The 57,671-nt window shown below is 34.2% G+C and carries 50 protein-coding genes and 1 tRNA gene (1 of these 51 running past the window's edge); 37 read left to right on the forward strand and 14 right to left on the reverse strand.

Annotated features, from left to right (window positions below):
- Nucleotides 1-3,374, reverse strand: a 3,374-nt coding sequence (locus tag ABJD27_RS01790) for a hypothetical protein (RefSeq protein WP_348201992.1), incomplete at its 3' end; no start/stop codon positions are given.
- A 235-nt stretch (nucleotides 3,375-3,609) separates the two neighbouring features.
- Between ABJD27_RS01790 and ABJD27_RS01795 the strand changes: the two genes are divergently transcribed.
- Nucleotides 3,610-3,682 (forward strand) — tRNA-Gly (locus ABJD27_RS01795).
- Nucleotides 3,683-3,787: 105 nt separating this feature from the next.
- Here the strand turns inward: ABJD27_RS01795 and pepE are convergent.
- Nucleotides 3,788-4,492 (reverse strand): dipeptidase PepE, encoded by a 705-nt coding sequence (pepE, locus tag ABJD27_RS01800; protein WP_348166030.1) that lies wholly within the window; start codon nucleotides 4,490-4,492, stop codon nucleotides 3,788-3,790.
- Nucleotides 4,493-4,644: 152 nt separating this feature from the next.
- On the opposite strand from pepE, the gene ABJD27_RS01805 reads away from it, so the two are divergent.
- The 7 genes from ABJD27_RS01805 to ABJD27_RS01835 all read left to right on the forward strand — a co-directional run bounded on the left by ABJD27_RS01805 (nucleotide 4,645) and on the right by ABJD27_RS01835 (nucleotide 11,869).
- On the forward strand, nucleotides 4,645-5,442 hold the full coding sequence (locus tag ABJD27_RS01805; protein ID WP_348166033.1) for a hypothetical protein: 798 nt from the start codon (nucleotides 4,645-4,647) through the stop codon (nucleotides 5,440-5,442).
- Nucleotides 5,435-6,220, forward strand: coding sequence for a carboxypeptidase-like regulatory domain-containing protein (locus ABJD27_RS01810; RefSeq protein ID WP_348166036.1), 786 nt, complete (start codon nucleotides 5,435-5,437; stop codon nucleotides 6,218-6,220). The genes ABJD27_RS01805 and ABJD27_RS01810 overlap by 8 nt, the downstream gene beginning before the upstream one ends.
- 99 nt (nucleotides 6,221-6,319) lie before the next feature.
- Nucleotides 6,320-6,826, forward strand: coding sequence for a DUF6702 family protein (locus ABJD27_RS01815; RefSeq protein ID WP_348166039.1), 507 nt, complete (start codon nucleotides 6,320-6,322; stop codon nucleotides 6,824-6,826).
- Nucleotides 6,827-6,884: 58 nt separating this feature from the next.
- On the forward strand, nucleotides 6,885-9,176 hold the full coding sequence (locus tag ABJD27_RS01820; RefSeq protein WP_348166042.1) for a M1 family metallopeptidase: 2,292 nt from the start codon (nucleotides 6,885-6,887) through the stop codon (nucleotides 9,174-9,176).
- 136 nt (nucleotides 9,177-9,312) lie between these two features.
- Nucleotides 9,313-9,594 carry a twin-arginine translocase TatA/TatE family subunit gene (locus ABJD27_RS01825; protein WP_348166045.1) on the forward strand — a complete coding sequence of 94 codons (282 nt, stop codon included), beginning with the start codon at nucleotides 9,313-9,315 and terminating at the stop codon, nucleotides 9,592-9,594.
- A complete protein-coding gene (locus ABJD27_RS01830) occupies nucleotides 9,594-10,136 on the forward strand; it encodes a phosphatase PAP2 family protein (protein ID WP_348166048.1) in 543 nt (180 codons plus the stop codon). The genes ABJD27_RS01825 and ABJD27_RS01830 overlap by 1 nt, the downstream gene beginning before the upstream one ends.
- Before the next feature lie 197 nt (nucleotides 10,137-10,333).
- Complete coding sequence (locus tag ABJD27_RS01835; protein WP_348166050.1) at nucleotides 10,334-11,869, forward strand: S8 family serine peptidase; 1,536 nt, start codon at nucleotides 10,334-10,336, stop codon at nucleotides 11,867-11,869.
- A gap of 75 nt (nucleotides 11,870-11,944) precedes the next feature.
- Here the strand turns inward: ABJD27_RS01835 and ABJD27_RS01840 are convergent, their stop codons facing one another.
- From ABJD27_RS01840 to ABJD27_RS01895, 12 genes are all read right to left on the reverse strand, one after another.
- Nucleotides 11,945-12,586 (reverse strand): O-methyltransferase, encoded by a 642-nt coding sequence (locus ABJD27_RS01840; RefSeq protein WP_348166053.1) that lies wholly within the window; start codon nucleotides 12,584-12,586, stop codon nucleotides 11,945-11,947.
- 47 nt (nucleotides 12,587-12,633) lie between these two features.
- Nucleotides 12,634-13,716, reverse strand: a complete 1,083-nt coding sequence (locus ABJD27_RS01845; RefSeq protein WP_348166056.1) for an amidohydrolase family protein — start codon at nucleotides 13,714-13,716, stop codon at nucleotides 12,634-12,636.
- Nucleotides 13,717-13,789: 73 nt separating this feature from the next.
- Nucleotides 13,790-14,569: an SDR family oxidoreductase gene (locus ABJD27_RS01850; protein WP_348166059.1), complete on the reverse strand. Its 780-nt coding sequence runs from the start codon at nucleotides 14,567-14,569 to the stop codon at nucleotides 13,790-13,792.
- Nucleotides 14,570-14,766: 197 nt separating this feature from the next.
- The gene (locus tag ABJD27_RS01855; protein WP_348166062.1) at nucleotides 14,767-15,690 is read right to left on the reverse strand and encodes a pyridoxamine 5'-phosphate oxidase family protein; all 924 of its coding nucleotides are present in this window, start codon (nucleotides 15,688-15,690) and stop codon (nucleotides 14,767-14,769) included.
- A 167-nt stretch (nucleotides 15,691-15,857) separates the two neighbouring features.
- Nucleotides 15,858-17,318 carry an aldehyde dehydrogenase gene (locus ABJD27_RS01860; RefSeq protein WP_348166065.1) on the reverse strand — a complete coding sequence of 487 codons (1,461 nt, stop codon included), beginning with the start codon at nucleotides 17,316-17,318 and terminating at the stop codon, nucleotides 15,858-15,860.
- A 110-nt stretch (nucleotides 17,319-17,428) separates the two neighbouring features.
- On the reverse strand, nucleotides 17,429-20,788 hold the full coding sequence (secA, locus tag ABJD27_RS01865; protein WP_348166068.1) for a preprotein translocase subunit SecA: 3,360 nt from the start codon (nucleotides 20,786-20,788) through the stop codon (nucleotides 17,429-17,431).
- Nucleotides 20,789-20,887: 99 nt separating this feature from the next.
- The gene (locus ABJD27_RS01870) at nucleotides 20,888-21,109 is read right to left on the reverse strand and encodes a DUF2795 domain-containing protein (RefSeq protein WP_013751528.1); all 222 of its coding nucleotides are present in this window, start codon (nucleotides 21,107-21,109) and stop codon (nucleotides 20,888-20,890) included.
- A gap of 175 nt (nucleotides 21,110-21,284) precedes the next feature.
- A complete protein-coding gene (locus ABJD27_RS01875; RefSeq protein ID WP_348166071.1) occupies nucleotides 21,285-21,860 on the reverse strand; it encodes a cob(I)yrinic acid a,c-diamide adenosyltransferase in 576 nt (191 codons plus the stop codon).
- Between the two features lie 156 nt (nucleotides 21,861-22,016).
- The gene (locus ABJD27_RS01880) at nucleotides 22,017-22,193 is read right to left on the reverse strand and encodes a hypothetical protein (protein WP_348166074.1); all 177 of its coding nucleotides are present in this window, start codon (nucleotides 22,191-22,193) and stop codon (nucleotides 22,017-22,019) included.
- Nucleotides 22,194-22,362: 169 nt separating this feature from the next.
- Nucleotides 22,363-23,049 (reverse strand): ABC transporter ATP-binding protein, encoded by a 687-nt coding sequence (locus tag ABJD27_RS01885; protein WP_348166077.1) that lies wholly within the window; start codon nucleotides 23,047-23,049, stop codon nucleotides 22,363-22,365.
- A 362-nt stretch (nucleotides 23,050-23,411) separates the two neighbouring features.
- Complete coding sequence (locus tag ABJD27_RS01890) at nucleotides 23,412-23,999, reverse strand: class I SAM-dependent methyltransferase (RefSeq protein ID WP_348166080.1); 588 nt, start codon at nucleotides 23,997-23,999, stop codon at nucleotides 23,412-23,414.
- A gap of 196 nt (nucleotides 24,000-24,195) precedes the next feature.
- Entirely contained in the window at nucleotides 24,196-26,109 is a 1,914-nt protein-coding gene (locus tag ABJD27_RS01895) for an ABC-F family ATP-binding cassette domain-containing protein (protein WP_348166083.1), read from the reverse strand.
- A 226-nt stretch (nucleotides 26,110-26,335) separates the two neighbouring features.
- Here ABJD27_RS01895 and ABJD27_RS01900 point away from each other — a divergent pair, with 226 nt between their 5' ends.
- From ABJD27_RS01900 to ABJD27_RS02040, 29 genes are all read left to right on the forward strand, one after another.
- Nucleotides 26,336-27,127, forward strand: a complete 792-nt coding sequence (locus tag ABJD27_RS01900) for a polysaccharide biosynthesis/export family protein (protein ID WP_348166086.1) — start codon at nucleotides 26,336-26,338, stop codon at nucleotides 27,125-27,127.
- A 3-nt stretch (nucleotides 27,128-27,130) separates the two neighbouring features.
- Nucleotides 27,131-29,596 carry a polysaccharide biosynthesis tyrosine autokinase gene (locus ABJD27_RS01905; protein ID WP_348166089.1) on the forward strand — a complete coding sequence of 822 codons (2,466 nt, stop codon included), beginning with the start codon at nucleotides 27,131-27,133 and terminating at the stop codon, nucleotides 29,594-29,596.
- 24 nt (nucleotides 29,597-29,620) lie between these two features.
- On the forward strand, nucleotides 29,621-30,487 hold the full coding sequence (locus ABJD27_RS01910) for an ABC transporter permease (RefSeq protein ID WP_348166092.1): 867 nt from the start codon (nucleotides 29,621-29,623) through the stop codon (nucleotides 30,485-30,487).
- Between the two features lie 4 nt (nucleotides 30,488-30,491).
- Nucleotides 30,492-31,310, forward strand: coding sequence for a polysaccharide pyruvyl transferase family protein (locus ABJD27_RS01915; RefSeq protein ID WP_348166095.1), 819 nt, complete (start codon nucleotides 30,492-30,494; stop codon nucleotides 31,308-31,310).
- Nucleotides 31,307-32,572 carry an ABC transporter ATP-binding protein gene (locus ABJD27_RS01920; protein ID WP_348166098.1) on the forward strand — a complete coding sequence of 422 codons (1,266 nt, stop codon included), beginning with the start codon at nucleotides 31,307-31,309 and terminating at the stop codon, nucleotides 32,570-32,572. Before ABJD27_RS01915 ends, ABJD27_RS01920 begins: the two co-directional genes overlap by 4 nt.
- Entirely contained in the window at nucleotides 32,562-34,019 is a 1,458-nt protein-coding gene (locus tag ABJD27_RS01925) for an HTTM domain-containing protein (RefSeq protein WP_348166101.1), read from the forward strand. The genes ABJD27_RS01920 and ABJD27_RS01925 overlap by 11 nt, the downstream gene beginning before the upstream one ends.
- Nucleotides 34,020-34,273: 254 nt before the next feature.
- Nucleotides 34,274-34,981, forward strand: coding sequence for a WbqC family protein (locus ABJD27_RS01930; RefSeq protein ID WP_348166104.1), 708 nt, complete (start codon nucleotides 34,274-34,276; stop codon nucleotides 34,979-34,981).
- A complete protein-coding gene (locus ABJD27_RS01935; RefSeq protein ID WP_348166107.1) occupies nucleotides 34,978-35,619 on the forward strand; it encodes an acetyltransferase in 642 nt (213 codons plus the stop codon). Before ABJD27_RS01930 ends, ABJD27_RS01935 begins: the two co-directional genes overlap by 4 nt.
- Nucleotides 35,616-36,755, forward strand: a complete 1,140-nt coding sequence (gene rffA / locus ABJD27_RS01940) for a dTDP-4-amino-4,6-dideoxygalactose transaminase (protein WP_348166110.1) — start codon at nucleotides 35,616-35,618, stop codon at nucleotides 36,753-36,755. Before ABJD27_RS01935 ends, rffA begins: the two co-directional genes overlap by 4 nt.
- Complete coding sequence (locus ABJD27_RS01945; protein WP_348166113.1) at nucleotides 36,748-37,929, forward strand: hypothetical protein; 1,182 nt, start codon at nucleotides 36,748-36,750, stop codon at nucleotides 37,927-37,929. Before rffA ends, ABJD27_RS01945 begins: the two co-directional genes overlap by 8 nt.
- Nucleotides 37,919-38,623, forward strand: a complete 705-nt coding sequence (locus tag ABJD27_RS01950) for a class I SAM-dependent methyltransferase (protein WP_348166116.1) — start codon at nucleotides 37,919-37,921, stop codon at nucleotides 38,621-38,623. Before ABJD27_RS01945 ends, ABJD27_RS01950 begins: the two co-directional genes overlap by 11 nt.
- Nucleotides 38,620-39,747 (forward strand): glycosyltransferase family 4 protein, encoded by a 1,128-nt coding sequence (locus tag ABJD27_RS01955; protein ID WP_348166119.1) that lies wholly within the window; start codon nucleotides 38,620-38,622, stop codon nucleotides 39,745-39,747. Before ABJD27_RS01950 ends, ABJD27_RS01955 begins: the two co-directional genes overlap by 4 nt.
- Nucleotides 39,748-39,766: 19 nt before the next feature.
- Complete coding sequence (locus ABJD27_RS01960) at nucleotides 39,767-41,302, forward strand: DapH/DapD/GlmU-related protein (protein ID WP_348166122.1); 1,536 nt, start codon at nucleotides 39,767-39,769, stop codon at nucleotides 41,300-41,302.
- Between the two features lie 29 nt (nucleotides 41,303-41,331).
- Nucleotides 41,332-42,153 (forward strand): glycosyltransferase family 2 protein, encoded by an 822-nt coding sequence (locus ABJD27_RS01965; RefSeq protein ID WP_348166125.1) that lies wholly within the window; start codon nucleotides 41,332-41,334, stop codon nucleotides 42,151-42,153.
- 5 nt (nucleotides 42,154-42,158) lie between these two features.
- Nucleotides 42,159-42,854 carry a hypothetical protein gene (locus ABJD27_RS01970; protein WP_348166128.1) on the forward strand — a complete coding sequence of 232 codons (696 nt, stop codon included), beginning with the start codon at nucleotides 42,159-42,161 and terminating at the stop codon, nucleotides 42,852-42,854.
- Nucleotides 42,855-42,954: 100 nt separating this feature from the next.
- Nucleotides 42,955-44,178, forward strand: a complete 1,224-nt coding sequence (locus ABJD27_RS01975) for a glycosyltransferase (RefSeq protein ID WP_348166131.1) — start codon at nucleotides 42,955-42,957, stop codon at nucleotides 44,176-44,178.
- Between the two features lie 18 nt (nucleotides 44,179-44,196).
- On the forward strand, nucleotides 44,197-45,141 hold the full coding sequence (locus ABJD27_RS01980; protein ID WP_348166134.1) for a glycosyltransferase: 945 nt from the start codon (nucleotides 44,197-44,199) through the stop codon (nucleotides 45,139-45,141).
- A 62-nt stretch (nucleotides 45,142-45,203) separates the two neighbouring features.
- The gene (locus ABJD27_RS01985) at nucleotides 45,204-46,181 is read left to right on the forward strand and encodes a glycosyltransferase (protein ID WP_348166137.1); all 978 of its coding nucleotides are present in this window, start codon (nucleotides 45,204-45,206) and stop codon (nucleotides 46,179-46,181) included.
- Between the two features lie 144 nt (nucleotides 46,182-46,325).
- Nucleotides 46,326-47,576 carry a UDP-glycosyltransferase gene (locus tag ABJD27_RS01990; RefSeq protein WP_348166140.1) on the forward strand — a complete coding sequence of 417 codons (1,251 nt, stop codon included), beginning with the start codon at nucleotides 46,326-46,328 and terminating at the stop codon, nucleotides 47,574-47,576.
- Nucleotides 47,577-47,599: 23 nt separating this feature from the next.
- Nucleotides 47,600-48,685 (forward strand): glycosyltransferase, encoded by a 1,086-nt coding sequence (locus tag ABJD27_RS01995; RefSeq protein WP_348166143.1) that lies wholly within the window; start codon nucleotides 47,600-47,602, stop codon nucleotides 48,683-48,685.
- Nucleotides 48,682-49,809 (forward strand): glycosyltransferase, encoded by a 1,128-nt coding sequence (locus ABJD27_RS02000; protein WP_348166146.1) that lies wholly within the window; start codon nucleotides 48,682-48,684, stop codon nucleotides 49,807-49,809. Before ABJD27_RS01995 ends, ABJD27_RS02000 begins: the two co-directional genes overlap by 4 nt.
- Nucleotides 49,810-49,814: 5 nt before the next feature.
- Nucleotides 49,815-50,657: an FkbM family methyltransferase gene (locus tag ABJD27_RS02005; protein ID WP_348166149.1), complete on the forward strand. Its 843-nt coding sequence runs from the start codon at nucleotides 49,815-49,817 to the stop codon at nucleotides 50,655-50,657.
- Nucleotides 50,658-50,677: 20 nt separating this feature from the next.
- Nucleotides 50,678-51,544, forward strand: coding sequence for a hypothetical protein (locus ABJD27_RS02010; RefSeq protein WP_348201993.1), 867 nt, complete (start codon nucleotides 50,678-50,680; stop codon nucleotides 51,542-51,544).
- 16 nt (nucleotides 51,545-51,560) lie between these two features.
- On the forward strand, nucleotides 51,561-52,574 hold the full coding sequence (locus ABJD27_RS02015; RefSeq protein WP_348166155.1) for an N-acetylneuraminate synthase family protein: 1,014 nt from the start codon (nucleotides 51,561-51,563) through the stop codon (nucleotides 52,572-52,574).
- Nucleotides 52,567-53,724, forward strand: coding sequence for a UDP-N-acetylglucosamine 2-epimerase (gene neuC, locus ABJD27_RS02020; RefSeq protein WP_348166158.1), 1,158 nt, complete (start codon nucleotides 52,567-52,569; stop codon nucleotides 53,722-53,724). The genes ABJD27_RS02015 and neuC overlap by 8 nt, the downstream gene beginning before the upstream one ends.
- Nucleotides 53,724-54,422, forward strand: coding sequence for an acylneuraminate cytidylyltransferase family protein (locus ABJD27_RS02025; RefSeq protein WP_348166161.1), 699 nt, complete (start codon nucleotides 53,724-53,726; stop codon nucleotides 54,420-54,422). Before neuC ends, ABJD27_RS02025 begins: the two co-directional genes overlap by 1 nt.
- Entirely contained in the window at nucleotides 54,422-56,116 is a 1,695-nt protein-coding gene (asnB, locus tag ABJD27_RS02030; RefSeq protein WP_348166164.1) for an asparagine synthase (glutamine-hydrolyzing), read from the forward strand. The genes ABJD27_RS02025 and asnB overlap by 1 nt, the downstream gene beginning before the upstream one ends.
- Before the next feature lie 36 nt (nucleotides 56,117-56,152).
- A complete protein-coding gene (locus tag ABJD27_RS02035) occupies nucleotides 56,153-57,547 on the forward strand; it encodes a UDP-glycosyltransferase (protein WP_348166167.1) in 1,395 nt (464 codons plus the stop codon).
- Nucleotides 57,544-57,671, forward strand: the beginning of a protein-coding gene (locus ABJD27_RS02040) for a hypothetical protein (protein ID WP_348166170.1). It continues 841 nt past the right edge of the window; 128 of the gene's 969 nt are visible here — the first part of the coding sequence; the start codon lies at nucleotides 57,544-57,546; its stop codon lies beyond the right edge, outside the window. Before ABJD27_RS02035 ends, ABJD27_RS02040 begins: the two co-directional genes overlap by 4 nt.

Genomic DNA, 57,671 nt, shown 5'->3' on the forward strand with positions numbered 1-57,671 from the left:
TCAGCTCCATTTATTCCGTCAACACCATCAGCTCCGTTCGCACCATCATTTCCTGCAGGTCCTTGCGGTCCAGTATCACCTTGCGGTCCTTGTGCTCCGTCAGCTCCATTTATTCCGTCAACTCCATCTGCTCCGTTTGCACCATCGTTTCCTGCTGGTCCTTGTGGTCCAACATCACCTTGTGGTCCTTGTGCACCGTCGGCTCCATCAGTTCCATTTATTCCATCAGCACCATCAGCACCGTTCGCACCATCGTTTCCTGCAGGTCCTTGAGGTCCAATATCACCTTGTGGTCCTTGTGCGCCGTCGGCTCCATCCGTTCCATTTATTCCGTCAGTACCATCTGCTCCGTTGACTCCATCATTTCCAGCTGGCCCTTGCGGTCCAACATCACCTTGAGGTCCTTGTGCGCCATCGGCTCCATTAATTCCGTCAGTTCCATCAGCACCGTTTGCACCATCGTTTCCTGCTGGTCCTTGCGGTCCAACATCACCTTGTGGCCCTTGTGCACCGTCGGCTCCATCCGTTCCATTTATTCCGTCAGCTCCATCCGCACCATCAGCTCCGTTTGCACCATCGTTACCTGCTGGTCCTTGCGGTCCAGTATCACCTTGTGGTCCTTGTGCACCGTCGGCTCCATCAGTTCCATTTATTCCGTTAGCTCCATCAGCTCCGTTCGCACCATCGTTTCCTGCTGGTCCTTGCGGTCCAACATCACCTTGTGGTCCTTGTGCACCGTCGGCTCCATCCGTTCCATTTATTCCGTCAGTACCATCAGCTCCGTTCGCACCATCATTTCCTGCCGGTCCTTGCGGTCCAACATCACCTTGCGGTCCTTGTGCACCGTCGGCTCCATCGGTTCCATTTATTCCGTCAGTTCCATCAGCACCGTTTGCACCATCGTTTCCTGCTGGTCCTTGCGGTCCAACATCACCTTGTGGTCCTTGTGCACCGTCGGCTCCATTTATTCCGTCAGTTCCATCAGCTCCGTTTGCACCATCATTTCCTGCTGGTCCTTGCGGCCCAACATCACCTTGCGGTCCTTGTGCACCATCAGTTCCATTTATTCCGTCAGCACCATCAACTCCGTTCGCGCCATCATTTCCTGCAGGTCCTTGCGGTCCAACATCTCCTTGCGGTCCTTGTGCGCCGTCAGCTCCATCGGCTCCATTTATTCCGTTAGCTCCATCAGCACCGTTTGCACCATCGTTTCCTGCTGGTCCTTGCGGTCCAGTATCACCTTGTGGTCCTTGTACACCGTCAGCTCCATCGGTTCCATTTATTCCGTTAGCTCCATCAGCACCGTTTGCACCATCATTTCCTGCTGGTCCTTGTGGTCCAACATCACCTTGTGGTCCTTGTGCACCGTCAGCTCCATTTATTCCGTCAACACCATCAGCTCCGTTCGCACCATCATTTCCTGCAGGTCCTTGCGGTCCAGTATCACCTTGCGGTCCTTGTGCTCCGTCAGCTCCATTTATTCCGTTAGCTCCATCAGCTCCGTTCGCACCATCGTTTCCTGCTGGTCCTTGCGGTCCAACATCACCTTGTGGCCCTTGTGCTCCATCGGTTCCATTTATTCCGTCAGTACCATCTGCTCCGTTGGCTCCATCATTTCCTGCAGGTCCTTGTGGTCCAACATCACCTTGTGGTCCTTGTGCACCGTCGGCTCCATCAGTTCCATTTATTCCGTCAACACCATCAGCTCCGTTTATTCCGTCAGCACCGTTTGTACCATCGTTTCCTGCTGGTCCCTGTGGTCCAACATCACCTTGTGGTCCTTGTGCACCGTCGGCTCCATCAGTTCCATTTATTCCGTCAGTACCATCAGCACCGTTCGCACCATCATTTCCTGCCGGTCCTTGCGGTCCAACATCACCTTGCGGTCCAACATCACCTTGTGGTCCTTGTGCACCATCGGCTCCATTTATTCCATCAGTACCATCTGCTCCGTTGGCTCCATCATTTCCAGCTGGTCCTTGTGGTCCAACATCACCTTGTGGTCCTTGTGCGCCGTCGGCTCCATTTATTCCGTCAACACCATCAGCTCCGTTCGCACCATCGTTTCCTGCAGGTCCTTGAGGTCCAACATCACCTTGTGGTCCTTGTGCGCCGTCAGCTCCATCGGTTCCATTTATTCCGTCAGCACCATCAGTACCGTTCGCACCATCATTTCCAGCTGGTCCTTGTGGTCCAACATCACCTTGTGGTCCTTGTACACCGTCAGTTCCATTTATTCCGTCTACACCATCAGCACCGTTTGTACCATCGTTTCCTACTGGTCCTTGTGGTCCGACATCACCTTGTGGTCCTTGTGCACCGTCGGCTCCATCAGTTCCATTTATTCCGTCAGCACCATCAGCACCGTTCGCACCATTGTTCCCTGCAGGTCCTTGTGGTCCAACATCACCTTGTGGTCCTTGTGCACCGTCGGCTCCATTTATTCCGTCAGTTCCATCAGCACCGTTCGCACCATCATTTCCAGCTGGTCCTTGTGGTCCAACATCTCCTTGTGGTCCTTGTGCACCGTCGGCTCCATCCACTCCATTTATTCCGTCAATTCCATCAGTTCCGTTCGCACCATCGTTTCCTGCTGGTCCTTGTGGTCCAACATCACCTTGTGGTCCTTGTACACCGTCAGTTCCATTTATTCCGTCTACACCATCAGCACCGTTTGCACCATCGTTTCCTGCTGGTCCTTGCGGTCCAACATCACCTTGTGGCCCTTGTGCACCGTCAGCTCCATCGGTTCCATTTATTCCGTCAGCACCATCAGCACCGTTCGCACCATCATTTCCAGCTGGTCCCTGTGGTCCAACATCACCTTGTGGTCCTTCTGATGTGGGTAATATTATTGTACCACCTCCATTACTTAAGGTTAATTCTGTTCCATCTATAGAAAATGTTTGTAATTCGTTTGTGGGATCTGTATCAAGATCATTAGCAATAATTTCGTCTATAGCGTCTTGAACATTTGTTGCGTTTAGTCCAGAATTCGCATTATTGTATGGACTTGATGTCGCATTTGTATCTATAATGATTGTTTCTCCTAATATATTTGTAAATGTGTAGGTACCATCTTGATTATCTACTAGGGTAGGAGCATTATCAATATTACAAAGACTTGTCCAATTGATTCCGTTGTACTGAAAAACGCAATTTTCGTCAGTATTATACACCATAGCACCAGCAAGTGGAGTAATCACATTCATTTGAGTATTTGTTACCCGTGTAATCACAAGAACTTTAGAAGTGCTTTCTAGTTCTAGAAGAGAGTTGTTGTCTATGCTATTTGGATTGTTTCCAATTTTTATTTGAGCGATACTACTTATAGAGCTAAGTAATATCATAAATAAAATAATTTTTTTATTCATATGAGGTTTTGTATTACAGATATAATGGGGTTACCGTAAAAATGATTTTTATAAATATAATAATTGACTGAAAAGTAGGGTTTTATAAATTTTGAGATTCAAAAATATAGACGAAACGAATGTTTGTATCGATGAAATGCACTATTTTTATTAATATTAAAATAGGGAACTATCATTTTTAAAAATAAATTTTTTCAGTTTGATAAAAATGCATATTTTTGCCACCGCTTAACCAGCGGGAGTAGCTCAGCTGGTAGAGCGTCAGCCTTCCAAGCTGAATGTCGCCGGTTCGAACCCGGTCTCCCGCTCAAAAGGCTTTGTAAAATACAAAGCCTTTTTTTGTGCTTGAGTTTGAAAAAATTAAGATATATACTTTGTGGTAGGGTATTGGTTTTTTTCGCGAAAGCAAAAAATTAAAACTCTAAATAGCTACCCTGTTTGATTTCGTAAGGAGACTTGTCTTTTTTAAATATACGAGCAGTAGGGTTACCTTTGAGTTGTATAGTTTCACCTTGAACATGTAACCAACTTCCCTCTCGTAAACCAACAACAGGTAAGGTGTTATGCGCATGGAATTCTTTGATTCTAGTTTGACGCGTTTCTCCCATGTGGGTACTGTTTTCTATAGGGTCTAAATAGTGTGGATTAATATTAAAAGGGACAATACCTAATGTTTTGAAACTAGGAGGATATGTAATAGGCATATCGTTTGTAGTTTGCATAGTTAATCCACAGATATTGCTTCCAGCACTCGTTCCTAAATATGGGATTCCTTCATATATTCTTTTACGTAGTGTTGGCATCACATCTGTTTTGTATAATTGGTTTACTAAAACAAATGTATTGCCTCCACCTGTAAATATGCCTTTTGCATTTTCTACAGCTTGTATGGGATCATCGTATGTATGAATGCCTATAATCTCTTTATTAATTTTTTTAAATGCCTTGGCTACAATTTCTGTGTATCTCTCATGTGATATTCCTCCAGGTCTCGCATATGGGATAAATAAAATTTCTTGAGTTGAATCAAAAAGTATTTCTAATTCTGGTAATATATATTCTAAATAACCACTTCCGTGTATTGTAGATGTACTTGCAATAATCAGATTTTTAGACATGGACGATATTGGTTTGTATGTTGACTCCAAATGTGAAGTGATATCCTGTTAATTTTTAAAAGTAAGTATTGATCTTCAATTAACAAAAGTTTATAGGCGCATTAAGTTTTTCATGGCATACGAAAATGTTTCTTTGATATAACTAATGACGTATGCATAAACTACTACTCTTTTTTTCTTTATTATTAACCACTTCTGCCATAGGGCAAGGAGCTATTGTGCTTCGTGGTCAAATCCTTAATGATTCTATAGAAAAAGCTTCGCTTACTGTCGTTAATATTAGCTTAAAAAAAGGAGCTATAACAAATGAAGCTGGTATTTTTGAAATTTCGGTAAAAGTACAGGATACCATAAATATAAGTGCTGTACACTATGAGTCTAGACAATTTGTAGTTACACAGAAGATGTATGATAAAAGAGAGGTTTCTTTGTATCTAGTACCAAAGATTAATGTATTAGATGAAGTTAAAATAAGTAATATAGATCTTACTGGAAATTTACGGAGGGATATTTTAAATACACCTCTTAAAAAAGAGATTACTGCAGCAAGTATAGGGCTTCCAGTAAATGCGCATGCGCCTTTTACTCCTGAAGAACGAAGGTTATATAGTACTAGTGTAGGTGGAGCAGGAGCATTTGGAGCTTTGATTATGGCAATTAATGGTCAAGCAAAAATGTATAAGAGACATTTGAAGACGGCTCGTTTTCAAATAAAGGTAGAGAAAGCTAGAGAAAAGTTTTCCGACTCACTTTATATGAAATCTCTTAATATTCCTGAAGAACTCATTGAAGATTTTGTATATTTTGTTTTTGAAGAAAAAAAGAAAGAAGGAAGTGAGGATGACAAAAATGCCATAGAATTATTAGATTATATGCTTACTAAATCAAAAAAGTATTTACATTTAAAAGAAAAAGAAGGAGTATTAAAAAAGAATATAAAAAATGAATAAAATCTTAGGCTGTTTTGTGTGTTGTTTTTTGATGTTGAGTTCAATAACGTATGCTCAAAAATCAATACAATTGGAAGGGCAAATACTTAATGATACTATTGATAGAGCACAACTTACAGTGGTTAATATTTCTTTGAAAGCAGGAACTACTACAGATGCGAATGGTTTTTTTAGAATCAAAGCTAGAGTAAATGATACGATCAATATAAGTGCTGTTCAATACGAGTCTAGACAATTTGTCGTAAACCAAACGATGTATAATCGTAAAAGAATTTCTTTATATCTCATTCCTAAGATTACAGAGTTGGATAATGTAAATATTAGTAATATAGATCTTACTGGGAATTTAAATAAAGATATTAGGGGAACGCAATTTAAAAAAGAAGTTACTGCTGGGCAATTAGGCATTCCAGAAAATACAGCTCCAAAACGTACCATAGAAGAACGAAGGTATCATACTGCGATTTCTAGCTCTGGAGGAATTCCTTTAGATGGACTTATTAATTCTATTACTGGAAGGCTTAAAATGCTTAAAAAACATATTGAAGTATCTCGTTTTCAAAAAATTGTACAAGAAAGTAGATATCGTATTTCGGATACTATTTATATGAAAAACTTGAATATACCCGAAGATCTTATAGAAGATTTCGTGTACTATGTGTTTGAAGATAAAGATGCAAAAGCCTTTGTAGATACTGATAATGCTTTGGGTCTTTTTGAATTTATGATGGAGAAATCAAAAGGATATCTTGAATTAAAGGAGCGAGAAAAAGAATAATGGCATATTTTTTGAAAAATGCTATGATATACAAATCATATTATATTACAATTTTATTTTAAGAGTACGCTTTCGCGAAAGCGTAATTAATATTGACTAATGAAAAAACGACACCTTCTTATTGCAGTAACATCCATTTTTGTGTTTATGTCTTTTACAATGCATAAATATTATCTTAGTGTTACAGATATTACCTATGATGAAGAAGCTGCTTCATTACAAATTATTACACGTGTTTTTTATGATGACTTAGAAGATGTTTTGAGAGAACGTTATGATGAAAAGATCATTGTAGATGCGACTGCAGATCAAAAAAAACTAGATACGTATATAAAGAAATACCTTACTCGTAAAATGAAAATTTCCATTAATGGAGAGGAAGGAGTACTTACTTATTTAGGTAAAGAGTATGAAGATGATTATGTTGTTTGTTATATAGAAGTGACAGAGATATCATCTTTACAAACCATTGAAATTGAGAATACCATACTCATGGATGCGTTTTCTGAACAAAAGAATATGGTACACACAAATATTCTAGGCAAAAAGAAAAGTCTTTTACTTATAGACGGTAATGCTAAAGCTGTGTTAAATTTTTCAGAATAGATTCCTAAAAAACTCGAGGTTTGGCTATTTTAGGGGCTTAATTTAATTATACTATACTATGATTCGTTTTAAGTACGCGCTATGCGCGATATTATTCTTATCTGTATCCTTAGGGTATGCTCAAGAGGAAGAGCGTGAAGGAGGACATGAGAATGGAAATAAATTTAGACAACTCTACAATGAAATGTCTACTCCTAATTCTTATCGTACAGCTTCTGGAGCTCCAGGACATGAGTACTACCAGAATGAGGCAGATTATAAAATGGATATCCAACTTGATGATGCGAAGCAACGTATTACAGGATATGAGACAATCACGTATAAAAATAATTCGCCAGATGATCTTGAATACTTATGGGTACAATTAGATCAAAATGTACGTGCAAGTGATTCTCCTGCAAAAGAGAAAAATGGAGGAGGCGTAGGAGCTGTAAGTCAGCCAGGAACTTTTGTGTCTAGTTATATGTCAGAACCTTTTGATGGAGGGTTTAATGTAAATCAAGTAACAGCAAATGGTAAACCTTTAAAGCACACGGTTAATTTTACAATGATGCGTGTAGATATGCCAACGGCGTTAAAATCAGGAGAGTCTTTTGAATTTTCTATCCAATGGGATTATAATATTCCTAATCATACAATAAATAGAGCTCGCTCTGGATATGAAATTTATAATGATGGTAATAATGGATATATTATTGCACAGTTTTTTCCAAGAATGGCTGTTTACAATGATGTAGAAGGATGGCAAAATTATCAATTTTGGGGGAATGGAGAATTTGCATTACCATTTGGAGATTACGAAGTAAATATTACAGTACCTGCAGATCATTTACTAGATGGTACAGGAGAGATTACAAACTTAAAAGACGTTTACAGCAAAGAAGAGTATAAGCGTTGGGAAAGAGCAAAAAAGTCATATGATGCACCAGTAATTATTCGTACGCAAGCAGAGGCAGAACAAATAGCAACTGGAAATTCAACAAAAACAAAGACTTGGAAACTAGAAGCTCAAAATGTGCGTGATTTTGCTTTTACATCATCACGTAGATATATTATGGATGCACAAGCTGTTCGTTTTCCAGAACGTGATGTGATGGCAATTTCTATATATCCACCAGAAGGTAATCCATTATGGGAAGAGTATTCTACAAAGGCAATAGTACAAACATTAGAAACGTATTCTAAATTTACATTTGATTATCCATATCCAAAGGCAATTTCAGTACATGCTAAAGGTCAAGGAATGGAATACCCTATGATATGTTGGAATTATGGACGTCCAAATGAGGATGGAACGTATAGTGATCGTACAAAGTATGGGATGATTTCTGTAATTATACATGAAGTAGGACATAACTATTTCCCTATGATTGTAAATAGTGATGAGCGTCAGTGGGGATGGATGGATGAAGGATTAGATACTTTTATGCAATATCTTACAGAGCAAGAATTTGGAGAAAACTTTCCAAATGCAATAGGTAACAATAAAGCATATCCATCTCGAAGAGGTGCACCTTCTAAAATTGTAAATTATATGAAGGGGAATCAAGATTTTATTTCTCCAATTATGTCTAACCCTGAGAATGTATACCAACTTGGTAATAATGCTTATGGTAAACCTGCAACAGCACTTAATATCTTAAGAGAGACTATTATGGGACCTGAGTTATTTGATCATGCTTTCAAAACATATTCTCAAAGATGGATGTTTAAGCATCCCACACCAGAAGATTTCTTTAGAACTATGGAAGATGCATCAGCTGTAGACCTTGATTGGTACTGGAGAGGATGGTTTTATAGTACAGAGCATGTCGATATAGGAGTAAAAGAAGTAAAATCATATTATATTACTGATAAAGTAACAAAAGAAGGAAAGGAAATGCTTGCTCGTTTTGGAGTAACAGACCCTAGTACCATCGAAGCTATTTATGTAGTAGATGAAGATAGTGAAGATTTTGATCCTGCTCTTAAAGGAAAATCTATGATGGAAAACTCGCCAACTCTTAAGGAATACTTAATGGATAATTTTACTCCAGAGGAGCGTGCAAAGATTAATGAGCCTAAGCATTTATATAAAATCGTTTTTGAGAAGCCAGGAGGAATCCCAATGCCGATTATAGTAGAATATGAATATGCAGACGGAACAAAAGATAAAGTAACTTATCCAGCGCAAGTCTGGCGTAAGAATGATAGTGAAGTTAGTAAAGCGATCGCTTCGGATAAAGAGATTGTAAAAGTTACGATAGATCCAGATCTAGAAACTGCAGATATCGATACAGATAATAACAGCTGGCCTAAAGCAAAAAAACTTGGCAAGTTTCAAAAGTTTAAAGAGAATGTAAAAGGATAATATATTCATTACATTATACCTAAAATGTGTATCAAAAAATAGCCAACTATTATAGTTGGCTATTTTTTTGGTAGATTCCTTAAAAACAGAAAACAATATATAAGGTACAACAAACAACAATTCCTATCTTTGCATTATGGTTACACTTCCATTATTTATAAGCGGTACTGAGATTGCCTTCATTATTTTTATAGTGATTATGGTTTTTGGTGCAGATAAAGTGCCTGAGATAGCTAGAGGTCTTGGTAAAGGAATGCGCACTTTAAAAGATGCAACTAATGATATTAAAAGTGAGATTACCAAAAGCGCCGAAAAACAAGGTATTGATATTGATGTGACAAAAGACATCAAGAAAGAAATAGATAAGGCAAAAGAAGACCTCAATGATATTACAGGACCTATTAAACGACAGTTTTAATGGATCAAATTATCGAATGGGATAAAGAACTCTTTCTATACCTTAATGGATTAAATACTGGAAATTGGGATACGTTCTGGTTGCTAGTGACACGTATAGAAAATTGGATTCCATTATATGTGATTTTCTTTATTTTATTTTGGAAAACGCTTTCGCGAAAGCGTGCCCTACTAGCTACCCTTTTTACATTTATCTTAACGGGATGCACGCTAGCAATAACTACCATTGTAAAGAATACTGTAACAAGACTTCGACCTAGTAATACGCCAGAACTTGATGGTTTAGTAAGGGTATTACAAAACAATACTGATTTTAGTTTTTTCTCAGGACACTCGGCAGTCTCATTTGCAATTACAGTTTTTATCGTTCTTGTTTTAAAATCTCATACTAAATGGATTTGGCTCCTTTTTATATGGCCATTACTATTTGCCATAAGTAGAGTTTTTGTAGGAGTACATTACCCCGGAGATTTAGTAATAGGCGCGATTGTAGGAACATTACTTGGAATGACCGCTTGGAAACTACTACGTAATCGATTCTAGACTTTTCTTTTTATAATAAAATGTAGGTAAACTATGGTGATCTATACAGATTTTGCATTAGGTACTTCGTAAGTTTTAGTGTGTATTTATGTGTAATTGTAAATTTATTGGCAATTTTTTTACAAAATTAATACTATGCGTGCATAATGATTATGATTTTTTAGTATATTAGAAGCGAACTAATTAACCAAAGAAACATGAAAAAAACACTGACCTTTTTAGCAGGGATAATAGTACTTGCTTTTACTTCTTGTACAAACGATGAAGTCATTACATCTACAATTATTGAAGAAAACGCATTACTTACAGAACAAGAGTCTGATGCATTCTTAACGATTGAAGAGATAAATACTATTATAGATCAATCACTTTATAAAAATGGCACATTTTCTTGGGACGAAGTAGCTGCAAATGTACTTTGGAGTGCAGCTGTACATGGAAGTGAGATGATTACAGTAGGTTATGGTAGTAAAGGTGAAAGTTTTAGAGAAGGAAAGGACAGTCGTCTTGAAGGAATACAAAATGAGATTATTGCTACAGTAGCTGCTTCAGAAGGACAAACTAGAAAAGAATTAAAATACCTTAGTGATGATATTCTTAATGTAATAGATCTTCGGATTACTACACTTGAATCTATACGAGATTTAAAAGCAATGCCAAATGTGAGATACCTTGAACCTAATGGGTATTCTTTCTTTACAATACAGTCACAATCTGGAGCAGAAGTACAAAACCGTTCTTCAAGTGGTTGCGATATGTCAGGATCTACATTAAATACAAATGATTATAGAACAATCGCTCCAGGAGCTTTAGTATCTTGGACTTTTGATAATCATAATATTACTCAAGCATGGGGAGAAAGTACAGGAGCAGGTGCAACTATAGGTGTAATTGATACAGGAATTTCTCCTAATCAACCATTACTAAATGCTGATTTTGGAGATGGAATGTCTATTAATAATCGTACTGTAGAGAAGTATGGAACTTATATAGATTCAGTTTGGTGGTGGTCTAATAACCTAGATGGACCCAATGATAAATGTGGACATGGAACTAGTATGACTGCTACTGCTACCGCGCCTCGAAATAATAACAATAGACCTGTAGGTGTAGCCTATGATGCAAATTTAGTTTCCTATAGAGGAACTGCAGATGTTTTATTGAATGACTACCATGAGCGTAAAGGAGTATCTAATGCATTAAGAGCTTTAGGTGATAGAAATGATGTACAAATTATTTCCATGTCTGTAGGATATCTTTGGACAATAGGAAACGTTAGAGATGCGGTACGGTATGCTCATAATAGAGGGAAGTTAATTTTTGCAGCCGGTGGAACATCGACAACAATAACAAACGCATACCCAGTAATATTTCCAGCAAGTATGTCTGAAGCGATTGCTGTAACTGGAGTGACAGATTCTAATAATTATACGAGATGTGATACGTGTCATAGTGGTCCACAAATCGAATTTACAATTATGATGGAGCGTGATAATAATCGAGACAGAACAGCAGCAGTTTTAGGATTTAACTCAGGCGATAATGATTATGTAGGAGGATCTTCTGTGGCTACAGCTACGACGGCTGGAATTGCTGCCTTAGTATGGGCAAAATACCCTAATTGGAGTAGAACGCAAGTACTTAATAGAATGAGACAATCATCTGATTTCTATGGAAATAAAAGTAATACGTTTGGTTATGGTAATATAGATGCTTTACAAGCAGTTCAATAATACATTTTGTTCCTAACCTAATTATGAAAGAGCCTTACAATTTTGTAAGGCTCTTTCTATTTGTTATCTATAAGATTAAAGTACCCTACTTACTGTTAAGCCATCTCTAATGGGAAGTAGTACCGTTTCTAGTCTTATATCTTCATTAAGAAGTTTGTTGTATTCTAGAAGTGTCTTTGTGTCTATGTCTTTTTCTTGTAATGGTTCTACGACTTTTCCGCTCCAGAGAACATTATCAGAAAGTATGATGCCATTTGGATTCATTTTGTCAATAATTGCATGAAAATAGTTGATATAATTGCTTTTATCTGCATCTATAAAAACAAGATCAAACCTTATATCTAGATTAGGAATAATGTCTAATGCAAGTCCCAAATGTTGTTGTATGTTTTTTGCATACGGGGAAGCATCAAAATGCTTCTTTTGAAAATCAACAAGTTCTTCTTTTATATCAATAGTATGTAGAATGCCATCTTCGTGTACTCCTTCGGCAAGGCATAAAGCACTATAACCGGTAAAAGTTCCAATCTCGAGGATAGCTTTGGGTCTTATCAATTTTGAAATCATACTTAATACACGTCCTTGGTATGGGCCAGAAAGCATACGAGGTTGTAATATTTTTTGATAAGTTTCGCGAGTAAGATTATAGAGGTACTCAGGTTCTTGAGCAGAATGCGCAACAACATATTCGTCTATATTTTCTGGTAAGAAATGCATATTGTTATTTATGTGGGTATAATTTTAGAAAGAGTAACCAGCTTCTGTTATTTCCCCATGATTCTTTTCTTAAAAGCTTCTTTCTTTTTTTCATCGTTTCCATACAACCATTGTACTACATTGTCATCCCATATCTGATCGTATTCTGTAGCATTTATGATTTCTCGTTCTAAAGCGAGATCAAGTATCTTACCAGGATAGCTACTTTGAGAGTCACTCTCCATCTCTCCTAAAGGATATGGGTCATCAAGTCCCATCAATACCTGACTGCTTCCTTGATTTTCTATAACTAATTTTAAGGAGTTTGTATCGTGTACTAGTGTGTCAAAAAAGATGTTAGGATGTCCTACAGATTTTCTAGGATGTGACTTCCCTTCAAAAAGATCTGGACGTCCATCAAATCCTTGAATACGCCTTCCCAAATTTATTTGAGCTAGTTGTCCTCCATGTGCAAAACAAACACGCATACCAGGGTATTTATCTGCATATCCATTTAAGGTTAAAAAATGATACGCGTCTGCACATTGTGCTAGCATCCATATTAAATGGAAACGCCAATTCGTATTTTCTAATTTTATAAATTTTTCTCCATCATATGGATGAATTTCTACGGCGAGATTATACTTGCTAGCTAGTTCAAAGATGGGTTCATTTTCTTCATCAAAAATACAACGCCAAGTTCCAATAGTATCCATGTAGTGTGTAGGAAGGCATAGTAAATCCATACCAAGCACTTCGACACAACGTTCTATTTCCCACAATGCACCACGCACAAATCCTGGATGCACTACAAATCCTGTTGTAAATTTTGATGGATGCTCTTTTTGAACACGAGCGTTAAAATCATTTTGAAATTTTAAAGCTTGCTTCATCTCTTCTAAACGTAGTCCATTACCGTAAAGTTGAGAAAGGTTAAGTACTACTGCATGATCTACATTATTACGTTCCATCCACTCTAATTTCTCATGTAAGAAGAAACTAGAATCTGTCACAGGGCGACTCCAGTTTTTTTGTAACATAAATTTTCGGTCTTTGTCAACCCAAAAAATGCCTTTGTCTTTCATGAATTGAGGAATCTCTTCCGGATAGGGAAGTAAGTGTGAATGTCCGTTAATACGTAGTTTTTTCATATATGTTTTCTACAATTGTAGAAATGATGTTAGTTAGTTTATAAAAATACAAAATGTAAAGACAAGAAGTGTTTTAAAGAGACTTTGTACGTCCTCCATCTACGGGTACATTGATTCCATTAATATAGCTTGCTTTTTCACTTGCCAAAAATGTAATGGCACTCGCTACTTCTTCTGGTTGAGCAAAGCGTTTTGCAGGGGAAGCATTTTGCATAAGTGCTTGAATTTCTTCTATAGTTTTTCCTGTTTTTTTAGCTTTATTTTCTATGATTTCAGAAAGTCGACCTGTAGCGGTAGCGCCAGGAAGTACATTATTTACTGTAATTCCAAAAGAGCCTAACTCATTTGCCAGTGTTTTGCTCCAGTTTGCAACGGCTCCACGTATTGTGTTACTTACACCAAGACCGTCTAGAGGCTGTTTTACTGATGTGGAGATTACATTTATAATTCTTCCATATCCAAGCTCTTTCATTCCAGGAATAACAGTCTGGACGAGAAGATGATTGGTTTGTAAATGTTGTGTAAACGCTTTCGCGAAAGCGGTAACATCTGCATCCACTATAGCACCTCCAGGAGGTCCTCCAGTATTATTTATAAGAATATGATATAAGTTTTTAATTTCTGAAACAGCTTGAGCTACTTGTTGAGGGTTTGTAAAATCAGCAATAACATAACTATGTGTTTGTGATCCATCATTTGGAAGTTCAGATAGAACGCTTTTTAGTTTGTCTTCACTACGAGCAACTAATGTTACATGCGCTCCTTCTTGAGCAAGTATCATAGCTGTTGCTTTTCCAATTCCAGCAGTGCTTCCGCAAACTAATGCATTTTTATGGGTAAGATGTAAATTCATATATAACAGTATAATAAGATTTGTACACTAAACGAGTATACTACATTTTATAAATGTAAAGGTATATGAATCTTTAATTGAAATAAAACTATATTTTAAAGAGTCTAATAAAATTATATATGAGTCAATTATTTAAACAAAAATAAGTTAATCTATATACGGATATATTCAAGCCTTATGACCTTTTAATATGTGATTTATGGATTAAAAGGAGAGTACTGTATGAAATCCCATTTTGCTTGATGATGTTGTTTGGTGTGAATCCATTGTTCTGGTGTAAAAAGCCAAAATCTTCCTGTATCTCCCGTTTTTTTCATGTCGTTTGAGGTAGTTTGATCAAAGAGAATTTTTCCTTTACCACTGAGTTGTAGTGTAGCACCTGTCTCAAAATCGACAAAGAGTAAACCTGTATTTGGGTTTTCATATATATTTCCTAGGCTATTAAACATATTGTTGCCATAATAATCTGGAATTTTAAAAGTACCATCAGACAGGATTTCTACAAAACCAGGATTACCTCCTCTGTGGGAAGCGTCTGCACGACCATCTAGACTACGTGTAGCAATGTAAAATGTGTCAGCTTTGCGTATCCAGTCTTTTTCTTTTGCCCCCAAAACATCATCCTTAAAAATAGTTTGAGTTGACTCAGGAAGATTTTTTATTTCTAATAGTTTTCTAGCTTGTATATATTTTGGACAATTTCCATAGGCTTCTACTACTTTAATACGAATACTATCTTCTGAGACTTCAGTAACAATACCATTGACTCTGTAACGAATACGTTGTGAGGGGTCTTTAAACATAATGCCTATTTCAGGGCGCTCTGTAATATTTTTAAAAAAAATGTCTGAAGCTGTACTTTGAATTTTGGAACGATGAAAACATACTTCGTGCATATGTGGTACTTCTATAAAACCTACTTCTCCTATTAATAGTGATGACCAGAGTTGCCCTTTTGCATCAGTACTTCCTACAAACGCCATAGGCAACCCTTGGATATAAGGGAAAAGGCCAGGTGTTATTCTATTTTTTATAGCTAGTCGAGCTACTCGGGCTCCTTCTTTTTCTACACCTGCTAATCGTTGAACTGTTTTTTCGCCTTCATTTAAAATATCTTCCATACTATTTTTTATATAGAGTAAGTCGAAATATTATTCAAAATTATATGCGGAAAATAACTTTAGGTGATTTTTTTAATATACTTGGTAAGTAAGAAATAGACTGATGTAAATAAATCAATGGGTTTTCTTTTTTTCAGAATATCTATGATGTGTTTCTATTATTTTTACTATGTGTATTTTATACAAATGTTTTTTGGTTCTGTAAAAAAACGCAATGCTTCAAAACCACCTTCGCGTCCTACACCACTAGCTTTTACACCTCCAAAAGGAGTTCGTAAATCACGCATCATCCAAGTGTTTACCCAAACAATTCCAGCTTGTAATGTATTACTTAGTCGCATTGTTCTGTTTAAGTCTTTTGTCCAAAGTGTTGCAGAAAGGCCATAGGTTACATCATTTGCAAATGATAAGGCATCCTCTTCGGTGTCAAATGGCATGATCGTTACAACAGGCCCAAAAATTTCTTCTTGGTTTAATTTGCAAGAATTACTTTGTACTTCTATGACAGTAGGTTCTAAATAATAACCATCTTCAGACCCTTCTATAGTAACTTGATTTCCTCCGCAAAGTATAGTACCTCCTTCATCTGGTGCTTGAGCTATATAGGATTGTACTTTTTCTAGGTGAGATTTGGAAACTAATGCTCCTAAGTTTGCTTTCGCGGAAGCGGGATGTGCTACAATAAGATCCTTAACACGTGCTACAAAATCTCTTTTGAATGTGTCATAGATCGTTCTCTCTACAAAAATGCGACTCCCACAAAGGCATATTTGTCCTTGATTTGCAAACGAAGAACGCACGGTTGTATTAAGCATAAGGTCATAATCACAATCGGCAAAAATGAGGTTAGGATTTTTTCCACCTAATTCTAAAGAAAGTTTTTTAAATTTTGGAGCACAAGTTCTAGCAATATGTTCTCCAGTTTTTGTGCCTCCTGTAAAGCTAATGGCTTTGATATCTTTATGTTCTAAAATTGCTTGCCCAGTTGTCGTTCCTAAACCGTGAATAATATTTAAAACTCCAGGTGGTAGTCCAGCTTCTGTACAGATTTCTCCCAGAAGATAGGCAGTCATGGGTGTCACTTCTGATGGTTTTGCAACGACACAATTACCAGCAGCAATCGCTGGAGCGATTTTCCAAGTAAATAAATATAACGGAAGGTTCCAAGGACTTATACAACCTACAATTCCAATAGGTTTGCGTAGCGTAAAATTAATAGCATTATGTCCTACACTCTCGTGACTTTCTGATGCAAATTGGGTAATGGCATTTCCAAAAAACCTAAAGTTGGATGCAGCTCTAGGGATATCTACGCTTTTTGCAAGGCTTATAGGTTTTCCATTATCTCTACTCTCTGCTTCGGCGAGTTCTTGAAGTCGAGATTCTATACCGTCTGCAATCTTTAATAAGATACGACTTCGTTCGTCAATAGTTGTTTGTGACCAAGAGGGGAATGCCGCTTTCGCGAAAGCTACCGCCTCCTGAATATCTTGCGCATTACTATTAGGTATTTTCCCGTATATCTTTCCAGAGGCAGGTTCATAATTGTCAATCCAAGCATTAGATTGTGGATTTTTATATGCTCCGTTACTGTAGTTTTGAATCTGTATAGTGTCGTTTGTATTCATCGACGGTTAAATTACAAATTATACATCAGAGATTGAAAAAGAATGGTAGAATAAAAAACGGCGAACTTTTCAGTTCGCCGTTTTTTATTTGTAAATACGTTATAGGTTTTTTATTCTTCAACAAGTACCCATTGTCCTTTGGCAATGAGAGGTTCTGCTTGTTTGTATTTTACCTCTTTGTTTTCTCCACTCATTACATTTTTAATAGTAACGCGATCATTACGGCCTATTTTTGGACGATCTCGCACTATTGTTTCTGTAACTTGCTGTTGAGGTTGTGTATTTCCAGCAGCTCTTGATTGGGCAGAACGCTCATCCATATTTGGAATTTCTTCTTTTGAAGTTTCCAAATTTTCTTTAGGACGACGTGTTTGTCCTGCGTCTGATACTTGTTGCTGATTTCCTTGAGGGATTTCTCCTTTAAATAAGAATGAAATAACTTCCTTGTTTACTTTATCTATTCTAGCTTTAAAAAGTTCAAATGCTTCAAACTTATAAATTAATAAAGGATCTTTTTGCTCGTGTACAGCAAGTTGTACACTTTGCTTTAACTCATCCATTTTACGTAGATGTGTTTTCCATGCATCATCAATAATCGCTAGTGTAATATTTTTTTCAAAATCAGTAACTAGTTGCTTTCCTCCAGAGTCGTATGCTTCTTTCAGATTTGTAATTACGCGTAATTCTTTAGTCCCGTCTGTAAATGGAACGACTATGCGCTCAAAGTTACTAGCAGGGTCTTCGTATACACGTTGTATAATTGGCATTGCAAGATCTGCATTGCGTGTCATTTTGTCTTTATAATGATCAAATGCTGCATGATAAACCTTGTCTGTTAATACTTTTGAAGAAAGACTTCCAAAATCGGCTTCAGAGACAGGGCTACTCATTGAGAAGTAACGAATCAACTCAAACTCGAAGTTTTTATAGTCCTGTGCTTGCTTATTAGACTCTACAATAACTTCAGAGGTATCATAGATCATGTTTGCAAGATCTACGCGTAAACGCTCTCCGTGTAATGCGTGACGACGACGTTTATATACTACTTCACGTTGCGCATTCATCACATCATCATATTCTAGTAATCGCTTACGAACACCAAAATTGTTTTCTTCTACTTTCTTCTGAGCACGCTCTATCGATTTTGAAATCATACCGTGTTGGATAACTTCACCTTCTTTAAGACCCATACGGTCCATCATTTTTGCGATACGTTCACTTCCAAAAAGGCGCATTAAGTTATCTTCTAGAGATACATAAAATTGCGAACTTCCTGGATCTCCTTGACGTCCAGAACGACCACGTAACTGTCTATCTACACGACGAGAATCATGACGTTCTGTACCTACAATAGCAAGACCTCCTGCAGCTTTTACTTCATCAGAAAGTTTAATATCGGTACCACGACCGGCCATGTTTGTTGCAATGGTTACAATACCTGCATTTCCAGCTTCGGCTACAATATCTGCTTCTTTTTTGTGAAGTTTTGCATTCAGTACGTTATGAGGAACTTTACGTATGGTAAGCATACGGCTTAATAGTTCAGAAATCTCTACAGAAGTTGTTCCTATAAGTACAGGTCTTCCAGCATTAGAAAGTTCTGTTACTTCTTCTATAACGGCATTGTACTTCTCACGTTTTGTTTTATAAACAAGATCATCTCTGTCTTTACGAGCGATGGGTCTGTTAGTCGGAATTTCTATTACATCAAGTTTATAGATTTCCCATAATTCACCCGCTTCTGTTACCGCTGTACCTGTCATACCAGATAATTTACGATACATACGGAAGTAGTTTTGTAATGTTACGGTAGCAAAAGTTTGAGTAGCATCTTCAATTTTTACATTTTCCTTTGCTTCAATCGCTTGGTGTAGTCCATCACTATAACGACGACCGTCCATGATACGTCCAGTCTGCTCATCTACAATCATTACTTTATTCTCCATCACAACATATTCTGTATCTTTTTCAAAAAGCGTGTACGCTTTAAGTAATTGATTCATAGTGTGGATTCGTTCAGATTTTACACTAAACTCACGGAAAAGCTCTTCTTTTTCTTCTGCTTCATTTTCAGGAGTCAATCCTTTTTCTTCAATCTTAGAAATTTCTATACCCATTTCTGGCATCACAAAGAAATTAGGATCATCAGATCCAGATAAATATTCTATACCGCGATCTGCAAGTTCAATTTGATTATTCTTTTCATCAATTGTAAAGAATAATTCTTCATCGATTTTTGGCATCTCACGATTGTTATCTTGCATGTAGAAGTTTTCTGTCTTTTGTAATAATAGACGTATTCCTTCTTCACTTAGATATTTGATAAGTGCTTTGTTTTTTGGAAGACCACGATATACACGTAATAGTTGTATACCTCCTTCTTTAGTATCGCCAGAGGCGATTAGTTTTTTTGCTTCAGCAAGTGTACCTACTAATTGTTGACGTTGTAATGAAACAAGTTTTTCAATTTGAGGTTTTAATGCGTCAAATTCATGGATATCTCCTTTAGGAACAGGTCCAGAAATAATTAAAGGTGTACGAGCATCATCTACAAGTACAGAATCTACTTCATCTACGATAGCATAATTATGAGGACGTTGTACAAGATCGCCAGGAGCATGGGCCATATTATCACGTAAATAATCAAAACCAAACTCATTGTTTGTTCCATACGTAATATCTGCAGCATATGCAGCACGACGCTCAGGGCTGTTTGGTCTGTGATAATCAATACAGTCTATCGTAAGGCCGTGAAATTGAAATATAGGTGCCATCCAAGCACTATCACGCTTTGCTAAGTAGTCGTTTACAGTAACAAGGTGTACACCATTTCCAGTAAGAGCATTCAGATATACTGGTAAGGTCGCAACGAGTGTTTTACCTTCTCCAGTTTGCATCTCAGCAATTTTTCCTTGGTGCATTGCAACTCCTCCAATAAGTTGTACATCATAATGGATCATGTCCCAAGTAACTTGTTTTCCTGCGGCGTCCCAACTATTTGACCAGATTGCTTTATCGCCTTCTAATGTTATGTAGTCTTTAGAACCACTTAATGTGCGATCATACTCTGAAGCAGTTACTTCTAGTGTTGCATTATTTGTAAAACGTTTTGCAGTTTCCTTAACAACAGCAAATGCTTCTGGAAGAATATCACTTAACGTTTTTTCAGATACTGTATAAGCTTCGTCTTTTAATGCATCTATTTGCGTATATATTTCTTCACGATGATCTATATCTTCTGTGGCCTCTGCCTCAGATTGTAGATTTGCCATTCTATCATGTACATCTTGTAAAGAATCTGCAAGTTGTTTTTTGAAGTTTATTGTTTTTGCGCGTAACTCATCTAGAGAAATATTTTCTAAATTTTTCTCAAATGACTTTATTTTGTCTACGATAGGTGTAATGACGCTTACGTCTTGCTTAGACTTATCGCCTACAAACATCTTTAATACGTTATCTAATAATCCCATAATGTATGTCGGTGTTATATGTATTTTACAAACATCAAATTTACTCAAAAAAAAAGCCTCTGAGCGAGACTTTTTATAGTGTTTTAACGTAATGTTTTATTAATATTCATCTTCGTTCCAGAGATAATCCTCATCAGAGGGATAATCTGGCCAAATCTCTTCGATTGAATCGTAAGAATCTCCTTCGTCTTCAATTGCTTGTAGATTTTCAACTACTTCCAGAGGTGCTCCTGTTCTAATCGCGTAATCGATCAATTCATCTTTTGTTGCCGGCCAAGGTGCATCACTTAAGTACGAAGCTAGTTCTAAAGTCCAGTACATAGTAAAATATGTTTTTAAATTTTGTGCAAAAATAATTTTTCTAAGCAGAAAACCAAGTGAAATGACGATTATTTCAAAATAAATTTAAGAACGTGTGTATCAGAGGCATTGCGAAACTTTTTATTATTGGTACTTTTTAGTGTCGTTTTGCGTAATTTTTTAGCAGGGCATTCTCTTATTCTATTTTTTTCGGGATCCATTTGATCTCGTCTGCTTGTAGATCGTGGGACAACTTCCGTGCCAGCACAAAAAGATAGTCAGATAGTCGGTTAAGATACTTTAAAGTGTATTCGTCAAATGGCTCTATATCAAAGAGTGCCGTTGCTAAACGCTCTGCTCTTCTACATACACAGCGTGCAATGTGACAATATGACACTGTAGTGTGACCGCCAGGAAGAACAAAATGAGTCATAGGAGGTAAATGATCATTCATACTGTCCATCTCTGTTTCTAGAAGTGTGATGTCTTCTTCATCTACACGAGGAATATTTAAACGATCTTTTCCATTTTTTAAGGTCATTTTTTCTGGGTCTGTTGCAAGTACAGCACCTACTGTAAAGAGCCTATCTTGAATATGAACTAAAATTTCTTTACTTCTAGGATCAATATCCTGGTCACGTATCAATCCTATATGTGAATTTAACTCATCTATGGTTCCGTAACTATCTATACGTATGTGATGTTTAGGAACACGAGTTCCTCCAAAAAGTGCTGTTGTTCCTTTATCTCCAGTTTTTGTATATATCTTCATGTGAGGTGATCCTTTTTTGTGATCTGTACTAGTGTCGCTATCATTTATTATTTTTATTATCCTCCCAGTCTTTTATTTCTTTCTTAGCGCTACGTATATTCCTAATTAAAAATATAGCGCCTATTGCCATTGCTATTACAGCTCCAAACATCTTTTTTACTCTTTGGTTTTTTTCTTTGCATTATAATTATCCTTAAAGTTACGTCGTTTGCGGTGGTATAATTTATCCTTATTTTTTTTATTATTAAAAAAGACGAGTATAAATAAAATGGCAAGACCTATAAAAACAACAAAGATTTGAGTGGTATTGGATAGTGAGTCAAAAAATTCCATATAGCTATATTCTATGTGATGAAGATACTGCCATAAGGGACAAATTACAAATATGGATTCTTAAAATGTGAGATATTTTATCTATTATAATTTGTAAGAATGTTACGCAGAGAGATATCGCTTTCGCGAAAGCAAAAACAAATAAAAATTAAAATAGATGCTGTATCATTTACCTATTACGTACGTCACTTTCTATGATTCCATCACGTAAACGTATCACACGATGTGCGTGTTCTGCAATTTCTTCTTCGTGTGTTACTAGAATCACAGTATTACCAGCAGCGTGGATTTCATCAAATAGAGCCATGATTTCTACAGAAGTTTTTGAATCTAAATTTCCTGTAGGCTCATCGGCAAGTATGATAGAAGGTTTATTAACTAAAGCTCTTCCTACAGCAACACGTTGGCGTTGCCCTCCAGAAAGTTGATTAGGTTTATGATCCATACGATCTGCTAGACCTACATCTGTGAGAACTTCTTCAGCTCGTTTATGACGATCTGATTTTGAACTTCCTGCATAAACCATAGGTAATGCAACATTGTCTAGTGCTGTAGTACGAGGAAGTAAATTAAAAGTTTGGAAAACAAAACCTATCTCGGTGTTACGTACATCTGCTAGCTCATCATCAGACATACTACTTACGTCACGATTATTAAGAATGTATGTGCCAGAAGTAGGAGTGTCAAGGCATCCCAAAAGATTCATTAGTGTAGATTTTCCAGAACCAGAAGGTCCCATAAATGCTACATATTCTCCTTTATCTATATCAAGATCAATACCTTTAAGTACGTGTACAATTTCGTTTCCTAATGGAAAATCTCTAATAATATCTCGAATTTTAATCAAATTACCCATATGTGATTGATGCAAGGTTATGTAAAAATAACGCTGTTTGGTTTGCTATTAGAAGACTAAAGTAAGGGATTGTTACACGTTTTGGTAGAATATTTTTTGTTTTAAGAAAAAATTATAGGGTGAGATTTTTTTAATAACAGAACAGTAGGGGTGTACGCGGTATCTGAAAAGCAAATAGAGTAGGAGAAAAATAAACGTTTAATTATGAAAAAAAATACATTATTAAAAAAATATGCACCAATACTGTTTATATGTACTTGGGTAGTAATTTCATTTGGGCAGTCACAAATTAAAATGTCTCCAAACCTTGAAAGGTTAGGGGTGTCTCATCCAGATTTAGGTGATGGGCTTTTTATGTTCGTTTATATAGTACTATAAAAATGTTCTTTCTTTTGTTCTCTTCTAAAGAAAACAAATCCTAACCAGAAACAATCTATCGTAGCAGTGACCTCAGGTAGTTCTTTTATATGTTCCCATGCTTCTGTCATTTCTGGAGACCAATGTATGTCATCAAAAATCCATAAGGTATTATTGGTTACTGTTGGAAGTAAAGATTGTACATATGCAAGCGTTGCTTTTTTAGAATGATTGCCATCAAAATAAATGAGGTCAAAATTTTGGGATGCAAACTTCTTTATGTTTTTATCAAATTCACCTACCTTGATATACGCATTTGTGATATTAAAATTTTGTAATTGTTTAGTGGCAATTCCTGTTGTTTCTGGGCACCCCTCTAGACTTATGATTTTTGCTGTTGATTCTATAGATAATGCTACTGTTCCCATGCCTAAAGAAGTACCTATTTCTAATGTATTTTCTGGATTAAAATAATTAGATATACGATGTAGAAGTTGCATGCGTTTTTGAGTAGCTCCTGCATACCGTGCAATATCTTTAATGCGTCTTTGATTGGAAGTAAATACCCGAGATCCGGCTCCGAAATCTGTCACAGTAATAGATACTTGATTTTGTAGTAATTTTTTTTTGTATGTCTTTAAAACATTGTATACAGGTAATTTCTTCTTGTTTTTTAAACACTCTTTTCTAAAAGTAAAAACAAAGGGGGAGTGTATCCCGTTAAGATAAAAGGTTTTGGGAAGCCATTTTAAATATGTGATTACTTGGTAAAACAAAAGTGTTGTATTGTTATTCTTCCATCTTTGCAGAAAGTTCAAACCATCGTTCTTCTTTGGTTTCTATATCCTTAATAATTTTTTGCAAAACGGTCGATGCTTCTGTGATTTGGTCTTGAGTTAAGTCAGGATTAAGAAACTCTTTTTCTTTTTCTATTTTATCTCGTTCTAGTTGTGCAATTTCACGTTCGAGTTTGGTATGTTCTTTTTGCTCTGAATAGGATAGTTTTCCAGTATGTTGTTTTTCTTTCCAGGATTTAGTTTCTGAAGACGGCAGATTTTCTGAAGCATTAGCAATCACCTTTTGATTGGCAATTTTAGTTGCTGAATCTGTATGATTGAAACTCACATTACCTTCATAGGTGCGATAGTCAGAATAGTTTCCAGGGAAACCATCAATAATTGCATCGCCTTTAAAAACAAAAAGGTGATCTACAATCTTATCCATAAAGTAACGGTCGTGAGAAACTACAACCAAGCAGCCTGGGAAATCAAGTAAGAAATTTTCAAGGACATTAAGAGTGACTACATCTAGATCATTTGTTGGTTCATCAAGAATCAAAAAATTTGGGTTTTGAATGAAGACAGTACATAAGTATAAACGTCTACGTTCGCCACCACTAAGTTTTTCTACAAAATCATATTGTTTTTTTGGATCAAAAAGAAAACGTTCTAGGAGTTGCCCTGCTGAAATTATACGTCCTTTTTTAAGAGGAATAAAATCTCCGAATTCTTTAATAACATCAATTACTTTTTGACCAGGTTTAATATCAATTCCTTTCTGAGTATAATATCCAAACTTTACAGTATCCCCTACAATTACTTTACCAGCGTCAGGAAGTAAAGCGCCTGTCATAATATTAAGAAATGTAGATTTACCAGTTCCATTTTTTCCTATAACTCCGATACGTTCTCCAGTTTTAAAAACATATTCAAACTGGTTTAGTATTTTTAAATCTCCAAACGCTTTACTCACTTTGTGAAATTCAAGAATTTTACTTCCTAAGCGTTCCATATTGATTTCTAACTGTACCTTGTGATCATTTCGTCGTTGGCTAGCTTTTTCTTTGATTTTATGAAAATCATCAATACGTGATTTTGACTTTGTAGTACGTGCTTTAGGTTGACGACGCATCCATTCAAGCTCTTTTTTATAGAGCAATTTTGATTTTGCCAATTCAATAGATTCATTAGCCAGACGCATTTCTTTGTTTTCAAGATAATATGCATAATTACCTCTATAACTATGTAATTTTCCTTGATCAAGTTCTATAATTTCATTACATACATTTTCTAAAAAGTATCGATCATGCGTTACCATAAAAATGGTAAGGTTTTCTTTTTTAAAATATTCTTCTAACCATTCGATCATTTCAAGGTCTAAATGGTTAGTAGGTTCATCAAGAATAACTAAATCTGGTTTACTTAGAAGAAGAGATGCTAGTGCGAGGCGTTTTTTCTGTCCACCACTTAAGAGCGCTACTTTTCTATCTAGGTCGTGTAATTTTAGTTTTGATAATATTTGTTTGTATTGCGTTTCAAAATCCCAAGCTTGCATAGCATCCATAGCTTCAAATGCTTGTTGATAGGCATCTTCATCTTCAGGATTAAGCAATGCTTTTTCATATGCAGCAATTGTTTTAATAATCTGATTGTCTCCAGTATATATGGTTTCTTCTACAGTGAGTGTGGGAGATAAATTTGGTTCTTGTGGTAAATAGGATATCGTAATTCCTTTACGAGACACTACTTGTCCATTATCTGTAGCTTCTAGGCCAGCTATAATTTGTAGCATAGAAGTTTTTCCTGTACCATTTTTTGCTACAAATCCTATTTTTTGATCTTTATTAATACCAAAAGAGATGTCTTTAAATAAAGTAAGTTCACCAAATGATTTTGATATATTTTCTACAGAAAGGTAATTCAATGCGTGTAATTTTGAAGTTTGAAATGAAAGATAAGGTTCAAGTAATACCTTTTTTCTATATAAGAAATTAGCATATTGAGTGCTAAAATACTTATTCTATAACTAGTATGGTAAAAAAATAGTCTTCCTTTTTTTGAAGATATTAAGCTTTGTATACGTTAAACATCTGTGAAAGTTTCATTATTAACGATGAACGCCTATATTTGTTATTCATAACCTTAACCTGATGAAATACCCAGCTTTGCTTTTATTGCTCGTTATTCTTGCGAGCATTTCTTCTTGTATCCCTACTAAAAAGCTCACGTATCTTCAAGAAAGTACACAGAAGACTAATGATAGCTTGATAAGTTTGCAATTACAACAACAACCCTACAGAGTACAAGTGAGTGACGTGTTAAGTATACGTTTAAAGGCTCTTGATCAAGAGCTTGTAGAGTTTTTTAATCCAATAGGATCTGGATCTGCTACTTTAGATGAAGGGTATTATTATGATGGATTTGCTGTCAATAGGCACGGGAATATACGAATGCCTACTTTAGGGGAAGTAAATGTATTAGGTCGTACCACTGAAGAAATAAGAGGAATTGTAGAAGAAAAACTCTTAAAAGATTATTTTGAGGAAGAAGCAAATATTTTTGTAACCGTAAAACTTGCAGGAATACGATATACTATTGCAGGAGAGATAGGAAGTCCAGGTGTAAAAACGGAACTTGCAGAAAAGTTGTCATTGCTAGATGCTGTAGCAAATGCGGGTGATATCTCATTAACAGGGGATCGTCAAGATGTAGTGATTATACGGCAATATCCAGGAGGGCAAAAAGTACACCATGTAGATTTAACCGATATAAGTGCTATGCAATCTCCATATTATTATGTGCAACCTAATGATTTGATTCTTGTAAATCCATTGCCGCAAAAAAGTTTAGGAGCAGGTACAACAGGGTTAGATACATTTAGAACGATACTTACCGTAGTGACCGCATTAACGTCTACTATATTATTATTTACACGTCTATAGCTTATGGATGAAGATTTTGACATACAAGATTCAGGGAGTTTCTTTGACTTTAAAGGGTTTTTATTAAAAGTTTTAAGTTTTTGGCCTCTATTTGTTATTTGCTTAAGTATTGCTTTTGGAGTGGCTTATTATAAGAATATCCGAAAGCAAGCTGTCTATAGGTTAAAAAATATGATCTCTATAAAAGATGATCAAAACCCTTTATTTACTGGGAATACAAGTTTGGTCTTTAATTGGGGAGGAACTACCGATAAAGTACAAACAAACATCATTCTGTTTAAATCACGGACACATAATGAGAAAGTAGTCTCTTATCTGCAATATTATATTAACTATAATATGCAAGGGAAGTATAATATGCTAGATGTATATGGGAAAACTCCTTTTAAAATTAAACTAGATGATACACATGGGCAATTGTTTAATAAAAGAATTGCCATAAAAGATGTAGGTGAAGGCAATTTTGAATTTACCATTCCTTTTTCTAGCAATAAAGCGAGAGTGTATAATTACACAACTCATGAGTATGGATCTGTTTCTGTACTTCCACCAGAATTTAAAAAAACTGTAAAACTAGGCGATACGCTTGATTTTCCTTTTTTAAAAGGAGTATTTCAGTCTACAGATGTACTCCCAAGAGCAGGAAGCGAATACTCTGTAAGTTTAGGTAGTTTTAATAGTACCGTACGACGATATCAAGGTATTTCTGTAATACAAAACCCTAGGGGGTCTTCTATATTAGAACTGAGTATTGGTGGGACTAATAAAAATCGTATAGTAGATTTTTTAAATGCTTCTGTACTGGTAAGAGAGAAAGATCAATTAGAACGAAAGAATTTATTTGCAACCAATACCATAAAATTTATAGACAGTAGTTTAACAGACCGCAATAAAGAATTACAATCTGTAATAGATGAACTAAATGAGTTTAAAAATAATAATGTTGATGTTGCTCTTAAAGGAGGTTCTGCAACACTTACAGCCAAGTTGAAGACGTATGATAATGAGAAAGACGCATTAGAAAAACGCTTGTCTTATTATAGGATATTAGAAAATTACCTTACCTCTCGAACTGATTATAGTAGTGTTCCTGCACCTTCGGTTTCTGGTATTCAGGAATCTAGTATAGGAGCTAGTGTAAATAAAATAATAGCATTATCTGTAGAACGTAGTGATCTTAGATATTCTGCTAAGGAAAGTAACCCTAAATTTAGAGAAATAGATAGGAGTATTAATGCAGAAAAAGAAGTACTCCTAGAAAATATTACATCATCTACAAGCATTATCAATGGAGAGATTAGACAAGTAAATAGAGATATAAGCATTGCAGAGTCTGAGTTGCGTACATTTCCTAAAGAAGAACAAGAACTAGCAAATATTCAACGAAAGTTTACTTTAAGCCAAAACGCTTATAATCTCTATCTTTCAAAAAGAAGTGAAGCAACAATAATTAAAGCATCAAACGTATCTGATATTCTTTTTATTGATGAAGCAAAAGATGTAGGAGGGGGGCAAGTAGGGCCAAATACACGCCTTAATTATATTATCGCAGCTATTGTTGGAGGGATTGTTCCGCTAGTACTCGTTTTTTTATTAGTGTTTTTTAATACTAAAATTGGAAATCCTGAAGAAATAAAAAAGCTATCCTCAATCCCGGTATTAGGTATTATAGGAAAGAGTAAACACCGTAATAATCTAGTAGTACGTGATCGTTCTCGTTCTTCTATAGCAGAAGCCTTTAGAGGAATACGATCTAGTTTACAATTCATGTATCGTAAAAAAGATATAGAAGGTGCAAAAACGGTATTAGTAACTTCTTCTGTTAGTGGGGAAGGAAAAACATTCACATCCATCAATATAGCATCTGTTTTTGCACTTAGTAATAAGAAAACGGTTCTAGTAGGACTTGATTTACGGAAACCTAAGATTTTTGATGATTTTGACCTGTCTAATGAAGCTGGCGTTGTTAACTATTTAATAGGACAAAACTCAATAGATGAAATAAAGCAAGAAAGCGGAATTTCGTGTTTAGATATTATTCTATCAGGTCCCGTTCCTCCTAATCCTTCAGAGCTTTTGTTAAGTGATGCTATGAAGGACTTTATGAGTGAACTTAAAAAAGAGTATGATTATATCATTTTAGATACACCCCCTGTAGGTCTTGTTGCAGACGCACTTGAAATTATGAATTATGCAGATGCTTCTTTATATATGATACGACAAGGCTATACCAAAAAGGGTATGCTAGGGTTAATTAATGATAAGTATGCAAAAGGGGAAGTACAGAATGTGAGTTTTGTATTAAACTACTTCCAGAGTAAAGGAAAATATGGTAATGGTTATGGCTATGGTTATGGATACGGCTACGGTTATGGAGCTTATGGAAACGGATATCATGAGGATATTAAAGGGACACCATTCCTAAAACGATGGCGTAGGAAAATAAAAAAAGCATTTAAAAGAAAGTAATACGAATCTCTTAAACAATGTAATTTGAATAAAGTAGAAGAAACAGAGTGGTTGTATGAAATAAAACCTAAAGGGAAATTTATAGACCTTAATTTTAAAGAAATCTGGCGTTATCGTGATTTACTTTTTTTATTTGTAAAACGCGATATTGTTACTGTTTATAAACAAACTGTTCTAGGGCCTTTATGGTATTTAATCCAACCGTTATTTACATCGGTGATTTTTACATTAGTATTTAATAATGTAGCAGGGATACAAACTGGAACTGTTCCTCCATTTCTTTTTAATCTTGCAGGAATTACATTATGGTCTTATTTTAAAGAATGCTTGACAAATACTTCGTCAACATTCTCTTCTAATGCAAGTTTATTTAGTAAAGTATATTTTCCAAGAGTTGTTTCACCATTATCTAGAATAATTTCTAGTCTTTTTAAGTTTGGAATAAAGCTCCTTATTTTTACTTTATTTTTCTTGTATTTCCTTTTCTATGAAAAAGAAGATATAAGTGTGGGTCATACATTTTACTTACTACCATTAGCGATACTCACTGTTGCAATGCTAGGGTTAGGAGTAGGAATGATGTTAAGTGCTATCGCAACAAAATATAGAGATGTTAAAATATTAATCTCTTTTGGGATGCAGTTACTGTTATATCTATCTGCTGTGATGTATCCATTAGCATTAGTAAAAGAAAAATTATCTAATTATGCATGGGTGGTAGAATACAATCCTATAGCACAAGTGGTAGAGGCTTACCGTTATATGTTGTTAAATACTGGAAGTCCAAATGTGAAAGGTTTATTCATAAGTTTAGGATTAAGTATTGTATTTGTCCTCTTTGGGCTTATTATTTTTAATAAAACGGAAAAAACATTTATTGATACTGTATAATCATATGGGAAAACAAATTCCTCTTTTTTATTGGTCATCTAAGTTTTTTGAAAAAAAAGAACAAGAGAATTATGGAGATATATTATCTGCGCAAATTGTCTCTTGGATAAGTGGTAAGGAAGTTTCTTTTTATAATGCACCCGCTAAGAAAAAGAGCTGGTTTAAAAAATCATATCTTATGGCGATAGGGAGCATCATGAATTATACCCAACCTAAAGCTGTTGTTTGGGGAAGTGGTATTATCTCAAGAAATGATCAATTTTCTAACGCTACATTTTGTGCTGTACGAGGTCCGCTTTCGCGAAAGCGTATACAAGAACTAGGTTATTTATGTCCAGAAGTGTACGGAGACCCAGCTATTTTATTACCAGAATACTATCAACCTGATATTGAAAAGAAATATGAATACGGATTTATTCCTCATTATGTAGATCAAGACATTGTATCACAGTGGTATGGCGAGGGTAAAGACGTAACGGTACTTAATCTTATCAATGATGATGTGTTTTATGTAACAGATCGTATCTTGGAGTGTAAGAAGGTAATTAGTTCATCATTACACGGGGTTATTGTTGCACAAGCATATGGGATACCAGCTATTTGGGTACAATTTTCAGATAAATTGAGCGGAGATAATGTAAAATATGATGACTATTTTCTTTCTGTAGGAATGACACCATATAAACCATTATTTATAGATGATAAAATAACAATACAATCTTATGCAGCACTATTTTCTAAAATAGATGTAATACCTGATATACAAAAAATAAATTCAGTAAGAACAGCACTTAAAAATGCCTTTCCAAAAGAATTCCTATGAGCGATATTATATTAAAAGCAGAGAATATATCAAAACAATACCGATTAGGATTAGTAGGTTTAGGAACACTAGGTCATGATGTTAATAGGTTTTGGCATAAGATACGTGGTAAAGGAGATCCATATCTTAAAGTTGGAAGTGTTAATGATCGTAGTGCAAAAGCAAGTTCAGACTATGTATGGGCATTACAGGATATTAATTTTGAAGTAAAGCGAGGTGAAGTTCTTGGTATTATAGGAAAAAACGGCGCAGGTAAATCTACATTACTTAAAATACTTTCTAGAGTAACAGCACCTACAACAGGAAGTATAAAAATAGGAGGACGCATTGCTAGTTTACTAGAAGTAGGAACGGGAATGCATCCAGAACTTACTGGAAGAGAAAATATCTTTTTAAATGGTGCTATTCTTGGAATGACCAAGATTGAAATTACTGGAAAAATAGATGAAATTGTAGAGTTTTCGGGCTGTGAAATGTATATTGATACGCCTGTAAAACGATATTCTAGTGGGATGCGAGTGCGTTTAGGGTTTGCGGTAGCAGCTTTTCTTGAACCAGAGATATTGGTAGTAGATGAGGTACTTGCTGTTGGAGATGCAGAGTTTCAAAAAAAGGCTATTGGAAAAATGCAAGATATTTCTAGTTCTGGAGGACGAACAGTCCTTTTCGTAAGTCATAATATGTCATCGGTAGAAGCATTATGTACACGGGTTATTAGTTTGAAAAATGGTACTGTTGTGGATGATGGAAATCCAGCAGATGTTATTCAAAAATACCTAAAATCAGATTTTTCTTCAAATAGAAGTTTTGAGTTTTCTAACTTAGAATCTGCATATGGAAATGATCAGATTAAGATTATTGCAGCTGCCATTGAGAATGGAAGTTCAGAAAATAAAGAAGATGTTATAGATGTTACTTCTAAAGTTAATCTTAGAATACGATTAGTAAATCTGACCAAATCTGAAAAGATCTCTGTTGGATTTAATTTGATGACTATTAAAGGAGATGTTGTTTTTGGTACGGGAGGAAAATTTGATTGCTCTCTTACTAATGAAACTGATGTTGTTGCACATATACCATCAAATTTTTTAAATGATGAACACTATCAAATTCATGTATATATTCATACCAATGAAATGCAATATTTATATTCGAATAAAGAATTTCTGCAATTTCAAGTAAAAGATTCTAAACGTGAAATGGGATATTTAGGTAAAATACATGGCTTAATTAGACCACAAATTGAATGGAATGTTGAGTAGACTAGATTTCTTATTTACTAAATATATTTCTCCTTCTGGGCTAAGCCTGTTTCGGATATGTTATAATACGGTTCTACTTTTTGAAATACTCTTTATATATGAGTATAAGGAGTTTATTTATGACCCAATTCCTTTTATAGAAACTTCAGATATTCAATTAGGTCCGTCTATTCTAATATGGATGGGTGTCGTTTTATGTATGATCTTAGGTTATAAAACAAGATATATGGCAATTGCTAATTATGTCTTTACACTCATTTTTATATCTTCAAATAACTCTTTTGAGTATCATATGCATTGTATTTATACAATCATGAACTTCTTAATGATATTTATGCCATTAGATGAAAATCTATCATTAAAACGTTTTTTTTCTAAACAAAAGCCTCGTAAAATTCCTGTATTTTTCTATTTAATCCCTTTACTTTTTGGTATTGGATTACTTTATTTCGATTCTGTTTTTTTCAAATTTAAATCTGAAATTTGGATGTCTGGAATGGGAGTTTGGTTGCCTGCAGCGATTCCTCAAACAACACTGTTAGAATCTAGTTGGTTATTAGATCAACGTTGGTTGATGTTAATTATGGGATATTATACACTTGCTTTTGAAGCTTTATTCATTTTTTTGATATGGAATAAATGGTCTAGGTTATATGCAGCAATATCAGGAATACTATTACATATAGGTATTTTTATTGTTTTCCCAATTCCGCTCTTTGCTTGGGGAATGATTGCCATTTATATACTGGCGCTTCCTGTCGGTTTTATTGATAAAATGATTTCTAAGTTTGTTAAATTAGAATGGTCTGAAGAACCTTTTGTATTGAAAAACAGAGAGATTAAGTCATTTAAACTTTTATTTATAATACTGATTTTGCTTCAAGCAAATGTTACACTTAATCATAATTCTGGACTTAGTACTTATACATCTCGTTTATATAATAAATTGGGGCTTCATACAATGATACCAAAGACAAGAATAATTAAAAACTTTTCTTTAAGAGTTTTTGGTATAGGACCTCATGGTGTTTTTATAGATCATCATTTTGAAAATTATAATCATATTGTAGCTATAAAGTATAAAGGGGAAAAAAATGATATTTGGTTACCATATATTAAAGAAAATGGATTTCTTAATAAAGATATTGTTAAAGGTCCCAATTGGGCATATATATATTTTAGAGTGAATAGCCCAACTATAGATCAACAAGATTTTGAAGAGGGAATGATGAGATTGACTGCAGATTGGGCTACTAAAAACAATATAAATTTGGATGACACGAATTTTGAAATATTAGTAAAAAAAATAGAACTGCCTGAAAATTTTCAATGGCAGAAAGGGTTTATAGAAAAACAAGGAAAAATACCTTGGAAGTCTGCAGGTATTATAACTTGGAAAAATGAAGAAGCTTATTTCCAAATTAAAACGATAGAAGATATTGAGTAACGGTTTAGATTACTATTCTGAATGAATAACCAAAAATTTTATATTAAAAGTTTAAATCCACTTAAGGTTATAGCAGTTTTTGGTGTTTTGTTTCACCATCTAAAGCTTTATAAATTTCGTATAGATAAACCTGATTTTTATAATACATTCCTTAGAGATTTTATTGGCAGTTTAGGTAAGAATATGGTTGATGTTTTTTTTGTTTTGAGTGGTTTCTTAAGAAAAAAGACATATTGTATAAAATTGTTTAAAAAATGAGTAAGAGTCTTTTTGTGATACAATCTAATTATATTCCTTGGAAAGGTTATTTTGATGCAATTAATAGTGTAGATACTGTTGTTATTTATGACGAAATGCAGTATACTAAAAATGATTGGAGGAACCGAAATATAATAAAAACACAAACAGGTTTACAATGGCTCACAATGCCTATCTCATTTAGTGGTAAATTTGGACAGAAGATTAATGAAGCTCAAGTATCTAATGATATATGGAGAAAAAAGCATTGGAAGTCTATAGTTCAAAATTATAATAAGGCTCCTTTCTTTCACTTATATAAAGATGTTTTTGAAGAAATTTATTTAGGAAACTTTTTTTCTGCATCATCTTATTTGACAGATATTAATATTTTGTTCATTCAAACAATTAATAAGATATTAGGAATAGAAACTGAAATAATAAGAAGCAGAGATTTAATTTTAGATGGAGATAAAAATGAACGATTAATAGGTATCTGTAAACAACTAAAGGTTGATCATTACCTTTCTGGTCCAGCTGCAAAATCATATATGGATGAACCTTCTTTCAATAAGAATCAAATTAATGTTTCGTACGTTGATTATTTAGGATATCCTGAATATGATCAATTATTTGGAAGTTTTGAGCATGGAGTTAGTATAATAGATCTTATATTTAATAAAGGAGAAGAAGCAATACATTATATGAAAAGTTTTAAAAAATGAAACGTAAAGTAGCATTTATTGGATTTGGATCACTTGGTAGTCAGTTGTTTAATTTCTTGAACGAAGAGTTAGATATTAGCGATAGTTTAATGTTTTTTGATGATATTAAACTTAAAGAAGGAGATGAACGATCGTTTCCATTTAATGAATTTTTAAATGACGAATTTAAAGAATATGAATTTTGTATTGCACTTGGATATAAACATCTAAATCTTAAAAGAGAAATTATTTCAAAACTGACACGCGCAAATAGAAAGCTACTTACTTTTATTCATCCTACTTCTTTTATTCACTCAACAGCTAAACTAGAAGATGGCGTAGTCATTTATCCTAAATGTAATGTAGACCAAAATGTAATTATTCGTTCAGGAGTGTTGCTTAATAATTCAGTCACTATTAGTCATGATTCTGTTATCAATGAAGCTACATTTGTTGCACCAGGTGTAGTCATTAATGGAGATACAAAAATAGGCTCTGGAACATTTATAGGTTCTGGAAGTTTAATTGCAAATAGCATTAAAATTGGAGAAAATGTAATTGTAGGAATAGGAACTACTGTAACCAAAAATATTCCTGACAATAATTCGGTCATTGGAAACCCGATGAAGTTTCTTAAAAAAAAGATTAATCTTTTATGATACCTTTTAATAAACCATATCTGACAGGTAACGAGACTGTATATATAAATGATGCTGTAGCGTCAGGTAAGATTTCTGGCAATGGTAACTTTACGCAAAAGTGCCAATCTTTTTTTGAAGACACATATGGGTTTAAAAAATGCTTATTGACTACCTCCTGTACAGATGCATTAGAGATGGCGGCATTATTACTGAATATCAAACAAGGAGATGAAGTCATAGTTCCGAGTTATACATTTGTTTCTTCGGCATTAGCATTTATACGTGAAGGAGCAAAAATTGTATTTGCAGATTCTATGGATTCAAATCCTAATATTGATGCACAAAAAATCGAAGGCTTACTTACAGAAAAAACAAAAGCTTTAGTTGTAGTGCATTATGCAGGTGTTGCTGTAGATATGGATCCTATTATGGAGCTTTCGCGAAAGCATAATTTTTATGTAGTAGAAGATGCAGCTCAATCTATAGATTCTTATTATAAAGGAAAAGCATTAGGAAGCATAGGGCATCTTTCTGCATTTTCTTTTCATGAAACTAAAAACATAATTTCTGGAGAAGGAGGAATGTTGGCCATAAATGATGAAACTCTAATACCGAGATCTGAAATCATATGGGAAAAAGGAACAAATAGAGCTTCTTTTTTTAGAGGAGAAATTAATAAATATGGATGGGTTGATACTGGATCTTCGTTTTTACCATCAGAAGTAATTGCTGCATTTTTATATGCGCAATTAGAAAATGTTGAAAGTATACAAAAACAACGCTTACATCTTTGGAATTTATATTATAATGGACTAAAAAGATTAGGAGATGAAGGTAAATTACAATTACCTTTTATCCCAGAGTATGCTACAAATAATGCTCATATGTTTTACTTAATATGTAATAATGGAGAAGATCGTGATGATTTGATCCAACATATAAGAAATCATGGTGCACATGCTGTTTTTCACTATTTAAGCTTACACAAAAGCGATTATTATCTTGATACCAATGAAACATCATCATTGCCTTATTCTGAAAAATATACAGACTGTCTAGTACGACTTCCTTTCTACTTTGAATTATCTGATCAAGAAGTGCGGGTAGTTATAAATGCGATTCATTCCTTTTTTGAAAAAAGTAACGATGTCTAAAAAAACAAAAATACTATGGGTTGTTTTTGACTTCGTGCAAGCGGGAGGACAAAGGTATGTCTATGAAATATGTAAAGCATTAAGTAAAGAAAAATTTCAAATAACTCTTTTGAAAATTGCTCCTTTTAATAGCCATGCTAGCTTTAAAGGAGAATACTATTATCAACCTACTCTTGATATAGGTTGTGAAGTATTATTTTTAGATGAGCTATTAATCAAAGAGAAAAAAACTAACTCTTTTTTGGATAGATTAAATGTAAAAGTTAAGAAGAAATTTCACTCAACTTCAAATGATACATCTCCTATAAAAAAGATTAATAAAAAAGCAATTCTTGAATTATTGAATTCGTATGATGTTGTTAGTTTTTCAGGAATAGGGGTATATAATAACCTATGTATTAATAGAGGAATAACTATTAATCATGGGTTAATCCATTTATTAATGGGGAGATTTCAAGGAGAAAATATTTACAAGAATTTTGAGAAAAACAACCATTATAATTTTGTTTCTGGTTTTGAATCTGAAATATTATCTAATGAATTAGAAGAGTTTTCTAATTATAATCATACGTATTTCCCTTTAAGTATGGAATGCAATGCTTTTACAAAAAAAGCAAGCAGTAATACTGATAAAATTGTAATAAGCATTTTTACACGTCTTAGCAAAATGAAGCCATTAGACCCATATTTATATGGATTTAAGTTGTTGTTAGAAAAAGGTTTAGACGTACATTTAAATATTTATGGAGGAGGCGATCCTGAAGAAATAGGATTGTTAAGACAACTTGATTATATGTACATAAGAGATAAAGTAACCTTTTGTGGACATACGCCATCGATTAAAGAAACACTTCTTAATGACAATATTGATGTTGTTTGGTTTCAAGCAACTAATCAACAAATTGCAGGTTATGCAGCTATAGAGGTAGCATTAGAAGGTTTTCCTCAGGTATTATGGGATTTTTCATATAAAGGTGCAAACTCTGAAGAAGGAAAAGTCTTTCCAAGTTTTACTGATTTAACTGAGTTTGTAAATTATAATTATGATATATTGAAATCGCCAGATAAGTTACATTCTCTAGCGAAAACACAACAAGATTTTATTTTTAATAAGCATAATATAACCTCTACTATTTCTATCCTAGAAAAACTTTATTTAGAATATGGAAAATGATTTTATAAATATACCCTTCGAAATAAAGAACCTCGATCGTTATTATATTAGGTCTTCCATTTTTAAAGGAATCAATGAGAGTCTCATAAATTTTAAAGGGCGTTTGTTAGATATAGGTTGTGGGAAAATGCCGTATCGCGATCATATTTTAAAGAATAGTGAAGTTAAAGAATATGTTGGTTTAGATATTGAAACAGCAATAACATATGATGCTTCTGTTCAACCAGATTTTACCTGGGATGGCCATGTGATGCCTTTTGAAGATAATAGTTTTGATTGTGCATATGGTACAGAGGTACTAGAGCACTGTCCAGATCCAGAAAAGGTTTTAAAAGAAGTGTATCGGGTATTAAAACCAGGAGGGATTTTCTTTTTTACAGTTCCTTTTTTATGGCCATTACATGAAGTACCTCATGATGAGTATCGATACACACCTTTTTCATTGGAAAGAAAATTAGATACTACAGGATTTAATACTATAAAAATACAAGCTACTGGCGGATGGAATGCATCCATGGCTCAGATGCTTGGATTATGGGTTCGCAGAAGTGGTATTCCAAGTACTAAAAGGAAAATACTATCCATCATCTTCAAACCTATTATTAAAAAACTGATTAGGATGGATGTCAATAGAAAAATTACCTTTAAGGAAAGTCAAATGATAACAGGACTTGTAGGAACAGCGCGTAAATGACAAAAACTCTTAAAAATATTGCCCTTTTTTCTCCAAACGAAGCTGTATACTCAGAAACGTTTGTCCATGCACATAAAACCATGTTACAAGGAAGTGTGTTTTATTATTATGGAACACGATTAAATATTAAGTTAGAGAACTCTACAATGGACTTACATCGTAGATCTGCACCGTTTTTAACTAAGGTCATACGCAAGTTTAAAAAATCCAATACTAAATATAGTATGTGGTCAGTTCTTGTCCAATCCATGATCGATAATGATATAGATGTGATATTAATTGAGTTTGGCCCTCATGCACATAGTTTATTGCCCTTTTTAGAGCAAGTAAACATTCCGTTTATAGTCCATTTCCATGGCTATGACGCATCTGTAGATAAGGTTATAAAAGAATGCAATAATTATATAGAAGTTTTTAAGCTAGCAACTTCGATTATCGTGGTGTCTACAGAAATGAGAGAACGACTTATAAAACTAGGTTGCGAACGTTCTAAAATAACATATACTCCCTGTGGCCCTAATGATAAATTCCTAGAAATAAAGCCTACACTCTCTAAAAAACAACTTATAGGAATAGGTCGCTTTGTAGATAAAAAAGCGCCATATTTTACGATACTCGCTTTCGCGAAAGCGTTACAAGAAGTACCAGATGCAAAGCTTATTTTAGCAGGTAATGGACAGCTTTTAAACGCGTGTCAAAACCTAGTAGCATATTATAAAATATCTGATGCTGTTTCATTCCCAGGAGTAATAACTCCTGAAAAATTTAGAGAATTACTTTCTGATTCTAGAGCATATGTACAACATAGTATTACAAGTAATATAGGGGATATGGAAGGAACGCCTGTTGCTATTATGGAAGCACAAGCATCTGGAATCCCTGTTATTTCTACAAGGCATGGAGGAATAAAAGATGTAATTTTGGAAGATGAAACAGGATTTCTGTGCGATGAAAAAGATGTAGATGAAATGGCTAAATTTATGATTCGATTATTAAAAAATAAATCTGAAGCGCAGACGATGGGACAGAATGCAAGAAAACGTATTCTTGAAAATTATACGATCTCTCATCATATCAAAACCATAGATACTGTTATAGAAGATACTATTTCACAATATAAATAAGTATTAACACCTAGTTATTATGCTAAGCCCAATCGTTTTATTTGTATATAATAGACCTGAGCATACATTGCAGACATTAGAAGCGCTTAAGAATAATGAAGGAGCAAATGAGTCTGTACTTTATATTTATGCAGATGGACCAAAAGATCAGACAGATAACAATACACTTAAAAAGATAGATGAGACAAGACAGGTGCTTAAACAATCAAAATGGTGTAAAGAAGTTCATATTATAGAACGCACTTCTAATATTGGACTTGCTGCAAATATTATTGATGGTGTCACTACAGTTGTAAATAAACATGAACGCGTTATTGTTCTAGAAGATGATATCGTTACTTCCAAGGGTTTTTTAAACTATATGAATGATGCCTTAAATTGCTACCGAGATACAAAAGAGGTGATGCATATCTCAGGTTTTATGTATCCTCATAAAGAAAATTTACCAGAGACCTTTTTCTTTAATGTAGCATTGTGTTGGGGATGGGCGACTTGGAAAACGTCATGGAGTTCTTTAAACACAGATACCATGGATCTGTGGAAAAGTTTTAAAGAGAAAGATTTATTTGATGAAGTAAATAAATTTGGTGGTGATTTCTTAAGTAGCCAACTTGCTCATAATATTTCAGGACGATTAAATACTTGGTTTGTTAAGTGGCATATGTCTGTTGTCCTTAAAGGAGGATATACATTATATCCATCGACTTCTCTAGTAAATAATATTGGTTTTGACAATACAGGAGTCCACAATGGTACTACAGATTATTTTGAAAATAAAAAATTGGCTTCTAGTATTAAAGTAGAAGAAATACCTTTACAAGAAAATGTAACTGCTGCAAAGAGTATCGTTGCATTTTATGAAAGAAATCAAAATAGACCATCTCCTAAAAAAGAGGGAATTAAGAAAAAGATAAAAAGAGGAATCAGACGTGTTGGTTTTAAATTTTTCCCTGAATTGAAGCAGCGTAAAATGTCAACAGAAGTCACTTCAAGTGTACATAGTTATTTAGGTAAGAATGTCAAATTGTATCCAAGTTATAAATTAAATAATTCTATCATTGGTAATTATACATACGTCTCCTATAATTCGATCATTAATAATACGATTATAGGGAAGTATTGCTCTATCGGACCAAACTTAATTTCTGGATGGGGAATACATCCAATAGATGGAGTCTCTACACATCCCATGTTTTATTCTACAAAGAAACAGAATGGTATAAGTTTGAGCAAAACAGATAAGATTAAAGAAATGGCACCTATTCTTATAGGAAATGATGTGTTTATAGGAATGAATGTTACCATTCTAGATGGTGTAACTATTGGTGACGGTGCTGTCATTGGTGCAGGAGCTGTTGTTTCTAAACATATTCCCCCGTATGCGATAGCAGTAGGAAATCCCATAAAAATAATAAAATACAGATTTGAAGATGAAATCATTGAAAGCTTATTAAAAATGAATTGGTGGGATTTACCAGAAGATAAAATTGAATTAGTAGAAAGACATTTTTTCAACGTAGAAACGTTCATTGAAAATATAAACTCAGTATCATAATAATATCATCAGTTTTAATAACATATAATTTGAAAATTTCGATAATTACAATAAACTATAACAATGCTAGTGGTCTCACTAAGACATTGGAGAGTGTAGCAGGTCAAACCTATACCAATATACAGCATATTATAGTTGATGGTAATTCTACAGACGGAAGCAAAGCAGTGCTGGATACTCATAATTTTCATGACGCTATAAAAATATCAGAGCCAGATTCAGGTATTTATAATGCTATGAATAAAGGAGTGAAGAATGCTTCTGGAGACTACTTATTATTTATAAATAGTGGAGACTCTTTACGAAGTAATGATGTGATAGAATCTATTATCCCCATTTTAAAAGGAGATAAAGATTTATACTATGGAAATCTTGCGATGCAGCATGAAAATTCTGATCAAATTAGAACGTATCCAGAGGCACTTAATTTCTATTATTTTTTCCATAATGGGAGTTTACCGCATCCTTCATTGTTCTTTAAAAAATCACTATTTACAGAAATAGGGTTGTATAGAGAAAAGTTTAAGATAGTTGCAGATTGGGATTACTATGTACACGCTATTTTTAAGCATGATGCAACGTATGAACATATGAATATTGTAGTTTCAAACTTTGATATGTTTGGAATCTCAAGTGACCCCAAACATCGTACATTACTTCTTGAAGAAAAAGAGATGAGTTTGCGTGATAACTTTCCTGGATTTTATGATGATTATGCACTATTGCAAACATTAAAATCAGATAAGAATAAGTCATTAGTTAACTCATTGGAAGTAATACATAATAACAAATATGCTTTGAGAATTTTCACCATCTTTACAAAGATAATCTCAAGAGTATTTAAAAAATAGACTACATGCTAAGCGATTTAAAGAGGAAAATAGGAAAAACAAAGCTAGGGAAGAAACTTAAAAAAGTCTTAGGAAAAGGATCGGTTGCAAATGATTTTAAAGGATCAAAGAGTTATTGGGAAAAACGATATGTTCAAGAAGGTGATTCTGGTAGTGGTAGCTACGGGAGATTGTCACTCTATAAAGCTAAGTTCTTAAATCAATTTGTAGAAGAAAAAAATATAGATAGTGTTATAGAATTTGGATCTGGAGATGGACATCAACTCACACTAGCTGAATACCCAAACTATATTGGATTTGATGTTTCTCAAAAAGCAATAGATTTATGTGAAACACTTTTTAAGGATGATAACTCAAAAACATTCTTGCTAGTTACAGAAGAAAATTTAAAAGAGAAAGAAGCGGCACTTACGATGTCACTTGATGTTATCTATCACCTTGTAGAGGATGAGGTATACACTGCATACATGGAGACACTTTTTAATACTTCAAGTACATATGTGATTATTTATGCAAGTAATTATGATAAAAGAATTGCTCCACATGTCCTCTCACGTAAGTTTACAACTTGGGTGGAAGAAAACAAAACACAGTGGGAAATGATTACCCATGAAAAGAATCCATATCCATATGATCCGAGTAATCCAGATCATACATCAATTGCTGATTTTTATATTTATAAAAAAACAGAATCTAAGTAAGTATCATGCTTTTGCTCTTTGCAAAAGAGCAGAGTGATATCGAATATAGTATCGAAATTAAAAAATAAAGAATGTTTAAGTAAACAGCATAATTTCTATTTTGGATAAAGACATTGTATTCATAGTATCTGATTTTCCTTTGGTTTCTCAAACCTTTGTAGTATCTAATGTTGTAGAAGCTATTAAAAAAGGATACGATATTCAGGTGCTTACTTCTCGTTTATACGATGTGACGGAGAGTTCTCAAAGTGAGATTATTTCTAAGTATGCTGTTATGGATAAGACCTCTTGTTTTACAGAACCTGTAAAAAAGAGCGAGCGTTATAAAATGGCATTTACCAGTTTATTTGATTTTACAATACTATATTACTTTATTAAATACATTTTTGTAAAAGAGAAAAAAATATCTTTAAGTGACATTTTTCTTCTTAAGTATTATAAACCATATAGAAAGGCAAAAGTATTTCATATACATTTTGCAGATGCAGCCTCTTTTATTGTAAACCTTAAAAAAATAGGTTTTTTATCATCTAAGGTGATGGTTACCTTTCATGGATATGATGCTTATTTTAAAGACGATGTAGAGAAGGTAAAATTGCGTAAGAAGTATGAAATGTTATTTAAGGTTGTAGATAAAGTAACTATAAATACTCCATATTTAAAAGAGATAGTAACGACTTTGGGGTGTCCATCACATCTGTTACAAACAATTCCAGTAGGTATTGATACCAATTATTATCAACCTATTACGTATCCCAAAGAGATTGTCAAAAATGCAAAAATAAGCTTATTGAGTATTGGACGTCTTATAGAACTTAAAGGACATAGTTATGGGATTTTAGCTGTAAAGGAACTAGTGAATAAAGGATATAATATAGAATATACAATTATAGGCGAAGGTGTTTTACATAAAGAATTGAAACAATTAATTAAAGAGCATAAACTTGAAGGTTATGTTGTGTTATATGGTAAAGGAACACAAGAAGAAGTAAAGGCTTCATTAGAAAAAACAACTATTTTTCTAATGACTTCTATAGCAAATTCTAATGGAAGACAAGAAGCACAAGGAGTTGTAACTATAGAAGCACAAGCTATGGGGATACCCGTTGTAGGATTTGATAGTGGAGGTGTATCTTATACAGTGACAGAAAAAACAAGCATCCTTGTTCCTCAGAAAGAAGTAATACAACTTGCAAAAGAAATAGAAGGTGTAATCATACATAAAAGTAACTATAAATTGATGAGCCTTGAAGCTAGAAAATGGGCTGTACATCAATTTGATATTTCTAGAATGGTAAACGCTTATTATGATGATATACTATAATTGCTTTAAAATAACGGTATGCTAGGAAACCCATTAATAAGCATTATTATTCCTGTATATAATCGAGAAACGCTCATAGGTGAGACGATTCGATCTATTCAGGAGCAAACCTATACACATTGGGAATGTCTTATTGTAGATGACGGCTCTTCTGATGAGACGATTGCTGTTGTTTCCGCTTTCGCGAAAGCGGACTCAAGAATTATACTATATAAACGTCCAAAAACGGCACCCAAAGGAGCAAATGCATGCCGGAATTATGGATATAAGAAGAGTAAAGGCGACTATGTAAACTGGTTTGATAGTGACGATTTAATGACGGTTGACAAATTGGAAAAACAACTACAGGTTTTACAGGATACAAATACACTGTTTAATGTATGCCAGACCATGGTGTTTGATGACATAACAAAAAAGGAATTAGGACTTCGATGCGAACATATAATTTCAGAAGATTTTTTTAACGACTTTATATCAGATAAAATTAAATGGCTCACACAAGCTCCATTAATTAATAGCTCCTTTATTAAAACAAATAACATAACGTTTAATGAGAATTTACACAGATCTCAGGAACGGGATTTTTTTATAAAAATACTTGCGGTTATAGATAATTACTCTACAATCGACGAACCATTGGTATATTTAAGAAAGCATAATGATTCGATTTCTTATGGTTTACAGTCTGATAAAAAATATATTTCTACTTTTAATGTAAATTACAATACCTATAAAGATTTTTCAAAACTACTTAATGAGCGTACCAAGAAGTATCTTGTTACATTAATGAAACATAGTTTGAGAGAACAAATCGTAAATAGAAACTTTACATTAGCAAAAAGATTCTATAACGACTTGCTTGATAGTGGAGCACCAGTAACCATAAAATATAAGCTTAGTGTACAACTAGCACGTTGCTCTTATTTTTTATTTAATAAAGGTTACTTTTTACTTAAAGACTAATTACTATGCTAGCGTATTAATGGGTATCATATGTCTAGAATAATTGAATAATAAGTGTATTTATGCGTAAAGGAGTAAATCCAGAAAAACTTAAAGATGAGTCAAATCATCAATATAAACATCGGGTTATTATGCCTGTTTATATTCCTAATGTAAGTGAAGATTACTATAAAGAAGCATTAGAGGTTTTTAAAATTTCGCTTCATAGTTTGATAACAACTATAAATCTAGATACCACAGCCATAACTTTAATTAATAATAATTCTATTCCTGAAGTTAGCGCAATTGTAAACCTTTATCATGAGAAGATAGACAAGCTAATTTCATATAGTGATAATAAAGGAAAGGTGTATGCCGCTATAAGCGAAATGAAATCTTGTTATGAACCATTTGTAACGTGTACAGATGCAGATGTACTCTTTATACAAGGATGGGAGAAAGAAGTGTTTTCTGTATTTAAAGAACATCCTAAAGCTGGTGTAGTGGCGCCACTGCCTTCTCCTAGTCTAGGGCTCAAGTATAACAATTCTCTTTTTTTAAACAACTGCCTATTTGGTAATTTAAAATATAATAAAATTGTAGAAGACGAAGACTTAAATTTATATCTAGATGGTGTAACCAATACATCTCTTCTAAATAGAGCAAAAGGAAAATATAACTGGAGCGAAAAACAATATTATCTTACAGGAAACAAACCTGCAATTATTGGAGCAGGGCATTTTGTGGCAACCTATAAAAGCATATTGTTTGAGAAAAAAGGTGCATTTCCTAAAATGAAATTTGTAAAGGGATATGAAAATGATTTTATAGATGTTATATCGGATAAATTTGGATTATATAGATTATCTACCGTAAAAACTTTTGCATACCATATAGGGAATAAGATAGATTCTAATGTAGAAAAGCTTAGTAACCTAAAAGGAGATAAAATTCTTAAAATAGATTTTGATGGAATTAAAATAGCTCATGTTAAGACGCGTATACCGTATAAACTTAGAGTTGTTTTGTTTAAAGTTTTAAATAAGATCCTTAAATTTTAAATAAAACCTCCATGAGTATATTTCTAGATATAGAGGATAGTTCTCTTAAAGAAAGGATGTAAGTGTGATAAAAACCCACTAAGGTAATTGTTATCAGGTGGACTATGTAGTATATTGCGATAAGACTTCAATAGTGCTCAAAGTATGAATGTTTTAAAAGTTTTGATTGTCGTAGAATCTATAGATGTAGATGATAGTAGCGGTACTAAAGGACGTGTAGCACTCATTAAAAATATGGTTAGAGCTGGGTATGATGTTACTGTATTGCATTATACTCAAAAGGAGGTACTCATTGAAGGGGTACATTGTATTTCTATTAAAGAAAATCGCTTTTCTAGACACTTTATTTTAAGTAAAATTCAACGGTATATTTATCGTTGGTTTAAGTACAATATAGGAGTTAGACAAGAACGCAAACATGGGTTTTCATATACATGGATCAATGATTCAAAGACAATAGCAAAAGCTGTAGAGAGTTACAATCCAGATGATTTTGATATGCTATGGACCTTTGGGAAAGGAACTAGTTTTAGAATGCACGCTGGTGTTTTAAGAGTGCCTAAATGGTACAGTAAGTGGTATGCCTATGTTCATGATCCTTACCCACAACAACTATACCCTAGACCGTATAATTATGTTCCAGAAGGATATAAAAAGAAGCGCTATTTTTTTAGAGACATGACCCAAGTTGCAAAATACATGGTATTTCCAAGTGTATTGCTTAAAGAATGGATGCAAAGTTATTTTATAGATATAGATGGGAAAGAATTAATCATTCCCCATCAAATAACAGAAATACCTCATACAAATATTGAATTGCCTGCATATTTTACAGCGTCCAAGTTTACGATATTGCATGCCGGAAACTTATTAGATTTAAGAGACCCTAAACCTTTGGTTACTGCATTTAAAAACTTTTGTGCTTTATATCCAGAAGCAAAAAGCGAAAGCAATCTTATTTTTATAGGAAAGGCATCTATCTTTGATGATTATCTACAATCAGAAATTAAAGAAAACTCAAGCATCTGTAAAAGTGAAGACTATGTTCCTTTTGATCAAGTGTATCGTATGCAACAAGAAACAACAATGAATGTAATTTTAGAGGCAACTTCAGAAATAAGCCCTTTTTTGCCTGGTAAATTTGCACATTGTGTCGCTGCAAATAAACCTATATTATTAATAGGTCCCTACTATAGTGAGAGTAAACGACTATTAGGAGAAGCATACCCATACACTTATGAGTTTAAACAAATAGATGAACTAACTCAGACTATGAGTACACTTTATAAAGCGTGGAAACAAGGGACTATTCCAAAATTAGATAGACCAGATTTGTATGAGTATCTGTCTACACCATATTTAAAAAAATCTTTTGAAGAAAGCCTAAAGAATTAAAATCACTAAGTAATTAAGAGGATATGTTACTCACTATAGTTATTCCAAATCGTAATAGAAGTTTGTCTACTGTAAAACGTACACTTAATTCTATTGCTATACAACTAGATAAGCAAGTACAGGTTGTTGTTATAGATTATGGAAGTGACTCAGCATATCAGAAAGAACTTCAAACATATACTGATTCACTAGAAAAAGTACAGTTTATTCTTTGTCCCACACAAGGGCAATTATGGCAAAAAACTAGGGCGATCAACATTGTACTCAAACAATGTAAAACACCATATTTTATGGTGACAGATATGGATATGCTATTTCATCCCAGTTTTGTAGAAAAGATTCAAAAATATCTACATCCTGCTGAGGTAACCTATTTTAATGTGGGCATTCTTACCGAAGAAGAAAGTAAATTAGAAAAGTCTTTTGAAAATTATACGGTTAAGTTTTATACCAATAAAGACGCTACCGGAATGACATTGTTTCCAACAGAGATATTAAAAGATATTGGAGGTTTTGATGAATTTTATCATGGTTGGGGCTCAGAAGATACAGATGTACATGTGAGATTGCGTAATAAAGGAATTTCAGTACTTTTTAATGAAGATGAATGTCTGTTATTACATCAATGGCATCCTAAATTTTATAGATCCAAAGAAAGTACAGCGCCTTATCACCCAACTTTAGAGCGCGTTAATTATGAGTATATTAAGCTTTCGCGAAAGCATAAAAAAATAAAAGCAAATAGCAAGGAAGATTGGGGTCTTATGCCAGACGAGTCTCAATATCAAGCACTCAAAACACCTAAAACAAATGTTGATTGTGTGAGTACGCTGGATGCAGTTACGGCACTTTGCTTTCAATTGTCAGAAGGTGTTTGGAATGGAGTTGTTCAATTTAATATACAACCACATCCAGATCAAAAAACAATCAAAACAAAGGCAAAACAAGTGCTTAAAAAGAAAACGCCTCTTTTTATTTCTTTAGAAGAAGCAAATAGTAAATTGCTTGAAACCATTATTACAAAATATCGTAATGCACCTTACCAATACTCTTTTGATAGAACAAAAGAAAAAATTATCTGTACTATAAACCTATTACAGTCGCTATGAGAATACTAATGGTATCTATGAACTCTATCCATTTTAGGAGATGGACTTCCCAACTTAAAGATGCGGGACATGAAGTATATTGGTTTGATATCTTAGGAGCAGGAGGTAATATTAAAGAACTTGATTGGGTTTCACAAAAAACAGATTGGCGCCTTAGAATACAAAAAGGACGTTATTTATTAAAGAAAATCCCTTTTTTAAAGAAGTTTATAGAACGTGATGTAGCTAAATCTTTTGAAAATTATGTAGTAGAAATACAACCAGATATAGTACATAGTTTTGTGTTATACATGTCTTGCGTCCCTATACTTAATGTGATGAAAAAATATACCCATATAAAATGGCTATATTCAGCTTGGGGAAACGATCTTTATTTCTATCAGCATGACCCCAAGTATAAGAAAGGTATTGATCTTGTACTACCACATCTTGATTATATGTTTGCAGATTGTAAAAGAGATTTAATCCTAGCAGAGAAACTAGGGTTTAAAGGAAAATCATTAGGTGATTATCCTGGAGGAGGAGGATATCACTTTGATTTAATAGAAGAAGATATAAAACCAATATCTGAACGAGAAGGTATATTAGTAAAAGGATATCAAGGAGAGAAACATAGAGGACTTAATGTATTAAAAGCATTAGAAAAGATGCCAGAAACTCCAAAAATCACTTTTTTTTCTACAGATCACTCATTGATACGTTATTACAATTCTTCAGAGTCTCTTAAGAAAAAAGACATTACCTTTTTTACACAAAAAGAAGGACTTAATCATAAAGAACTTTGTAGACTCATGAATAGATCCCTTATTTATATAGGAAATAATCTATCAGATGGGATGCCTAATACAATGCTAGAGGCAATATGTTTTGGAGCATTCCCTATACAATCAAATCCAGGAGGGGCTTCAGCAGAGATTATTGATGAAGGTATAAACGGATTGCTTATTGAAAATTGTGAAGACATAGATGAGATTGCTCATAAACTAGAAGAGTCTTTAACAAATGATCAAATGCTTCAGAGCGCATTCGAAAATAATATGAAAATTAGAACGAAACTAGCCTATTCGTTTATAAGAAAACAAGTTCTGAATCAATATGATTTAATAGAAAAAAATAATAGTTAATTAGCATGAATAGAATCCTCAAAAAAAATACCAATAGGGTATTAAATTTTATTTTTAGAACCGTAAAAGACTATCATAAAAGGGCACGTATTGTAACGCGAGTTAGCAAGCTTTATATAAATAAAAATAACGTTGTAGAGTATGATGATACGTTTGGAATGTACTGGCAAAAACATAACAAAACCTATCTTCAAATAGATAAAAAACCTATTTATGATTTTAGTTTACATAAATATGAGAAGCGGTTTGATAGCATGTTTGGTCGTAAGTACAATATTAAAAAAGGAGATGTTATTATAGACTTAGGAGCGGGAATAGGAGCAGAACTGCCTTTTTACTATAACCGTATGGAGAAAGAAGGTCATATATATGCTATAGAAGCAAGTAGAGATTCTTTTTTGAAATTAGAGAAGTTTCATAAAATGAATTTTTTTAATAAAAATATTTCATTGCACCATATAGCTATTTCTGATAAGCCAGGGACTGTCTGGATAGAAGAAACAACTATGTATAAAGCAAACCAGATCAATTCTGAAAAAAAAGGATTAGAAGTAAAAGCATTAACACTAGATGAATTTGTAGAAGAACATAACATTACTACGATTGATCTCCTTAAAATGAATATAGAAGGTGCAGAATTGCAAGTAATACAAGGAATGGCTGTATCTGTAAAACTAGTAGAGAATTTTGCAATATCATGTCATGATTTTCTATTTGAAGAAGAGACAAATATTAAAGAAACAATAAAAAGTTTCTTTGAAAATAATGGATTTAAAGTAGAAGAAATTGATACCGGAAATAAATACATAGATAGTTGGATTTTCGGAAAACGAATAAAAAACATATAAAATTGGGCTTAACAAAAAATATGATCCTACTATTGATGAGTTCAAAATTCAAGCATGCATTGAATTTTGAAAACACGGTGATGATAGGAAGACAAAATATGCATATTGGTCATCAACAGTTACAAGATTGTTTAACTAAATTTGATTACAAAGATGCAGATGTAACAAAGATAATGTCTAAGCAAGAGACAGATACTAACATCTATGCAGAAGGACTATTTAAAACATTAGGAGCTAGCAAAGTAGATGCTGTTGACGCATCAACATATGAAAACGCATCCATCATTCATGATATGAATGAACCTATACCAGATCGTCATAAAGAAGGATATGATGTAGTTGTTGATTCTGGAACATTAGAACATGTCTTTAACTTTCCACAGGCAATAAAAAACTGCATGGAAATCACTGCTGTAGGAGGACATTTTATAGGTATTTACCCTTGTAATAACTTCTTTGGACATGGGTTTTATCAATTTAGTTCTGAAACTTTTTATAGAGTATTATCTGATGATAATGGATTTGAGGTAAAAGACGTTATTATTTTTGTAGATGAGCCTAACGGTGCGTTTTATAGCATTCCAGATACAAGCGAAGAACACCATCGTATCACATTTAAAAATTCAAAACCAGTGCTTTTATATGTGATTGCTAAGAGATTAGAGAAGAAACCAATTCTTGTTAAAAACCCTCAACAGATGGATTATGCTGCCATGAAATGGAAAGGGAACAAACCAGTTAAAAAAACAGTTAAAAAGAGAGCAACCCTTAAAAGTAAAACTCCGCAGTATTTTAAAAATATTATTAAGGCAGTTCTTAATAAAAAGACCCATGATGATAGATCATACTTCAATAGGTCATATTTCAAATCATATACACTTAAGTAATCATTAAAGATAAATAATGGATGCAACCCCTTTTATCATAGTAGAAATAGCACAAGCACATAACGGAAGCATACAAAAAGTATATGACTACATAGATGCTCTTTCTGGAACAGGAATAGATGCCATTAAGTTTCAAACACATATTGCAGAGGCAGAAAGTAGTATCCATGAGCCTTTCAGAGTGAAGTTTTCAGATCAAGATGCTACTCGTTTTGACTATTGGAAACGCATGGAGTTTTCTAAAGACCAATGGGTAGAAATAAAAAAACGATGTGATCAAGCAGGATTGGAGTTTATGTCGTCTCCTTTTAGTAATGCAGCCGTAGATTTGCTAGAAGAAATAGGCGTACAACGTTACAAAATAGGATCAGGAGAAGTCAATAACTTTTTGTTATTAGAAAAAATTGCAGCGACAGGAAAACCTGTCATTGTTTCCTCAGGGATGAGTTCTTTTGCAGAGCTAGATGAAACAGCTGTATTTCTAAATAGTAAAAATGTAAACTTTTCTATTTTACAGTGCACTACAAGCTACCCTACAGCGCCAGAACAATACGGTCTAAATGTGATACAAAAATTAAAAGATCGATATCGGGTGCCTATTGGCTATTCAGATCATTCGGCAGATATAGGACCCTGTATCGCTGCCACTGCATTAGGAGCTGAAATTTTAGAATTCCATGCCGTATTTAATCATACTGATTTTGGACCAGATGCTACCTCTTCTATAGAAATTAAAGATATTCCTATGTTAGTGAAGAGTATTCGGGATATTGCGCTTTCGCGAAAGCATCCTATTGATAAGTCCAATAATAGTCAATATGCCGAATTAAAACGTATTTTTGAAAAATCCTTGTCGGTAAACAAAGATCTACCAAAAGGACATATACTCACTTTTGATGATCTAGAAGCAAAAAAGCCAAAAGGCTTTGGTATAGATGCTTCTAAATTTCAAATGCTTATTGGAAAACCAATACGCAAAGAATTAAAAAAGTGGGACTTTCTAACCGAATCTGATATTGAGAATGAGTAACCGAAAAGTATGTGTGGTTATCACGGCAAGACCTTCCTATAGTAGGATAAAGACAGCCTTACAAGCCATAAAAGAACACCCAAATTTAGAATTACAACTCGTTATTGCTGGCGCTGCTTTATTGGGCCGTTATGGCAATGCGGTAGACTATATAGAACAGGATGGTTTTGAAATTGCAGAGAAAGTATTTATGGTACTGGAAGGTGAGAATAAAACTGCTATGGCAAAAACGACGGGGCTTGGTGTGATGGAACTTGCCACCGTTTTTTATAAACTACAACCAGATATGGTGGTTACCATTGCAGATCGCTTTGAAACCATTGCAACCTCTATTGCCGCAGCATATCAAAATATACCATTGGTACATATTCAAGGAGGTGAAGTCACAGGAAACATAGATGAGAAAGTACGCCATGCAAATACCAAACTGGCAGATATACATCTAGTGGCTAGTGAAAACGCAAAAACAAGAGTTCTCAAACTTGGAGAAGCAGAAAATAAAGTTTTTAATACAGGTTGCCCATCTATAGATATTGCAAAAACAGTTAAAGAAAACCCTGCACTAGATTTTGATCCTTCACAAAAATATGGAGGTGTAGGAGCAAGTATTGTACAAGGAGATGATTATCTCGTTGTGATGCAACATCCTGTAACAACAGAGTATGGAGCTGCAAAAGAAGATGTTCTTAAAACCTTAGAAGTGGTTCATAAATTAGGCATTTCTACGTATTGGTTTTGGCCCAATGTAGACGCAGGATCTGACGGAACGAGTAATGGGATTAGAAGTTTTCGCGAAAGCGTAAACCCAAAGAACATCCGTTTCTTTAAAAATATGGAACCTAATGACTTCTTGAAATTACTCGCCAATTCAAAATGCTTGATTGGTAATAGTAGTGTTGGAATACGAGAATGTGCATATCTAGGAGTTCCTGTTGTAAATATAGGAACAAGACAACACGGAAGAGATCGAGGAGCCAATGTGATTGACGTAGATTATACAAAAGAGGCAATACAAGCTGCTATAGAACAACAAATTAAGACAACAGTGATTCCTTCTTCATCTATTTATGGAGACGGAAATGCCGGAGGAAAAATTGCAGATATTCTAGCTGCCTGCGAGTTGTCATACCACAAAACGATTACCTATTAATGAAAGTACTAGGCCTCATACCCGCTAGAGGAGGAAGCAAAGGAATACCTGGTAAAAACAAAAAATTACTAGGAGGAAAACCCTTGTTACAATTTACAATAGAAGCGGGGTTGCAGTCTACAAAATTAGATACACTTATCTTTTCCTCAGAAGATGAGGAGTTAATGTCATTAGCTCGTGATTTGGGTGCTTCAGTACCATTTACACGCCCACAACAACTTGCCGAAGATAATTCGGGATCACTTGGTGTTGTGAAGCATGCTTTACAGTTTATGCAATCTCAAGGTAAGCACTATGACGCTGTTTGTTTATTACAAGTAACCAACCCTTTTAGGAGTGCAGAACGTATAGATGATGCTATTACCGCTTTCGCGAAAGCAAACACAGATTCTTTAGTATCTGTATTGAAAGTACCTCATGAATACAACCCACATTGGGTATTTGAAGCCTCAGAAAATGGCGTGTTAAAAATTGCAACAGGCGAAACAGATATTATAAAACGCAGACAAGACTTACCTGATGCCTATATACGTGACGGCGCTATTTATATTACCAAAAGTGATGTGCTTTTAGAACAAAACTCTTTGTATGGATCAAGTATTAGTTACATTGAGTCTGATCCACAATGGCATGTGAATATTGACACGATGGAAGATTGGAAAATAGCAGAAGAACTTGTCAAAAAGTTTCAAGGCTAATGTGTGGTATCACGGGAATCATAGGAGATAAAGCATCTCAAGAACATCTAGATGCGATGCTTCAAGCACAGGCACATCGAGGACCAGATGATACAGGGAAATATATTGAAAAGGGCATTTGTTTAGGACATAATAGACTCGCTATTATAGATTTATCTGCAGCTGCAAATCAACCGTTTTTTTCTCAAGATAAAAGATACACCATTGTTTTTAATGGAGAGATTTATAACTATCTAGAACTTAAAAAAGAATTAGAGGCTACCTATTCTTTTACAACAAATTCAGATACGGAAGTCTTATTAACTGCATATCAAAAGTGGGGAACCGCATGTCTTTCTAAACTCAACGGAATGTTTGCATTTGCGATTTGGGATACAGAAGAGCAACAACTTTTTGCGGCTAGAGATCGTTTTGGAGTGAAGCCATTTTATTATACAATTGTAGATGATACCTTTTATTTTGCATCAGAGATTAAGAGTTTATTTGCGACGGGTATTTCTAAATCACCTAACGAATCTGTATGGGCTAGTTATTTTGCGTACGGAAGCTACGGAATGCCTTATGAGACTTTTTGGGAAAGAATACACCAATTACCAGGGAGTCATTTTCTATACTATAAAAAGGAAAAGTTAGATATACATCGTTGGTACAATTTTGAAGAAGCTATAAAGAAGTATGATTTACAACTTTCTTTTGAAACAGTGAAAGCACGATATCTGCAATTGCTAGATGATAGTATCAAGCTTCGTTTTAGAGCAGATGTACCTATAGGTTTTAACGTGAGTGGAGGCTTGGATAGTTCGGCGTTATTAGCGTTGGTCAATCGATTAGATAATGGAGAAAATATAGAAGCGTTTACGTTCTACACAGGAGATGATCGTTATGATGAACTTCCTTGGGTAGAAGGTCTTATTAAACATACAGAAAATCCGCTAATTAAAGTAAAACTAGAGGTAACACATCTGGCGCAATTGGCAGAAGAAATGAGTATGCAGCAAGACGAACCTTATGGCGGTGTACCTACCGTTGCATATGGCGAACTTTTTAAAGAGGCTAAAACAAAAGGAGTTAAAGTGCTTCTGGATGGTCAAGGAATGGATGAGCAATGGGCAGGATATGATTATTATACCAAGAAAACCAATAGTGTCATTCAAGGGGTATCAAAATCACCTTTCAGAACAGAGGTGCTTTCATCAGAATTTTTTGCGAAAGCTAAAAAACCAGAATACCCAACACCTTTTAAAGATCGCATCTTAAATTTGCAATATCGAGATTTATTTTACACCAAAATCCCAAGAGCACTTCGTTTTAATGATCGTGTGTCTATGCAAGCGAGCACAGAGTTACGAGAGCCTTTTTTGGATTATCGATTGGTGGAGTTTGCATTTGCACAACCATTAGTATACAAAATTAATAAGGGTGTACAGAAATATGTATTACGATCTATTGTGTCAGAATATTTATCTGATAGCATTACCTATGCTCCTAAGAGACCTTTGCAAACACCACAAAGAGAATGGCTCGCAGAAGACCTGAAAGAATGGGTAAACACTGCTATTGAAGCTTTAAAAGGACATTCTTGGTTTGATCATAAGAAACTAAAGGAAGAGTGGACAGCATACATAAACGGAGATCAAGATAGTAGTTTTCATATTTGGCAATGGGTCAATACGAGCTTATTAATTCAGAAATAATAAGCTTATTTACAGAAAAAAGTAGTTTTGTAGTATATGGGTAAGAAAAAACTTTTTGTGTTATTACCAGATGGCGTAAGTCTTCGAAACTTTGCGTACACTTCTTTTTATAAAGAAGGGAAAGCAAAAGGCTATGATGTTGTTTTTTGGAACAATACAGCTTTTGATTTAGAATCATTAGGATTTACTCAAATCAATATTAGAAATCAAAAATTACATAGACTTACAGATATTTTAAAAGCAGCGCGTACAAGAATAGAACTTGCGTTATATATAGAACGAGAAGGGGATTCGATATATCAAGGGTATATATTTCCGCTTTCTTATAGAAACATTAAGGCAAGAGTCAAAAGTGTATTGATACGATGGTATGTATATCGTTACGGTTCAGAAAAAGGGTTGAATAGACTTCGAGATAGAATGAAACGTCAAGAACGAGAAGGAACCTATTATGAGTATTGTACAAGAATATTAAAAGAACACCAACCAGATGTAGTGTTTTGTACAAGTCAGCGATCCGTGCAGACTATAGCCCCTATACTTGCGGCTCAAGATCTTGATATCCCTACTGCGGCATTTATATTTTCTTGGGATAATGTACCTAAGGCAACGACACTTCTAGAAACTGATTATTATTTTGCGTGGAGTGAATTAATGAAGCATGAATTATTGCATTATAATAAGTACATCACAGAGAAACAAATTGTTATTACAGGAACTCCACAGTTTACCCCACATTATGAACAAGATCGTATAAAAGATAGAGCGACATTTTGTAAAGAAATAGGAGTTGATACTTCTGTGAAGTTTTTATGTTTTAGTGGAGATGATTATACAACCTCACCCAAAGATGAACTTTACTTACGAGATGTGGCACAAGGAGCTAGAGAGAGTACGTCAAGAGGAATTCCGTGTACCATTATTTTTAGACGATGCCCTGTAGATTTTTCAGATAGGTATGATGCTGTTTTAAGTGAATACGTAGATGTTGTTGTAGAGGTGAAACCTAAATGGAAAAAAATCGGAGATGCTTGGAATACGATTCTCCCAACGGCAGAAGATGTGAACCTGCAGGTTAATTTATTAGCACATGCTGAAGGTGTCATAAATTTAGGATCTAGTATGGTCTTTGACGCTATTGCTCATGAAAAACCATGTGCATATATGAATTATAATTATTTAAATGATGCTATAGCTTATGAGTCTGGAGTATATGTGTATGATTTTGTGCATTTTAGATCAATGCCTTCTAAAGAGGCAGTTATTTGGTTAGATCATCCAGATAGTATCGCCGATGCATTAAAAGTCATGCTAGAAGGTGCTCCTAAAACCATAAAAGCAGCACAAGATTGGTTTGGAATTATAAATAAACAACCTGCTACAGATGCATCTCAAAGGATTTGGAGTGGAATAAAAAAGATATGTTTGTGAAGCGTTTTTTTTTGCATATCGTATCTATAGTTGGTTGTGTTCTTATACTTACATTTTCACTAGGATATATAGTTAATCAGGGTTTAATTCATATACAAGATAGTAGGTTTCAAGAATGGAATGC

This window comes from Dokdonia sp. (assembly GCF_039945015.1).
In the GTDB taxonomy this organism is placed as follows: Bacteria; Bacteroidota; Bacteroidia; order Flavobacteriales; family Flavobacteriaceae; genus Dokdonia.

Coding starts and splice junctions, on each gene's coding strand:
- pepE (WP_348166030.1), bottom strand. CDS start 4,492: ATGTCTAAAAATCTGATTATTGCAAGTACATCTACAATACACGGAAGT.
- ABJD27_RS01805 (WP_348166033.1), top strand. CDS start 4,645: ATGCATAAACTACTACTCTTTTTTTCTTTATTATTAACCACTTCTGCC.
- ABJD27_RS01810 (WP_348166036.1), top strand. CDS start 5,435: ATGAATAAAATCTTAGGCTGTTTTGTGTGTTGTTTTTTGATGTTGAGT.
- ABJD27_RS01815 (WP_348166039.1), top strand. CDS start 6,320: ATGAAAAAACGACACCTTCTTATTGCAGTAACATCCATTTTTGTGTTT.
- ABJD27_RS01820 (WP_348166042.1), top strand. CDS start 6,885: ATGATTCGTTTTAAGTACGCGCTATGCGCGATATTATTCTTATCTGTA.
- ABJD27_RS01825 (WP_348166045.1), top strand. CDS start 9,313: ATGGTTACACTTCCATTATTTATAAGCGGTACTGAGATTGCCTTCATT.
- ABJD27_RS01830 (WP_348166048.1), top strand. CDS start 9,594: ATGGATCAAATTATCGAATGGGATAAAGAACTCTTTCTATACCTTAAT.
- ABJD27_RS01835 (WP_348166050.1), top strand. CDS start 10,334: ATGAAAAAAACACTGACCTTTTTAGCAGGGATAATAGTACTTGCTTTT.
- ABJD27_RS01840 (WP_348166053.1), bottom strand. CDS start 12,586: ATGCATTTCTTACCAGAAAATATAGACGAATATGTTGTTGCGCATTCT.
- ABJD27_RS01845 (WP_348166056.1), bottom strand. CDS start 13,716: ATGAAAAAACTACGTATTAACGGACATTCACACTTACTTCCCTATCCG.
- ABJD27_RS01850 (WP_348166059.1), bottom strand. CDS start 14,569: ATGAATTTACATCTTACCCATAAAAATGCATTAGTTTGCGGAAGCACT.
- ABJD27_RS01855 (WP_348166062.1), bottom strand. CDS start 15,690: ATGGAAGATATTTTAAATGAAGGCGAAAAAACAGTTCAACGATTAGCA.
- ABJD27_RS01860 (WP_348166065.1), bottom strand. CDS start 17,318: ATGAATACAAACGACACTATACAGATTCAAAACTACAGTAACGGAGCA.
- secA (WP_348166068.1), bottom strand. CDS start 20,788: ATGGGATTATTAGATAACGTATTAAAGATGTTTGTAGGCGATAAGTCT.
- ABJD27_RS01870 (WP_013751528.1), bottom strand. CDS start 21,109: ATGTACTGGACTTTAGAACTAGCTTCGTACTTAAGTGATGCACCTTGG.
- ABJD27_RS01875 (WP_348166071.1), bottom strand. CDS start 21,860: ATGAAGATATATACAAAAACTGGAGATAAAGGAACAACAGCACTTTTT.
- ABJD27_RS01880 (WP_348166074.1), bottom strand. CDS start 22,193: ATGGAATTTTTTGACTCACTATCCAATACCACTCAAATCTTTGTTGTT.
- ABJD27_RS01885 (WP_348166077.1), bottom strand. CDS start 23,049: ATGGGTAATTTGATTAAAATTCGAGATATTATTAGAGATTTTCCATTA.
- ABJD27_RS01900 (WP_348166086.1), top strand. CDS start 26,336: ATGAAATACCCAGCTTTGCTTTTATTGCTCGTTATTCTTGCGAGCATT.
- ABJD27_RS01905 (WP_348166089.1), top strand. CDS start 27,131: ATGGATGAAGATTTTGACATACAAGATTCAGGGAGTTTCTTTGACTTT.
- ABJD27_RS01915 (WP_348166095.1), top strand. CDS start 30,492: ATGGGAAAACAAATTCCTCTTTTTTATTGGTCATCTAAGTTTTTTGAA.
- ABJD27_RS01920 (WP_348166098.1), top strand. CDS start 31,307: ATGAGCGATATTATATTAAAAGCAGAGAATATATCAAAACAATACCGA.
- ABJD27_RS01925 (WP_348166101.1), top strand. CDS start 32,562: ATGTTGAGTAGACTAGATTTCTTATTTACTAAATATATTTCTCCTTCT.
- ABJD27_RS01930 (WP_348166104.1), top strand. CDS start 34,274: ATGAGTAAGAGTCTTTTTGTGATACAATCTAATTATATTCCTTGGAAA.
- ABJD27_RS01935 (WP_348166107.1), top strand. CDS start 34,978: ATGAAACGTAAAGTAGCATTTATTGGATTTGGATCACTTGGTAGTCAG.
- rffA (WP_348166110.1), top strand. CDS start 35,616: ATGATACCTTTTAATAAACCATATCTGACAGGTAACGAGACTGTATAT.
- ABJD27_RS01945 (WP_348166113.1), top strand. CDS start 36,748: ATGTCTAAAAAAACAAAAATACTATGGGTTGTTTTTGACTTCGTGCAA.
- ABJD27_RS01950 (WP_348166116.1), top strand. CDS start 37,919: ATGGAAAATGATTTTATAAATATACCCTTCGAAATAAAGAACCTCGAT.
- ABJD27_RS01955 (WP_348166119.1), top strand. CDS start 38,620: ATGACAAAAACTCTTAAAAATATTGCCCTTTTTTCTCCAAACGAAGCT.
- ABJD27_RS01960 (WP_348166122.1), top strand. CDS start 39,767: ATGCTAAGCCCAATCGTTTTATTTGTATATAATAGACCTGAGCATACA.
- ABJD27_RS01970 (WP_348166128.1), top strand. CDS start 42,159: ATGCTAAGCGATTTAAAGAGGAAAATAGGAAAAACAAAGCTAGGGAAG.
- ABJD27_RS01980 (WP_348166134.1), top strand. CDS start 44,197: ATGCTAGGAAACCCATTAATAAGCATTATTATTCCTGTATATAATCGA.
- ABJD27_RS01985 (WP_348166137.1), top strand. CDS start 45,204: ATGCGTAAAGGAGTAAATCCAGAAAAACTTAAAGATGAGTCAAATCAT.
- ABJD27_RS01990 (WP_348166140.1), top strand. CDS start 46,326: ATGAATGTTTTAAAAGTTTTGATTGTCGTAGAATCTATAGATGTAGAT.
- ABJD27_RS01995 (WP_348166143.1), top strand. CDS start 47,600: ATGTTACTCACTATAGTTATTCCAAATCGTAATAGAAGTTTGTCTACT.
- ABJD27_RS02000 (WP_348166146.1), top strand. CDS start 48,682: ATGAGAATACTAATGGTATCTATGAACTCTATCCATTTTAGGAGATGG.
- ABJD27_RS02005 (WP_348166149.1), top strand. CDS start 49,815: ATGAATAGAATCCTCAAAAAAAATACCAATAGGGTATTAAATTTTATT.
- ABJD27_RS02010 (WP_348201993.1), top strand. CDS start 50,678: ATGATCCTACTATTGATGAGTTCAAAATTCAAGCATGCATTGAATTTT.
- ABJD27_RS02015 (WP_348166155.1), top strand. CDS start 51,561: ATGGATGCAACCCCTTTTATCATAGTAGAAATAGCACAAGCACATAAC.
- neuC (WP_348166158.1), top strand. CDS start 52,567: ATGAGTAACCGAAAAGTATGTGTGGTTATCACGGCAAGACCTTCCTAT.
- ABJD27_RS02025 (WP_348166161.1), top strand. CDS start 53,724: ATGAAAGTACTAGGCCTCATACCCGCTAGAGGAGGAAGCAAAGGAATA.
- asnB (WP_348166164.1), top strand. CDS start 54,422: ATGTGTGGTATCACGGGAATCATAGGAGATAAAGCATCTCAAGAACAT.
- ABJD27_RS02035 (WP_348166167.1), top strand. CDS start 56,153: ATGGGTAAGAAAAAACTTTTTGTGTTATTACCAGATGGCGTAAGTCTT.